This window comes from Pseudomonas sp. MIL9, from assembly GCF_016887925.1.
Taxonomy (GTDB): Bacteria; Pseudomonadota; Gammaproteobacteria; order Pseudomonadales; family Pseudomonadaceae; genus Aquipseudomonas; species Aquipseudomonas mohnii.
On the sequence record NZ_JAFEHE010000033.1, the window covers coordinates 1 to 57,289 of the forward strand.

General features: G+C 59.4%; 50 protein-coding genes, 4 tRNA genes and 2 pseudogenes (1 of these 56 cut by a window edge). 23 read left to right on the forward strand and 33 right to left on the reverse strand.

Features of this window, described 5'->3' with window-relative positions; all coding sequences use genetic code 11:
• Positions 1-164 precede the first annotated feature (164 nt).
• A pseudogene (locus tag JQF37_RS28605) lies at positions 165-1,862 on the reverse strand (AMP-binding protein).
• 226 nt (positions 1,863-2,088) lie between these two features.
• Between JQF37_RS28605 and JQF37_RS28610 the strand changes: the two are divergent.
• The 4 genes from JQF37_RS28610 to JQF37_RS28625 all read left to right on the forward strand — a co-directional run bounded on the left by JQF37_RS28610 (position 2,089) and on the right by JQF37_RS28625 (position 7,771).
• Entirely contained in the window at positions 2,089-3,252 is a 1,164-nt protein-coding gene (locus JQF37_RS28610; RefSeq protein WP_008031893.1) for an isovaleryl-CoA dehydrogenase, read from the forward strand.
• Between the two features lie 12 nt (positions 3,253-3,264).
• Complete coding sequence (locus JQF37_RS28615) at positions 3,265-4,872, forward strand: carboxyl transferase domain-containing protein (RefSeq protein WP_130207645.1); 1,608 nt, start codon at positions 3,265-3,267, stop codon at positions 4,870-4,872.
• Positions 4,873-5,000: 128 nt separating this feature from the next.
• Positions 5,001-5,816 (forward strand): gamma-carboxygeranoyl-CoA hydratase, encoded by an 816-nt coding sequence (locus JQF37_RS28620; protein ID WP_130207647.1) that lies wholly within the window; start codon positions 5,001-5,003, stop codon positions 5,814-5,816.
• Entirely contained in the window at positions 5,816-7,771 is a 1,956-nt protein-coding gene (locus tag JQF37_RS28625; protein WP_130207649.1) for an acetyl/propionyl/methylcrotonyl-CoA carboxylase subunit alpha, read from the forward strand. The genes JQF37_RS28620 and JQF37_RS28625 overlap by 1 nt, the downstream gene beginning before the upstream one ends.
• Positions 7,772-7,810: 39 nt before the next feature.
• On the opposite strand, the gene JQF37_RS28630 is transcribed toward JQF37_RS28625, so the two are convergent.
• Complete coding sequence (locus JQF37_RS28630) at positions 7,811-8,449, reverse strand: XRE family transcriptional regulator (RefSeq protein WP_130207651.1); 639 nt, start codon at positions 8,447-8,449, stop codon at positions 7,811-7,813.
• 129 nt (positions 8,450-8,578) lie between these two features.
• Between JQF37_RS28630 and JQF37_RS28635 the strand changes: the two genes are divergently transcribed.
• The 3 genes from JQF37_RS28635 (at position 8,579) to JQF37_RS28645 (ending at position 10,904) form a co-directional block, all read left to right on the forward strand.
• Entirely contained in the window at positions 8,579-8,923 is a 345-nt protein-coding gene (locus JQF37_RS28635; RefSeq protein ID WP_130207653.1) for a DUF3077 domain-containing protein, read from the forward strand.
• Between the two features lie 38 nt (positions 8,924-8,961).
• Positions 8,962-9,255 carry a hypothetical protein gene (locus JQF37_RS28640; RefSeq protein ID WP_130207655.1) on the forward strand — a complete coding sequence of 98 codons (294 nt, stop codon included), beginning with the start codon at positions 8,962-8,964 and terminating at the stop codon, positions 9,253-9,255.
• Between the two features lie 503 nt (positions 9,256-9,758).
• Positions 9,759-10,904 carry a M14-type cytosolic carboxypeptidase gene (locus JQF37_RS28645; RefSeq protein WP_130207657.1) on the forward strand — a complete coding sequence of 382 codons (1,146 nt, stop codon included), beginning with the start codon at positions 9,759-9,761 and terminating at the stop codon, positions 10,902-10,904.
• Positions 10,905-10,980: 76 nt separating this feature from the next.
• On the opposite strand, the gene JQF37_RS28650 is transcribed toward JQF37_RS28645, so the two are convergent.
• From JQF37_RS28650 to JQF37_RS28660, 3 genes are all read right to left on the reverse strand, one after another.
• Positions 10,981-11,820 carry a hypothetical protein gene (locus JQF37_RS28650; protein WP_130207689.1) on the reverse strand — a complete coding sequence of 280 codons (840 nt, stop codon included), beginning with the start codon at positions 11,818-11,820 and terminating at the stop codon, positions 10,981-10,983.
• A gap of 310 nt (positions 11,821-12,130) precedes the next feature.
• Positions 12,131-12,676 (reverse strand): cytochrome b, encoded by a 546-nt coding sequence (locus JQF37_RS28655; RefSeq protein ID WP_130207691.1) that lies wholly within the window; start codon positions 12,674-12,676, stop codon positions 12,131-12,133.
• Positions 12,673-13,758 (reverse strand): catalase family peroxidase, encoded by a 1,086-nt coding sequence (locus tag JQF37_RS28660; protein ID WP_130207693.1) that lies wholly within the window; start codon positions 13,756-13,758, stop codon positions 12,673-12,675. The genes JQF37_RS28655 and JQF37_RS28660 overlap by 4 nt, the downstream gene beginning before the upstream one ends.
• Positions 13,759-13,922: 164 nt before the next feature.
• Between JQF37_RS28660 and JQF37_RS28665 the strand changes: the two genes are divergently transcribed.
• The 4 genes from JQF37_RS28665 (at position 13,923) to JQF37_RS28680 (ending at position 18,088) form a co-directional block, all read left to right on the forward strand.
• A complete protein-coding gene (locus JQF37_RS28665; RefSeq protein WP_130207695.1) occupies positions 13,923-14,429 on the forward strand; it encodes a sigma-70 family RNA polymerase sigma factor in 507 nt (168 codons plus the stop codon).
• On the forward strand, positions 14,426-15,178 hold the full coding sequence (locus JQF37_RS28670; protein WP_130207697.1) for an anti-sigma factor: 753 nt from the start codon (positions 14,426-14,428) through the stop codon (positions 15,176-15,178). Before JQF37_RS28665 ends, JQF37_RS28670 begins: the two co-directional genes overlap by 4 nt.
• 333 nt (positions 15,179-15,511) lie before the next feature.
• On the forward strand, positions 15,512-16,642 hold the full coding sequence (gene zapE / locus JQF37_RS28675; protein WP_130207699.1) for a cell division protein ZapE: 1,131 nt from the start codon (positions 15,512-15,514) through the stop codon (positions 16,640-16,642).
• Positions 16,643-16,777: 135 nt separating this feature from the next.
• The gene (locus tag JQF37_RS28680; protein WP_130207701.1) at positions 16,778-18,088 is read left to right on the forward strand and encodes a leucine-rich repeat-containing protein kinase family protein; all 1,311 of its coding nucleotides are present in this window, start codon (positions 16,778-16,780) and stop codon (positions 18,086-18,088) included.
• Positions 18,089-18,217: 129 nt separating this feature from the next.
• On the opposite strand, the gene JQF37_RS28685 is transcribed toward JQF37_RS28680, so the two are convergent.
• Positions 18,218-18,922: a YebC/PmpR family DNA-binding transcriptional regulator gene (locus JQF37_RS28685; protein ID WP_090323589.1), complete on the reverse strand. Its 705-nt coding sequence runs from the start codon at positions 18,920-18,922 to the stop codon at positions 18,218-18,220.
• A gap of 217 nt (positions 18,923-19,139) precedes the next feature.
• Here JQF37_RS28685 and tssI point away from each other — a divergent pair, with 217 nt between their 5' ends.
• A complete protein-coding gene (gene tssI, locus JQF37_RS28690; protein WP_130207703.1) occupies positions 19,140-20,564 on the forward strand; it encodes a type VI secretion system tip protein TssI/VgrG in 1,425 nt (474 codons plus the stop codon).
• Between the two features lie 3 nt (positions 20,565-20,567).
• On the opposite strand, the gene JQF37_RS28695 is transcribed toward tssI, so the two are convergent.
• Together JQF37_RS28695 and JQF37_RS28700 are read right to left on the reverse strand one after the other, a co-directional pair.
• Complete coding sequence (locus tag JQF37_RS28695; protein WP_204149906.1) at positions 20,568-21,959, reverse strand: FAD-dependent oxidoreductase; 1,392 nt, start codon at positions 21,957-21,959, stop codon at positions 20,568-20,570.
• Between the two features lie 70 nt (positions 21,960-22,029).
• Positions 22,030-23,355 (reverse strand): MFS transporter, encoded by a 1,326-nt coding sequence (locus JQF37_RS28700; protein WP_047527566.1) that lies wholly within the window; start codon positions 23,353-23,355, stop codon positions 22,030-22,032.
• A 269-nt stretch (positions 23,356-23,624) separates the two neighbouring features.
• Here JQF37_RS28700 and JQF37_RS28705 point away from each other — a divergent pair, with 269 nt between their 5' ends.
• A complete protein-coding gene (locus JQF37_RS28705; RefSeq protein ID WP_130207707.1) occupies positions 23,625-24,497 on the forward strand; it encodes a LysR family transcriptional regulator in 873 nt (290 codons plus the stop codon).
• 22 nt (positions 24,498-24,519) lie between these two features.
• Here JQF37_RS28705 and JQF37_RS28710 read toward each other — a convergent pair whose 3' ends face one another.
• Positions 24,520-25,383, reverse strand: a complete 864-nt coding sequence (locus JQF37_RS28710) for a LysR substrate-binding domain-containing protein (protein ID WP_130207709.1) — start codon at positions 25,381-25,383, stop codon at positions 24,520-24,522.
• Between the two features lie 109 nt (positions 25,384-25,492).
• Here JQF37_RS28710 and JQF37_RS28715 point away from each other — a divergent pair, with 109 nt between their 5' ends.
• The 3 genes from JQF37_RS28715 to JQF37_RS28725 all read left to right on the forward strand — a co-directional run bounded on the left by JQF37_RS28715 (position 25,493) and on the right by JQF37_RS28725 (position 28,324).
• Positions 25,493-26,602: a 2-aminoethylphosphonate--pyruvate transaminase gene (locus tag JQF37_RS28715; protein WP_130207711.1), complete on the forward strand. Its 1,110-nt coding sequence runs from the start codon at positions 25,493-25,495 to the stop codon at positions 26,600-26,602.
• Between the two features lie 153 nt (positions 26,603-26,755).
• The gene (phnX, locus tag JQF37_RS28720) at positions 26,756-27,583 is read left to right on the forward strand and encodes a phosphonoacetaldehyde hydrolase (RefSeq protein WP_130207713.1); all 828 of its coding nucleotides are present in this window, start codon (positions 26,756-26,758) and stop codon (positions 27,581-27,583) included.
• A gap of 180 nt (positions 27,584-27,763) precedes the next feature.
• Positions 27,764-28,324, forward strand: coding sequence for a cytochrome b (locus tag JQF37_RS28725; RefSeq protein WP_130207715.1), 561 nt, complete (start codon positions 27,764-27,766; stop codon positions 28,322-28,324).
• Positions 28,325-28,382: 58 nt separating this feature from the next.
• Here the strand turns inward: JQF37_RS28725 and JQF37_RS28730 are convergent, their stop codons facing one another.
• A complete protein-coding gene (locus JQF37_RS28730; protein WP_130207717.1) occupies positions 28,383-29,309 on the reverse strand; it encodes a pyridoxal-phosphate dependent enzyme in 927 nt (308 codons plus the stop codon).
• 44 nt (positions 29,310-29,353) lie between these two features.
• Entirely contained in the window at positions 29,354-31,393 is a 2,040-nt protein-coding gene (locus JQF37_RS28735; protein ID WP_130207719.1) for an NADPH-dependent 2,4-dienoyl-CoA reductase, read from the reverse strand.
• 211 nt (positions 31,394-31,604) lie between these two features.
• On the opposite strand from JQF37_RS28735, the gene JQF37_RS28740 reads away from it, so the two are divergent.
• Positions 31,605-32,735, forward strand: a complete 1,131-nt coding sequence (locus tag JQF37_RS28740; protein ID WP_130207721.1) for a nitrilase-related carbon-nitrogen hydrolase — start codon at positions 31,605-31,607, stop codon at positions 32,733-32,735.
• Positions 32,736-32,738: 3 nt separating this feature from the next.
• Positions 32,739-33,779 (forward strand): AraC family transcriptional regulator, encoded by a 1,041-nt coding sequence (locus tag JQF37_RS28745; RefSeq protein WP_130207723.1) that lies wholly within the window; start codon positions 32,739-32,741, stop codon positions 33,777-33,779.
• A gap of 3 nt (positions 33,780-33,782) precedes the next feature.
• Here JQF37_RS28745 and JQF37_RS28750 read toward each other — a convergent pair whose 3' ends face one another.
• The 12 genes from JQF37_RS28750 to JQF37_RS28805 all read right to left on the reverse strand — a co-directional run bounded on the left by JQF37_RS28750 (position 33,783) and on the right by JQF37_RS28805 (position 44,683).
• Positions 33,783-33,968, reverse strand: a complete 186-nt coding sequence (locus JQF37_RS28750) for a hypothetical protein (protein ID WP_130207725.1) — start codon at positions 33,966-33,968, stop codon at positions 33,783-33,785.
• Positions 33,969-34,118: 150 nt separating this feature from the next.
• A complete protein-coding gene (locus tag JQF37_RS28755; protein WP_130207727.1) occupies positions 34,119-34,967 on the reverse strand; it encodes a DUF2242 domain-containing protein in 849 nt (282 codons plus the stop codon).
• Positions 34,968-35,171: 204 nt separating this feature from the next.
• On the reverse strand, positions 35,172-37,043 hold the full coding sequence (locus JQF37_RS28760) for a SurA N-terminal domain-containing protein (RefSeq protein WP_130207729.1): 1,872 nt from the start codon (positions 37,041-37,043) through the stop codon (positions 35,172-35,174).
• 232 nt (positions 37,044-37,275) lie between these two features.
• Positions 37,276-37,548: an HU family DNA-binding protein gene (locus JQF37_RS28765; RefSeq protein WP_002552737.1), complete on the reverse strand. Its 273-nt coding sequence runs from the start codon at positions 37,546-37,548 to the stop codon at positions 37,276-37,278.
• 149 nt (positions 37,549-37,697) lie between these two features.
• The gene (gene lon, locus JQF37_RS28770) at positions 37,698-40,094 is read right to left on the reverse strand and encodes an endopeptidase La (protein ID WP_130207731.1); all 2,397 of its coding nucleotides are present in this window, start codon (positions 40,092-40,094) and stop codon (positions 37,698-37,700) included.
• 270 nt (positions 40,095-40,364) lie between these two features.
• Positions 40,365-41,648, reverse strand: a complete 1,284-nt coding sequence (clpX, locus tag JQF37_RS28775; protein WP_047527529.1) for an ATP-dependent Clp protease ATP-binding subunit ClpX — start codon at positions 41,646-41,648, stop codon at positions 40,365-40,367.
• Between the two features lie 112 nt (positions 41,649-41,760).
• Positions 41,761-42,396 carry an ATP-dependent Clp endopeptidase proteolytic subunit ClpP gene (gene clpP / locus JQF37_RS28780; RefSeq protein WP_090468346.1) on the reverse strand — a complete coding sequence of 212 codons (636 nt, stop codon included), beginning with the start codon at positions 42,394-42,396 and terminating at the stop codon, positions 41,761-41,763.
• A 93-nt stretch (positions 42,397-42,489) separates the two neighbouring features.
• The gene (tig, locus tag JQF37_RS28785; RefSeq protein ID WP_047527526.1) at positions 42,490-43,800 is read right to left on the reverse strand and encodes a trigger factor; all 1,311 of its coding nucleotides are present in this window, start codon (positions 43,798-43,800) and stop codon (positions 42,490-42,492) included.
• A 402-nt stretch (positions 43,801-44,202) separates the two neighbouring features.
• A tRNA-His gene (locus JQF37_RS28790) sits at positions 44,203-44,278 on the reverse strand.
• Positions 44,279-44,356: 78 nt separating this feature from the next.
• Positions 44,357-44,441, reverse strand: a tRNA-Leu gene (locus JQF37_RS28795).
• A 57-nt stretch (positions 44,442-44,498) separates the two neighbouring features.
• Positions 44,499-44,574: transfer RNA gene (locus JQF37_RS28800), tRNA-His, on the reverse strand.
• Positions 44,575-44,606: 32 nt separating this feature from the next.
• A tRNA-Arg gene (locus tag JQF37_RS28805) sits at positions 44,607-44,683 on the reverse strand.
• A 275-nt stretch (positions 44,684-44,958) separates the two neighbouring features.
• Between JQF37_RS28805 and folD the strand changes: the two genes are divergently transcribed.
• Both folD and pbpG read left to right on the forward strand, forming a co-directional pair.
• Complete coding sequence (gene folD / locus JQF37_RS28810) at positions 44,959-45,813, forward strand: bifunctional methylenetetrahydrofolate dehydrogenase/methenyltetrahydrofolate cyclohydrolase FolD (RefSeq protein ID WP_130207733.1); 855 nt, start codon at positions 44,959-44,961, stop codon at positions 45,811-45,813.
• 237 nt (positions 45,814-46,050) lie between these two features.
• Positions 46,051-46,989 carry a D-alanyl-D-alanine endopeptidase gene (gene pbpG / locus JQF37_RS28815; RefSeq protein WP_047527524.1) on the forward strand — a complete coding sequence of 313 codons (939 nt, stop codon included), beginning with the start codon at positions 46,051-46,053 and terminating at the stop codon, positions 46,987-46,989.
• Between the two features lie 55 nt (positions 46,990-47,044).
• Here pbpG and JQF37_RS28820 read toward each other — a convergent pair whose 3' ends face one another.
• The 3 genes and pseudogenes from JQF37_RS28820 to JQF37_RS28830 all read right to left on the reverse strand — a co-directional run bounded on the left by JQF37_RS28820 (position 47,045) and on the right by JQF37_RS28830 (position 48,318).
• Complete coding sequence (locus tag JQF37_RS28820; RefSeq protein WP_047527523.1) at positions 47,045-47,260, reverse strand: hypothetical protein; 216 nt, start codon at positions 47,258-47,260, stop codon at positions 47,045-47,047.
• 31 nt (positions 47,261-47,291) lie between these two features.
• Positions 47,292-47,498, reverse strand: a complete 207-nt coding sequence (locus JQF37_RS28825; protein ID WP_047527521.1) for a DUF6021 family protein — start codon at positions 47,496-47,498, stop codon at positions 47,292-47,294.
• A 90-nt stretch (positions 47,499-47,588) separates the two neighbouring features.
• Positions 47,589-48,318, reverse strand: a pseudogene (locus JQF37_RS28830) (peptidase C39 family protein).
• Between the two features lie 167 nt (positions 48,319-48,485).
• On the opposite strand from JQF37_RS28830, the gene JQF37_RS28835 reads away from it, so the two are divergent.
• Positions 48,486-48,656: a hypothetical protein gene (locus tag JQF37_RS28835; protein WP_189340410.1), complete on the forward strand. Its 171-nt coding sequence runs from the start codon at positions 48,486-48,488 to the stop codon at positions 48,654-48,656.
• Positions 48,657-48,733: 77 nt separating this feature from the next.
• On the opposite strand, the gene JQF37_RS28840 is transcribed toward JQF37_RS28835, so the two are convergent.
• Positions 48,734-49,483 (reverse strand): TerC family protein, encoded by a 750-nt coding sequence (locus JQF37_RS28840; protein ID WP_047527520.1) that lies wholly within the window; start codon positions 49,481-49,483, stop codon positions 48,734-48,736.
• Positions 49,484-49,512: 29 nt separating this feature from the next.
• A complete protein-coding gene (locus tag JQF37_RS28845; RefSeq protein ID WP_090468342.1) occupies positions 49,513-49,755 on the reverse strand; it encodes a hypothetical protein in 243 nt (80 codons plus the stop codon).
• A gap of 135 nt (positions 49,756-49,890) precedes the next feature.
• Between JQF37_RS28845 and nhaR the strand changes: the two genes are divergently transcribed.
• Positions 49,891-50,790, forward strand: a complete 900-nt coding sequence (gene nhaR, locus JQF37_RS28850; protein ID WP_130207735.1) for a transcriptional activator NhaR — start codon at positions 49,891-49,893, stop codon at positions 50,788-50,790.
• 4 nt (positions 50,791-50,794) lie between these two features.
• Here nhaR and JQF37_RS28855 read toward each other — a convergent pair whose 3' ends face one another.
• Entirely contained in the window at positions 50,795-51,952 is a 1,158-nt protein-coding gene (locus tag JQF37_RS28855) for an MFS transporter (protein ID WP_130207737.1), read from the reverse strand.
• A gap of 463 nt (positions 51,953-52,415) precedes the next feature.
• On the opposite strand from JQF37_RS28855, the gene sstT reads away from it, so the two are divergent.
• Positions 52,416-53,648 (forward strand): serine/threonine transporter SstT, encoded by a 1,233-nt coding sequence (sstT, locus tag JQF37_RS28860; protein ID WP_130207741.1) that lies wholly within the window; start codon positions 52,416-52,418, stop codon positions 53,646-53,648.
• Between the two features lie 119 nt (positions 53,649-53,767).
• Here sstT and JQF37_RS28865 read toward each other — a convergent pair whose 3' ends face one another.
• The 4 genes from JQF37_RS28865 to JQF37_RS28880 form a co-directional block, all read right to left on the reverse strand.
• Positions 53,768-54,277: a DUF1993 domain-containing protein gene (locus tag JQF37_RS28865; protein ID WP_130207743.1), complete on the reverse strand. Its 510-nt coding sequence runs from the start codon at positions 54,275-54,277 to the stop codon at positions 53,768-53,770.
• A 324-nt stretch (positions 54,278-54,601) separates the two neighbouring features.
• Positions 54,602-56,020, reverse strand: coding sequence for a glycosyltransferase family 39 protein (locus tag JQF37_RS28870; protein ID WP_130207747.1), 1,419 nt, complete (start codon positions 56,018-56,020; stop codon positions 54,602-54,604).
• 19 nt (positions 56,021-56,039) lie between these two features.
• Positions 56,040-56,960, reverse strand: a complete 921-nt coding sequence (locus tag JQF37_RS28875) for an SdiA-regulated domain-containing protein (RefSeq protein ID WP_130207749.1) — start codon at positions 56,958-56,960, stop codon at positions 56,040-56,042.
• Between the two features lie 11 nt (positions 56,961-56,971).
• A protein-coding gene (locus JQF37_RS28880) for a glycosyltransferase family 39 protein (RefSeq protein ID WP_130207751.1) crosses the window boundary here: on the reverse strand, positions 56,972-57,289 show its final stretch. Its footprint extends 1,191 nt past the window's final position; the window shows 318 of its 1,509 coding nt (coding positions 1,192-1,509); the start codon falls outside the window, past its right edge; the stop codon is at positions 56,972-56,974.

Genomic DNA, 57,289 nt, shown 5'->3' on the forward strand with positions numbered 1-57,289 from the left:
TTATACATAGATGCAACCGGGTAGCAGTGTTCAAAAGCGGGTTGAAAGTGGGGGCGAGTCCATACATAGGAGCGAGCCTGCTCGCGATAGCGGTGGGTCGGTCGACATCCAAGTTGAATGTGCTATCGCCATCGCGAGCAGGCTCGCTCCCACAGGGGTTTGCGTTAGTCGTTATTGCTACGCAACTCCTCGATGCTGATCTCGCGCATCCGGAATTTCTGGACTTTGCCGGTCACCGTCATCGGAAACTCCTCGACGAACTTGAAGTAACGCGGTGTCTTGAAGTGCGCGATGCGCTCCTTGCACCAGGCTTGCAGTTCCTGCTCGGTCGCGCTGTGACCGGGGTGGAATTTGATCCAGGCAACAATCTCCTCGCCATAGCGCGAGCAAGGAATCCCGATCACCTGCACATCGGCCACGGCCGGGTGGGTGAAGAAGAACTCTTCCAGCTCCCGTGGGTAAATGTTCTCGCCGCCACGGATGATCATGTCCTTGTTGCGCCCGGCAATGCACACGTAACCCTCGTCGTTCATGCTCGCCAGGTCCCCGGTGTGCATCCAGCCCGCCTGATCGATTGCTTCGGCAGTGCCTTCGGGGTTGTTCCAGTAGCCGAGCATCACGCTGTAACCGCGGGTGCACAGTTCGCCGATGGTGCCGCGCGGCACCAGGTTGCCCGCCTCATCAATGATTTTGCTTTCCAGTTGCGGCTGGGTTCGGCCGACGGTGGTCACGCGCAACTCCAGGTCATCTGACGGCCCGGTCTGCAAGGACACCGGGCTGGTTTCCGTCATGCCGTAGGCAATCTGCACTTCGCTCATGTGCATTTCGCTGATGACCCGCCGCATCACCTCAATCGGACAGGTCGCGCCCGCCATGATCCCCGTGCGCAGGGTCGACAGATCGAAATCGTTGCGTTGAGGCTAATCGAGCATGGCGATGAACATGGTCGGCACGCCGTACAGCGCAGTGGCTTTCTCTTCGGCGACGGTGTTCAGGGTCAGCAGCGGATCGAAGGCGTCACTGGGGTAAATCATGGTGCTGCCGTGGGTGATACAACCCAGATTGCCCATGACCATGCCAAAGCAGTGATAGAGCGGCACCGGAATGACCAGGCGATCGGCGGCGGTCAGGCCAAGGCTTTCACCGACCATGTAACCGTTGTTGAGAATATTGTAGTGACTGAGGGTCGCGCCTTTGGGAAACCCGGTGGTACCGGAGGTGTACTGGATGTTCACCGCCTGGTCGAAATGCAGGCTGTCCTGGCGCTCGTGCAATTGCTCGACCGACACCCCGGCCGCCAGATCGCTCAGCTGCGACCAGGGCAGGAAACCGACGGGTGGCTGCGCATCAAGGCTGATGACGCCGCGTAACGCCGGCAAGCGATCACTCTGCAGCTTGCCAATGGATTGCTCCGCCAGTTCCGGCACCAGGCCTTGCAGCATGGCGTGGTAATTGGAGGACTTGAACGCCCCGGCACAGACCAGCCATTGGCAGCCGGATTGCTTCAACACGTATTCCAGTTCGGAACTGCGGTAGGCGGGGTTGATGTTGACCAGGATCACGCCGATCTTCGCGCTGGCGATCTGACTGATGCACCACTGAGCGCAATTCGGCGCCCAGATCCCCAGGCGGTCCCCGGTCTGCAGGCCCAGCGCCAGCAGGGCTCTGGCGTGCAGGTCCGCCGCGTCCGCCAATTGCCGCCAGGTGTAGCGCAGCTGTTGATGGCGCACGACCAGCGCCTCGCCGTCCGGGTACTGCGCGGCGGTGTTGTCGAACACCTGGCCAATGGTCATCGCCAGCAAGGCTTTGTCCTGGGAACCGCGGGTGTAGCTGCGCTGCGGATGTGCACTGGGTTGATCCATGACGACCCCTATTGTCTTTATTGTTGGTGCGCGGCATGTGTGGCGAGGGTGCTTGCTCCCTCGCCACAGAGTGCGACGCCAGTCTGTAAGAACAACTCTACTCTCGCTCAAGTTGACGTTAACGTAAAGGGCGATTGACAGCCATTCGTCACAGGCTTACGTTAACGTAAAGGTGAGAGCTGAATCACTGCCCTCCCCACCCAACAAAAAAGCCAAAAGGTGCCCCATGAGCTATCCATCCCTGAACTTTGCCCTCGGTGAAACCATCGACATGCTGCGCGATCAGGTTCAGTCCTTCGTCGCCAAAGAGATCGCCCCGCGCGCCGCTCAGATCGACATCGACAACCTGTTCCCCGCCGACCTGTGGCGCAAGTTCGGCGACATGGGCCTGCTGGGCATCACCGTGCCGGAAGAGTACGGCGGCGCTGGCCTGGGTTACCTGGCCCACGTGGTGGCCATGGAAGAAATCAGCCGCGGTTCGGCTTCGGTTGCGCTGTCCTACGGCGCGCACTCCAACCTCTGCGTCAATCAGATCAACCGCAATGGCAACCACGAGCAGAAATCCAAATACCTGCCGAAACTGATCAGCGGCGAGCACATCGGCGCCCTGGCGATGAGCGAACCGAACGCCGGCTCCGACGTGGTATCGATGAAGCTGCGCGCCGACAAGCGCGGCGATCACTACGTGCTCAATGGCAGCAAGACCTGGATCACCAACGGTCCGGACGCCAACACCTATGTGATTTACGCCAAGACCGACCTGGAAAAAGGCCCCCACGGCATCACCGCCTTCATTGTCGAACGCGACTGGAAAGGCTTCAGCCGCAGCAACAAATTCGACAAGCTCGGCATGCGCGGTTCGAACACTTGCGAACTGTTTTTCGATGACGTCGAAGTCCCGGAAGAAAACATCCTCGGCGTGCTCAACGGCGGCGTGAAAGTGCTGATGAGCGGCCTCGACTACGAGCGTGTGGTGCTCTCGGGTGGCCCGACCGGGATCATGCAGGCCTGCATGGACCTGATCGTGCCGTACATCCACGACCGCAAGCAGTTCGGCCAAAGCATCGGCGAATTCCAGCTGATCCAGGGCAAAGTGGCCGACATGTACACCCAGCTCAACGCCAGCCGCGCCTACCTGTACGCCGTGGCCCAGGCCTGCGAGCGCGGCGAAACCACGCGCAAGGACGCTGCGGGCGTGATCCTCTACAGCGCCGAACGCGCCACGCAAATGGCCCTCGACGCGATCCAGATCCTCGGCGGCAATGGCTACATCAACGAATTCCCGGCCGGTCGTCTGCTGCGTGACGCCAAGCTGTATGAAATCGGCGCCGGTACCAGTGAGATCCGTCGCATGCTCATCGGCCGCGAACTGTTCAACGAAACCCGCTAAACGGAGCTGTCCATGGCTATCCTGCATACCCAGCTCAACCCCCGTTCGGCGGAATTCGCCGCCAACAGCGCGGCGATGCTCAAACAGGTCGACGCCCTGCACACCCTGCTCGCCCAAGTGGCGCAAGGTGGCGGACCGAAAGCGCAAGAACGCCACACCTCGCGGGGCAAACTGCTGCCCCGTGAGCGCATCAATCGCCTGCTCGATCCAGGCTCGCCGTTTCTCGAAATCAGCCAATTGGCCGCCTACGGGGTTTATGGCGAAGACGTTCCCGCCGCTGGCGTGATCGCCGGGATCGGCCGTGTGGAAGGCGTCGAATGCATGATCGTCGCCAACGATGCCACCGTGAAAGGGGGCTCGTACTACCCGCTGACCGTGAAAAAGCACCTGCGCGCCCAAACCATCGCCCAGCAAAACCGCTTGCCGTGCATCTACCTGGTGGACTCCGGCGGCGCCAACCTGCCGCGCCAGGATGAAGTGTTTCCGGATCGCGAGCACTTCGGGCGGATCTTCTTCAACCAGGCCAACATGAGCGCCATGGGCATTCCGCAAATTGCCGTGGTCATGGGTTCCTGCACCGCTGGCGGCGCCTATGTCCCGGCGATGGCCGACGAAGCGATCATGGTCCGCGAGCAAGCGACGATCTTCCTCGCCGGCCCACCGCTGGTGAAAGCCGCGACCGGTGAAGTGGTCAGCGCCGAAGACCTGGGCGGGGCCGATGTGCACTGCAAGATCTCGGGCGTGGCCGACCATTACGCCGAGAGCGACGAGCACGCCCTCGCAATAGCGCGCCGCAGTGTGGCCAACCTCAACTGGCGCAAACAGGGCGAGGTTCAGCAACGCACACCGATCGCCCCGCTCTACAGCAGCGACGAGTTGTACGGCGTGGTCTCGGCCGATGCCAAGCAACCGTTCGACGTGCGCGAAGTGATTGCCCGGTTGGTGGACGGTTCGGTGTTCGACGAATTCAAGGCGCTGTTCGGGACCACACTGGTGTGCGGTTTCGCCTACCTGCACGGTTATCCGATCGCAATCCTCGCCAACAACGGGATCCTCTTCGCCGAAGCCGCGCAAAAAGGCGCGCACTTCGTCGAGCTGGCGTGCCAGCGCGGCATCCCGTTGCTGTTCCTGCAAAACATCACCGGCTTCATGGTCGGGCAGAAATACGAGGCCGGCGGTATCGCCAAGCACGGCGCAAAACTGGTGACCGCCGTGGCGTGCGCCAAAGTGCCGAAATTCACGGTGATCATCGGCGGCAGCTTCGGTGCCGGTAACTATGGGATGTGCGGCCGTGCTTATGACCCACGTTTCCTGTGGATGTGGCCGAACGCGCGCATCGGCGTGATGGGTGCCGAGCAGGCGGCTGGCGTGCTGGTGCAGGTCAAGCGCGAGCAAGCCGAGCGCAGTGGCCAGGCTTTCAGCGCCGAGCAGGAAGCCGAGATCAAGCAACCGATCCTCGACCAATACGAGGAACAGGGCCACCCCTACTATTCCAGCGCACGGCTGTGGGACGACGGCGTCATCGACCCGGCGCAGACCCGCGATGTCCTGGGCCTGGCCTTGTCCGCGTCGTTGAACGCGCCAATCGAACCGAGCCGCTTCGGCGTGTTCCGGATGTGATCCGACCCTGTAGGAGCGAGCTGGCTCGCGATGGACGTTAACGATAACGCGTGTGTTCCGGATAAACGCGTCGCCCTTCAGTCCATCGCGAGCAGGCTCGCTCCTGCAAGTGCCGTGGAGAATAAAAAATGAGCGACTTCAACACCCTCGAATTGCTGACCGACCCTCGGGGTTTCGCCACCCTGTGGCTCAGCCGCGAAGAGAAGAACAACGCGTTCAACGCCGAGATGATCCGCGAATTGATCCTCGCGCTGGACAAGGTATCGAACGACGCCAGCCTGCGTTTTCTACTGGTGCGTGGCCGCGGCAAGCATTTCAGCGCCGGAGCCGACCTGGCCTGGATGCAGCAATCGGCCGAACTCGATTACCACACCAACCTCGACGACGCCCGGGAACTGGCGGAGTTGATGTACAACCTCGCCAAACTGAAAGTGCCGACCCTGGCGGTGGTGCAAGGCGCCGCCTTTGGTGGCGCGCTGGGCCTGATCAGTTGCTGCGACATGGCCATCGGTGCCGATGACGCGCAATTCTGCCTGTCAGAAGTCCGCATCGGCCTGGCACCGGCGGTGATCAGCCCGTTCGTGGTGCAAGCCATCGGCGAACGGGCCACCCGACGTTATGCCTTGACCGCTGAACGCTTCGGCGGGCAACGGGCGCGGGAACTCGGTTTGTTGTCGGAGAGCTATCCGCTGATCGATCTGGAGCAAATGGTCGAACAGTGGATAGACAACCTGCTGCTCAACAGCCCCGCCGCCATGCGTGCCAGCAAGGATCTGCTGCGTGAAGTCGGCGATGGCTCGCTGAACCCGGCATTGCGTCGCTACACCGAGAACGCCATTGCCCGCATCCGCGTCAGCCCTGAAGGCCAGGAAGGCCTGCGCGCCTTTCTGCAAAAACGCCCGCCGAGCTGGCAGGCCGAAACCACCACCAAGGAGCCCCGTTGATGAGCGCACCTGTTATCACCTCTGTGCTGGTGGCCAACCGTGGCGAAATCGCTTGCCGGGTCATGCGTACCGCCAAGGCCCTGGGCCTGACCACCGTGGCCGTGCACAGCGCCACTGACCGTGACGCCCGCCACAGCCGCGAAGCCGATATTCGCGTCGACCTCGGTGGCAGCAAAGCCGCCGACAGCTACCTGCAAATCGACAAACTGATCGCCGCCGCCAAGGCCAGCGGCGCCCAGGCCATCCACCCCGGTTACGGCTTTCTGTCGGAAAACGCCGGGTTCGCCCGTGCGATCGAAGCGGCCGGCCTGATTTTCCTCGGCCCGCCCGCCTCGGCCATCGACGCCATGGGCAGCAAGTCGGCCGCCAAAGCCTTGATGGAAACCGCTGGCGTGCCGCTGGTGCCCGGTTATCACGGTGAAGCGCAAGACTTCGAGACCTTCCGCGCGGCCTGTGAGCGCATCGGTTACCCGGTGCTGCTCAAAGCCACGGCCGGTGGTGGCGGCAAGGGCATGAAAGTGGTCGAGGACGTCAGCCAACTGGCCGAAGCCCTGGCCTCGGCCCAGCGTGAAGCGCAATCGTCGTTTGGCGATTCGCGGATGCTGGTGGAGAAATACCTGCTCAAACCGCGCCACGTGGAAATCCAGGTGTTCGCCGATCAACACGGCAACTGCCTGTACCTCAACGAACGTGACTGCTCGATTCAGCGTCGCCACCAGAAAGTCGTCGAGGAAGCACCGGCACCAGGCCTGAGCCCGGAACTGCGGCGTGCCATGGGCGAAGCGGCCGTGCGCTCGGCCCAGGCCATCGGTTATGTCGGCGCCGGCACCGTGGAGTTTTTGCTGGATGCGCGCGGCGAGTTCTTCTTCATGGAGATGAACACGCGCCTGCAAGTCGAGCACCCGGTCACCGAAGCCATCACCGGCCTCGACCTGGTGGCCTGGCAGATTCGCGTCGCGCGCGGTGAAGCACTGCCCATGACCCAGGATCAGGTTCCGCTGATCGGCCATGCCATTGAAGTGCGGCTGTATGCCGAAGACCCGGGCAATGACTTCCTACCGGCGACCGGGCGCCTGGAGTTGTATCGTGAATCGGCCGAGGGACCGGGGCGTCGTGTCGACAGCGGCGTTGAGGAAGGCGATGAGGTTTCACCCTTCTACGACCCGATGCTCGGCAAGTTGATTGCCTGGGGCGAGGACCGTGAACAGGCACGGTTGCGCCTGCTGAGCATGCTCGATGAGTTCGCCATTGGCGGGCTCAAGACCAACATCAACTTCCTGCGTCGAATCATTGCCCATCCGGCGTTCGCCGCAGCGGAACTGGATACCGGGTTCATTCCGCGTTATCAGGAGCAACTATTGCCGGCGCCGGCGGCGCTCAGCGACGACTTCTGGCAAGCCGCCGCCCAGGCATTTGCCCAGAGCCAGCCTCGTTCACCGCGCTTCGATGACCCGAGTTCGCCTTGGGCCGACAGCAACGGTTTCCGCGCAGGATTGCCATCGGAAATCACCCTGCACTTGAGTTGCGAAGGCCAGGACCGCGCGCTGACGCTGGGCGCCATCAACGCCCAGGGCGCGCGACTCAAGGGTGAGCAATTGCTCACCGAGCACGACGGCGTGCGACGCCAGCATCGGACCATCCGCCGTGGTGAGCGGGTCTATCTGCAATGGGATGGCGAGTTGCGCCGCATCGAAGCCTATGACCCGATCAGCGCCGTCGAAGCCAGTCACAGCCATCAGGGCGGGCTGACCGCTCCCATGAACGGCAGCATCGTGCGAGTGCTGGTAGAGGCCGGGCAAACGGTCGAAGCCGGGGCGCAACTGGTGGTGCTCGAAGCGATGAAGATGGAGCACAGCATTCGTGCGCCACACGCCGGGGTGATCAAGGCGCTGTATTGCCAGGAAGGCGAGATGGTCAGCGAAGGCAGTGCGCTGGTCGAACTCGAAGAAGCGTGAAATGAAGATCGGTCCTGCGCCTTGCGAGGACCGATCCGGTCAGAACTTGGCTGTCGCCTGAACCACCACGCCGATGATTCGGCAGTCGTCGGTGTAGAGGGCTTTGGGATACGTCGGATTGAGCGGGACCAGGTAACGCTGCCCGCCCTCTTCGATCAGCTTGCGAAAGATCGCCTCGGCGCTGTCCGGCCATTGCGCGATGACCAGTTTGCCAGGCTCCACTGCCACGTCCGGGTCCACCAGAATCAACATGCCTTCGCCAATGCTCAGGCCACTGGGGGCGGTCATCGCGTCGCCGGTCACCGTCAGCCAGAATGCCGAGCCTTGGGCGTGGTAGTCCGACAATTCAAAACGGTACTGCGCCCGTTCTCCGTCGCGCACTTCAGCGGTTGCCTTCCAGTCACTGACCGGGTATCGAAAGTACGGATTGTACTTTTGCGTCAGGGAAACTTCGTCGTCCTTCGCGTCCGTGGTTTCGCGGATCACCAGCGCCACTTCCAAAAAGTCCATGCCGAGCGCCTTCAACACCCGATTCATGTTCTCGACACCCGGCTCGCGACGTTTATTCAGCCAATGGCCAATGCCGCCCTGGGACATCCCGAGGCGTTCAGCGAGTATTTCCTGAGTGACTTTGAGTTCACTCATCTTGGCCTTGACCAATTCGATCCATTTATCCATGGGCGGCACGATACTGGGGCAACTCCGGCCATCAAAACACAAATTGTAGTATTAAACCCATGGTCACAAATACAAATCGTACTAGGATGAGCTCACGGATCTGAACCTATCACGGAGCTTGCCATCACCATGACCCAACAACCGGCCAACGAACTGCCCGACATGCAAATCGACACCTCCCTCACCTCGCCCCAAGGCTCCGCCGCCGCCCAGCGGGCGCTGGACTACTACTTGAAGCCGGCGGTTTCAGAGCATGAGGTCGAGGAGCGCTTCTTTGATGTGAACCGCAACATCAGCAGTGAAGAGGCATTGGTCCATGCTTCCGATCTGCTGCGTTGTGCCGCAGCCATCGCCTACGAGTCAGCCAATCACCTGCAGGGCGCCAGTCGGGACCTGGCGTTTTCGGCAGTGCATATGATCGATATGGCCAAAGCCATGGTCACCCGCTCCCTGGAGGGGCACCAGAAAGCATAAGAGGAAGGCGCTGACAGAGGATCGGAAAGAACTTTCCGATGCCAAGACAAAAAAAGCTTGACCCTCAAACGAGAATGATTATTATTGCGTCATCTGGTCGCGAGATCAGTCGATGGATCAAGGGACCTCAGGTCGGACTTTTGGTCTATCTCCTCATCAGGCTAATCACGGTTTTTGACCCGGCTTATTGCCGGGTCTTTTTTTGCCCGTTTTCTGGCGATCTGGTCTTCAAGTGCCGCATACACGCACTGGCGCGGACGATATCAGAAGAATGTCCGCTGGCATGGGCAGCCCGGCATCATTGGGGCGAACCACCAAAAAATAGCACTTGAGAATCAATTCCACAGTCTCTAAGCTGCGACAGCGTCAAGGAAGACGCCCCCGTTTTACATCATCTGTCTGCCCCCCCCGTTCCTTGTCTCTGCGATGACCTGTCTTGCCGTCACCCTCAGGTTGAAGCGGGTATGCAGGCGAGGATGCAACACCCTCGCCCTCCTGACCTCAATACACCACGATATGCGAATCCGCCCGTAACGGGTCAGGCCGCACACCTCATGCCCACGGCGCCAAAGCGGGTTGAGATCGGGGCCGGCTATATAGAGGGGCAGGCTGCATGGAGCGCACCAAACGAAGAACGCGTAGAAATGCCCCCATTCTGCAACTCGATAGCCTCAAAACAGTGCTGGTGGTAACACGGATGATCGCTACGCTGAGAAGGAGCGCTTCGTGGCGGACACGGGCCCCGCAGGAAGGGTGAAACGTTTTTTCAGTCGCTCCTTACCCCCTTCTCTTGCGTGTAAAGTAGCCGCCATAAAATCTAAACAGGAACCCAACCGTGGCTAAATCCTCTCTCGACATCAGTGCCAACTTCGACAGCGGCAACATTGAAGTGCTGGACATCAGCAACCCGCTGCAGGCGCTGCTGGCCATCAAGCCCGACACCCGCAGCCAGCATTTTCAATGGTTCCACTTCAAAGCCAGTGGCCTGCACGTCGGACAGGAGCACTGGTTTCGCCTGAACAATGCCAGCAAGTCCTCTTACAACAAGGCTTGGGACGGTTATCAGGCGGTGGCGTCCTACGATCATGTGAACTGGTTTCGCGTACCGACCATCTTCGAAGGCGACTGCCTGCGTTTCAGTCTTGAAGCGACCCAGACCCACGCCTGGTTCGCCTACTTCGAACCCTACAGCCGTGGCCGTCACGACTGGTTGATCGAGCAGGCGCTGACCAAGGCCGGCACAGAACTGCTGGCCACCGGCAAGAGCGTCGAAGGTCGGGACATTCAGCTACTGCGCAAAGGCTCGGGCGCCGAAGGCCAGCGAAAGGTGTGGATGATCGCCCAGCAACATCCGGGCGAACACATGGCCGAGTGGTTCATGGAGGGCGTGATCGAACGTTTGGAAAAACACGATGATCCGGTACTGAACAAGCTGCTGGCCAGTGCCGACCTGTACCTGGTGCCGAACATGAACCCGGACGGCGCCTTCCACGGTCACCTGCGCACCAACGCCATGGGCCAGGACCTGAACCGCGCCTGGCAGAGCGCCAGCCCGGAAATCAGCCCGGAAGTCTTTTTCGTACAGCAGCAGATGGAAAAGTACGGCGTCGACCTGTTTCTCGACATTCACGGCGATGAAGAAATCCCCTACGTGTTCACCGCCGGCTGCGAAGGCAATCCAGGCTACACACCGCGAATCGAAAAACTGGAAGAGCACTTTCGCAATCATCTGAAGCACCTGACCAAGGACTTCCAGACCAAACATGGCTACACCCGCGACGAACCGGGCAAGGCCAACATGACGCTGGCGTGCAACAGCGTGGGTGAGAAATTCGATTGCCTGTCGCTGACCCTGGAAATGCCGTTCAAGGATAATGATGATCATCCGAACCCGCTGACGGGCTGGTCGGGCAAGCGGTCGAAGCAGTTGGGGAAAGATGTGTTGACCACGGTGGCCGAGATGGTTGATACGTTGCGCTGATCAACTCGTTGGCTGCATGCATTGCATGCAGCCATTCCACTTTTTATGAGTCATGTCACAGTAAAAATTATAATAGTTAATCAACAACTACATTACTGCGCTGAGAAACCACTCCAGCGGGACTTACCGCTTTAACATAGTAAATCCACTCTCTGCTACTTTTACTCGTGGTAAAGACCAACCCGGTGGTGTCGCCAATTTTAGTTCCTGATGGAATCATAGTATTCATTTTATAAATTTCATAACGGACGCTTGGTTGTGTTAAGGCTTGCCAGGCGAACGAAATAGAGGTGGCCGTTGAACCTGTTTTCCGAAATTCTGTTGGCGCCGGAGGTGGGCCATACTCGGGACGCCCACAGATGTAAGCCACTCGTCCTCCAACCACCCGCCGACCTCGTATATATTCGCCCTCTGGGCAAACGTAGGTGCGGTCAATATCGCCCGTGGGAGGTATATGGCTTGTATCTGGAATTAGCACGGGTGTGGAGTCCGACTGTATAAGACTTACGCAGATGATTCCCCTTAGGTTAAATGTAATTGCCTCCCCGGCTTGAACCTTATTATCGGGACACATCGACATAGCGCCAGAGATTCGTTCTGAGTCAGCAGGACGCAAGTTTTGACCTTGAAACTGAGGCGTCACACACCCGACAAAGTATTTTTCGCGAAGCGCTTCATACTTGTCGCCGGCCATCACCCCGCTGTTGCCCATGCATGACACAGTAAATGGATGTTCAAGAGGACCGAGCCATACGATAGTCTGGCTCACATTACTGGCCTCGGGGCTTGGCGCCAAAGACGGCACGGATTTCGACTGATTAACAGATGAACATCCCCCCACCAATACAGCTACTGAAACAACCCACAGTATATTCAGAGCGCACTTCGCATTCGTCCATCGTGTTAATCCAAACATGATCATATTCCTTCTTGTATCCAAATTATCTGAAGCCACACCGCTATTCACACAGCAGTTAAAAACCATTGGATCAGCATTTGTAAAAGAAAGAACCTGTCAAAAGTAACAGCGCCCTATATTTTATTTATACTGTTTGGCAATAAAAATCCCTAACGAACATTCACCTTGGCACCACCAACCAAAGTTACGTTTCGCTGATAATTTTTAATATCAAAAAAATCGCAGCCTCCGGCAGCTCAGGTATCCATATTCTTCTGAGCTGCCGGAGGCTTGGACTGCATTCGGAAGAGCTTTTTTCAAACTGCGACTAACCGCGATCCTTGCCCCGCAACATACTGTCCAGTACATCATCCCGACGCACCCAACCATGAAACAGCGCCGCAGCCAAATGCAGCAACACCGTCAAGAACAATAGATAAGCCAGATACCCGTGGGCCTTGCGCAGGAAGGCAAATACTTGCGCGTTGGCCGGCAGGATCGACGGCAATTGCAACGAACTGCTGAGCATCACCGGTTCGCCCGAGGCCGAAATCATCGCCCAGCCCAGCAGCGGCAATATCAACATCAGGGCGTACAGCAGCACGTGGGAGGCCTTGGCCGCCAGCGCTTGCCAACCCGGCAAATCCGCGGGTAACGGCGGCTGTTGCGTGGAGAACCGCACGAGCAGACGCACGATCACCAACAGCAGAATGGCGACGCCCAAGGGTTTGTGCAGGTGAATCAGCCATTCATGACGCTCGGACACCGAGGCCACCATGCCTGCGCCGATGAACAGCATGGCGATGATCATCAGCGCCATCAGCCAGTGCAGCAGTCGCGCCAGGGGAGCGAAATGGTTCGGTTGGGCGCTCATTGCTTGGCCTCCTGTTTGGCGGCGGGTAACTGGCTGACTTCGCTGGTGCGGCGCAGGTAGGAATTGGCGTAACCGGCCGAACGTGCGGCGAGCAACGGGTCGTCGGAACCTTCGATCCCGGCTGGCAATACCAACGGGTCGTAGTTGATGTCACGGCACTCGCCACTGAGCTGCGGCTGGGTGCTTTCAAGGACCAGGGTGCCGGCGTTCAGCACCTTGCGTCCGTCGGGCCAGGCCTTGCTCGCGTCGTTGACCGGGTCGCCGGGGTTGGCCAGGGTGATGTTCAATTGCCAACGCAACGGCCCTGCGGCGATGCGTTGAACCAGGTCTTTTTCCAGATAATCGCTGCCCTCCGGGGCCGTCGCGCCCGATGCATCTTGAGCCACCGGCACCATGCTCCAGCGCACCGCCTGCCGTTGTCCGGCGGCGTTCACCAGGTAAAACGCGTTGACGCTGTTGTAGGTTTCCGTCACGTAACTGGCCGACGGCTTGGCGGTCTTGATCCACGCCAGGAACGGTGCGGCTTCAGGGTGCGAGCCGAAGAACGCCGGCACCGCCGCCGGGTTCGGCTTGCCGGTGGCCGGGACTGGCGACTGGGCTTGTTGCAATTGATAGAACGCCTCGGGCGTGCCCACCGGGAACACCGGCATGCTGTTCATCCCGGTGCGCCACTGCTGGCCGTTGGCCTGGGTGAAGCGCAACGCCAGGCTGCGGATTGGCACGGCACTGTCCGGCGCATAGGGATTACCCGCCGGCAAGGCGAAACGCCCGACCACCGGGGTCCGCGCTTCGTTGAACACCTGTGCCGAGGAGTAACTGCGCGCTTCGCCGCTGCTCTCGAAATGGCCGATCACGCACACGCCTTTGGAGTGATTGCGCCGGAACCCTGGGTGCACGCCGTTGTTGGTTTCCAGCACATTGATCAGCTTTTTCGGCGTCAGCCGTTGTGGGTCGAGGGTGCCGTTGACGTAGGCAAACGCCCCAGCCACAACAGCGACGACCACGGCAATGCCGGCCAGGCGCATCATCAGGCTCGCGGTACTCAGGGGTGGCCGGGTGGGCGGTGTTGATCGATCTACCATGAAGGACTCCAGGGCCATCGGCCACAAGTGAGAAGAACCAGACAGACGATCCCCCCGAGGGTTTATTCCATCGCTCGGTATTTATTTTTTCCGGCGTGGAATAACCTCGATTGCCATGCGTCTTCCTGGACACTCACCACAGCGTAGTGACTGGTCAGAACTTCATGAATGATATCGACGAACAATTGCGGGAAATTATTCCCAGGCTTCGCCGCTTCGCCGTATCGCTGACGCGAAATCCCAGCAGTGCCGACGATCTGGTGCAGTCGTGCCTGGAGCGGGCACTGTCGGCCTGGGGCGACAAGCGGCCCGAGGGAGACCTGCGTGCCTGGCTGTTTTCGATTCTCTATCGGCAGTTCCTCGACGCTCACCGGCGCTCCCGACGCTATGCACGAATGCTCGAGTTCTTCACCGGACGCGACGATGCGCAGCCCTCGGCAGAGCGCACGGTGATCGCCCAATCGACACTGAACGCCTTCGACCAACTGCCCACCGAACAGCGCGCACTGCTGCTTTGGGTATCGGTGGAAGGCCTGAGCTACAAAGAGGTCGCCGAGATTCTCGATGTCCCCACCGGCACGGTGATGTCCCGTCTGTCCCGGGCCCGCCAGGCCTTGCGCCAACTCAGCGATGGTGAAATCAACCGCCCTTCCCTGCGGAGACTCAAATGATCAGCATGCCCCCCAGCGAGCGTGATCTGCACGCTTATGTCGACCACCAACTCAGCGATGACGACCGACGCCTGGTGGAGACTTATCTTTCGGGCAACGCGCCCATTGCCGAGCAGGTGCGCGCCTGGCAAAAGGACGCCCAGCAACTGCGCGCAGCCCTGAGCGGCGCCCTGCAGCAACCGGCCAACCCGGACCTCGATCCGGTGATGATTCGTCAACGCCTCAAACGCCAGTCCCGTCGTCACCTGGCCAGCGCCGCTGTATTGCTGATCGCCGTCGGCATCGGCGGGGTCAGCGGCTGGCAGGCACGGGAGATGACCCTCGCCAGCGCCCCGCTGCCCATGACCGATGCCCTGCAGGCCTACCGACTGATTGCCCAGCAAGGCATCCTGCCAGCCGACTACAAGGTCAGCACCGACGGCGACATGCAAGGCTGGCTCGACCGCTACTTCACCCAGGCCAATCGCCTGCCCGATCTCTCGGGCGCCGGGTTCAAACCGGTCAGCGGGCGTTTGCTCAGCACCGAGCAAGGGCCGGCGGCGATGGTGGTCTATGAGGATCAGGGCGGGCACAAAATCAGCTTCTACGTGCGCCCGCCAGGGCCGAAAAACTTCCTGCTGCCACGGGGCAGTCGGCGTGATGACGGCTTGCAGGCCGAGTACTGGTCAGGGGGCGGCTACAACTATGCGATGGTCAGCCCGGCGGATACGCCGGCGGCGCAGATGCTCCAACAGACAACTCAGTTCTAAGCGCCACATCAATCCCGTAGACGCTGGCCTGGCAGCGTCTACGGGGTTCGCATACACGTTCTCTTTCAGCGCTGCCCACGTAGTTCTTCGCGTTGCAGTGGACCACCTGACGGCCCAGACAAAAGTGTGTCCACGCCCAATTGAATTGATTTTGTAGGGCCTATATCGATTTTCTACAGAACTCCAACTCGAAATAAGTTGTACACACCGCAGTAATCCGTCCAAAAAAAAACCAGCATTCCATCGACATAACTGGAAGCAAATTCTCCCCTCTGGGTACACTATGGCGCCGCCGCGCGGGAGCCGGCCTGAAGAGTATGGGGTGACATCACAGTGGCCGTTCGACCGCCCAACCGTTCGCGTCTCGCACCGCGCTGGCCGTCGCTGCGCCGCCTGTTCGGCAAGGCCTCGGCTGCGCCCGCCCATGGAACCGCAACCGGCCGGGTCATCCACGATTACTTTCACCGCAAGGCTCATGCGCAGGGCTACACCCTCAGTCACAGTCAGCAGCGCGTGATCGACTGTATGGCGCAACACGCCACAGCGCTGCTGGGCAGCGCGGCGTCCCCCCTGCCCGGCCTCTATCTGCACGGCGCCGTGGGTCGCGGCAAGAGTTGGCTGCTCGACGGCTTTTTCCAGGCCATTCCCCTCGAACAAAAACAGCGCCTGCACTTCCACGAGTTTTTTGCCCGGTTGCATCAGGGGATGTTCAGCCATCGCGATCAACCGGACGCGCTGGCGACCACCCTGGATGATTTGCTGTGCGATTGCCGGGTGCTGTGTTTCGACGAATTCCATGTCCATGACATCGGCGACGCGATGCTGATCACGCGCCTGTTCAAAGCGCTGTTCCGTCGAGGCATTCTGCTGCTCGTCACCTCCAATTACCCGCCGGAGGGGCTGTTGCCCAATCCGCTGTACCACGCGCGCTTCAAACCGGTGATCGACCTGATCAACGCGCGCATGCAGGTGATGGAGGTCGGCGGGCCACACGACTACCGCAGCCAGGCCAGAACTCACACGCATCAACTGTTTACCCAGGGTCAATACATCTGGCCCGGCACGCCGTCGCAGCGTCAGGCATCCAACCTGCCACCCGCCGACGCGCCGGCCATTGCGCTGCCGGTCGGCCCTCGCCACCTGCCCGCCCGTTTCTGCGAAGACCGCACCATCGGTTTTACCTTCACCGATCTGTGCGAGCAGCCCACGGCGGTCATGGATTACCTGGAGCTGTGCCGACGATTCGATCACTGGATCATCGACGAATTGCCCAACCTGGCCGACTGTTCAATCGCCGCCCAGCAACGCTTCATCAATCTGGTGGACGTTTTGTACGACCAGGACAAGCATCTGGTGCTGATGGGGCAGCATTCATTGCGCGAAAGCCTGGACGGCGATGCCATCGACCTGGCACGTACCCGCAGCCGCCTGGGGCAGTTGGTGGAGGTCCGGGAGCCGGCCTGATCAATCCCACATTGGGTCCGCGCTCGATTAAACAACTGGGTCGACTGCGGGCTCGCTCGCGAAAGCGGTCTGACCGACAACACTCATTCCCGTTATCATGCCGGCCATTCATTTGATCGATGGCGAGCCCCGTTCATGCACACCCTTGCACAATTGCGCGCCGGTACACTGGCAGGCATTACCCGTCTGGACCTCAGCTGCGGCCTGACAGAGTTCCCCCGGGAAATCTTCGACCTGGCGGACTCCCTGGAAGTGCTCAACCTCAGTGGCAATGCCATGAGCAGCCTCCCGGACGACCTGCATCGCCTGACCCGTTTGCGCGTGTTGTTCTGCTCGGACAATCTGTTTACCGAACTGCCGGCCTGCGTGGGCCAGTGCGCGGTGCTGACCATGATCGGCTTCAAGGCCAACCGCATCGAGCACGTGCCGGGCGCCGCGTTGCCACCGCTCCTGCGTTGGCTGATCCTGACCGACAACTGCATCGGCGAACTGCCGACGGAGCTGGGCGAGCGCCCCTACCTGCAAAAACTGATGCTGGCGGGTAACCGGCTGCAACGCTTGCCGGAAAGTTTGCGCAATTGCCATCGGCTGGAGCTGATCCGCATCGCCGCCAACCAGATCAGCCAATTACCCGAATGGCTGCTCGCGCTGCCGAGCCTGACCTGGCTGGCGTACGCCGGCAACCCGCTGGAAACCGAAGCCGACGCGGCCGCCCTGGCAGCCACGGCGAGCATCCCCTGGTCGCAGTTGCGTCTGGAGCAGCTCCTGGGCGAAGGCGCTTCGGGGTTGATTCATCGGGCGGCATGGGCACGACCGGGCCACGCGGACACGCAAGTCGCGGTCAAACTCTACAAGGGCGAAATGACCAGTGATGGCTCGCCGTTGCATGAAATGAACGCCTGTATTACCGCTGGCCTTCACCCCAACCTGATCCGGGTCGAAGGCCGGGTAGTCGATCACCCGCAAGACACCGCCGGGCTGGTGATGCAACTGATCGAGCCGAGCTACCGCAACCTTGCCGCGCTGCCGAGCCTGGCGACCTGCAGCCGCGATGTCTACGCCGAAGATACCCGGTTCACGGCCGATGTCGCCTTGCGCATTGCCCGTGGTATCGCCTCGGTCGCCGAGCACTTGCACCGCCAGGGCATTACCCATGGCGACCTCTACGGCCACAATATTCTGTGGAACGCGCAGGGTGATTGCCTGTTGGGGGACTTTGGCGCGGCGTCTTTCCATGCCACGCAGGACACCCTGGAAAGCCGTGCACTGCAACGCATCGAAGTCAGAGCGTTCGGGGTTCTGCTGGGGGAATTGCTGGAGCGGACCGACTCGGGGTTGAGCGCCGAGGGGCGTCTGCGGCTGGAGGATTTGCAGCAGCGCTGCTGTCAGCCTGATGTACTGGCGCGACCGGGGTTCGACGAGGTTATTCAACTGCTGAAAGATTGATGACCGCTGCGCGGTCAATCGCGGGCCAGCCCGCTCCCACAGTGTTCAGCGTCGTACGCATTTTTACGAACGACACAAATACTGTGGGAGCGGGCTTGGCCGCGATGGCGGTGTTACTGGAATTACAACTTAACCCGCCAACCCGACAAACATGTCTTGCACGTCATCATGGTTATCGAGGCCTTCGAGGAAGGCTTCGACTTCAGCCATCTGCTCGTCGCTCAGGCCGCTGACCGGGTTCTTCGGCTGGTAGCCCAGCTTGGCCGACAGTACGGTGAAGCCTTGTCCCGGCAGGGCTTTCTGTACTGCGTCCAGATCCGCAGGCTCGGTCAGGAACAGGGTCGCGCCGTCTTCGCCCGGCTCGAAATCCTGAGCGCCCGCTTCGATGGCGGCCATTTCCGGATCGGCGTCCGGGGTGTCCGGCGAGGCTTCGATCATGCCCACGTGGTTGAAGTCCCAGGCCACCGAACCGGAAGCGCCCAACTGGCCCTTGCGGAATGCGACGCGGATTTCAGCGACGGTACGGTTGATGTTGTCAGTCACGCATTCAACGATCAGCGGCACCTGATGCGGTGCGAAGCCTTCATACGTCACACGATGGTATTGCACGGTTTCGCCCAACAGGCCCGCACCCTTCTTGATGGCGCGATCCAGTGTTTCCTTGGGCATCGAAGCTTTCTTGGCCTGTTCAACCACCAGGCGAAGGTGTGCGTTGGTGGCGACATCAGCGCCGTTGCGCGCAGCAATGGTGATTTCTTTCACCAGTTTGCCGAAGATCTTTCCCTTGGCGTTGGCTGCCGCTTCTTTGTGTTTAACCTTCCACTGTGCGCCCATTACTCACTCTCTTGTCTGTGGCGCCGAGACATCTATTGGCCGACGCATCGCGCAAGTTTACCCGGCCTAAAGTTGGCAATCGACCAAAAATTCTGACCTCGAATCGACATATTCACCGGCAGTTGTAGGGCGATTCTGAAACTCCTGTTTGCGATGACCATTAAGGGCTGTGGTTTCGTACCCTCTGCAGCCGTACTCCATGGCAGAAGCGCGTCCGATGCATAACGACAAGGAAAGTCCCTTCACCCTGACACTGCTTGACGACGATTTGAGCCTGCAGGTCGTGCAGTTCAGTGGCCGAGAAGCCCTCAACCAACCCTATCGATTCGAGATTGAAGTGGTTGGCCTGGCACCGGCCATGCCGCTGCAACAGCTACTGCACCAAGCGGCGTTCCTGAGCCTTGGGCATGGCCAGGGCATTCACGGCGTACTGCACAACGTCAGTCGCGAACATCGCGGCCCGCACCGGGTCGGCTACAAACTGGTGCTGGGCCCCGCCCTGCAATCGCTGGACCGACATCGTTGCCGACGCATTTTCGAGCCGTCCAGCGTGCCCATGATCCTGCAGCAGTTGCTGGCCGAACATGAGCTACCCGATAACAGCTATCGCTTCGAACTGACCAATGGCCACTATCCTCTGCGACCGTTTTGCATTCAGTACGAAGAAACCGACCTGGCCCTGCTGCAACGGCTGTGCGAGGAGGAAGGCATTCACTATCACTTCGAACACCACCGTCACGGGCACGTTCTGGTGTTCGCCGACGACAGCCTGAGTTTCCCTCAGGAACCGTTGTTGATGCCGTTCCGGAGCGATGCACCCGATGACAGCAACCCATGGCGAATCAGCGAGCTGTTCCAGCGTCACGATTCACGGCCCTTCTCGCCAAGGCTGGATACCCGAGACCGCGGCGCCATGGACACCGACGACGGCGCGGCCAATCATGTCTTTACCCAAGCCATGGCGCCCATGGTCCGCCCCGCTCCCGAACAGCGCCACCGCGATCAACTCGCTCGCCGGCACCTGGAGCGCTTGCGATGCCGGCAAATGCAGATTCACGGCCAAAGTAATCACGGCGAACTGCGCAGCGGCTGCATCGTGCAGGTGACTGAGCACCCACTAACCGGTTTCAACGATCAATGGTTGGTGACCCAGGCGCGTCATCAGGGCGAGCAGGGTTCGATTCTGCAGCACGGCACCTCGGGCGCACCCAGGCGTTACCGCAATCAATTCAACGCGATTCCCTGGTCAACGGTGTTTCGTCCGGCGCTCGAACAGCCCAGGCCGCGTATCCCCGGTTATCAGCCAGCGCGGGTGCTGGGCCAGACCGGGCAGCAGTCGGCGCTGGATGAGCAAGGTCGCATACAGGTGAGTGTGTGGCCTGCTACGGACAATGAAACCGCAGAAGGCGTGGGCCTCTGGCTGCCCGTCGCGATGACGGGCGCCCGCATCGATCCGGGCCGCTTGCCCATGGCCGGCAGCGACGGCTGGGTCAGTTTCCTCGACAGCGATCCCGACCGCCCGGTGTTCTGCGCCAGCACGGGACACCGTTCCACGCCTCGACCCGCCCGGCGCCATGAACCACGGAACGATAGCCGTCTGCTGCTCGACTGGTTGATCGACCCCACCGATGCCGAGTCCTGAGCCTCACCCCTTGTCAGCCTTGCCGGCCGCCGCCGCGAACCTGGCCAGGCGCACGTCCAGATGCCGGGGCCGCCGCCCGTGGTCCTCGGCGCGCTCCTTGCGGCGAATGGCGTTGCGCACCATCAGCGAGCCAAGGTAACGAATCGGCTCCGGCGGGAAGAAGCCCAGCGGTCCGTTGACCAGTGGCGAGCGCGTCCAGGGATTGTCCAGGCTCTGGACCATCGAAGCCAGAATCTGCCCGCCCATGTGGCACGGCCCTACCCCGCTGCCGGAATAGCCAAAACCATAGAACAGGTTACCGCTGGCACTCATCTGCCCGAAGAACGGCAACCCTGTGACCGAGCGATCCGACGGACCATTCCAGGTTGCGTCGACCTTGACGTCGGCAAACGCCGGGAAGAAGTCCGTCAGACTGCTGCGCAGCAGACCGGCATAAGGCGATGGCTGATCGAACACCGGCAACATGCGCCCGCCGTAGGCGAACGTGTTGCCGCCCTTGCCGAGCATGATCCGGCCGTCCGGTGTGTTGTGGTAGTAGTGCACGAAAATCCGCGAATCGAGCACGGTGACACCGCTGGTCAAACCGATTTCGTCGAGCAGATCGGGTCGTGGTTCGGTGATCAGCATGTCGCTGGAGACGATCGCCACGCTGCGTTCGAACGGTGGGAATGCCCGTGCCATCCAGGCATTCATCGCCAGCACCACACGGTCGGCGCGAACGCTGCCATTGGCGGTCTGGATGACGGCCGGCTTACCTTCCTCCAGCCCGGTCATGGCGGTGTTTTCATGAATCCGCACGCCAAGCTGCAAGGCCACCCGGCGCAAACCGCGCACCAGTTTGCCTGGCTGCACGCTGGCGGCGGCCGGGGAAAACCAGCCTTCCAGGTGCCTGGTAGAGCCGGCCATGCGCTGTACATCGACCAGCGGCCGCTGGCTGAAGGAGTTGATGCCGTTGCGCTCCAGCGCGGCGATCACCGCGTCGGTCGAGCCGACCTGAGCACGGTTGGTCGCGGTGTAGAGGGTGCCATCGAGGCGGTAGTCGGCGTCCACCGCATACCGTTCGCAGAAGGCCCCGATCGCGTGGATGCTGCGCTCGGATTCCTTGACCAGCCGCACCGCTTCTTCAGCGCCGAACAGGCGTTCAAGGGTGAAATACTTGGCCGACCACGACAGCGCACAACCACCGTTGCGGCCACTGGCGCCGACGCCACAGATATCGGCTTCGATCAGCACCACTTCCAGGCCGGGGTTCTGCTCCTTGAGCATGATGGCGGTCCATAACCCGGTGTAACCGCCGCCGACGATACAGACGGCGGCGCGGATGTCGCCTTGCAGCGCCGGACAGGTTTCGCACGTCTCGGTCTTCAAGGCCTGCTCCAGCCAAAAGGGTCTCATGGGATCACTCTCCATTCGATAGTCCACACGCCAGCCTGCCGCAAACGCAGCAGGCGGCGACGGACAGGGTTCAGGTACGCAGGGATTTGACGCTTATCGGCCGGTTAGGCACGAGGGGATAGTGGGTTCGCAAGCCACCGGGGCGGCTGTTCCAGTGCGGGATCAACACCAGTGCGGAGAACATCGCGCAGCCAGCGAAGACAATGAACACCGTCACGGTGTCGAAATAACCAGGCAGCAACCCGCCAAGAATCGCCCCGACCGAGCCGCAACCGTTGACGAAACCGGCGGCGGTCGCACCGGCCTTGGCAGTACCGAAGTCGATGGCGGCCGCGCCGCTGATCATCGAATCCGGTCCATAAAGCGTCAGGCCCATGACAAACAGCAGCGCCACTACCAGCAGCACACTGCCGGTGTGCAGGGCACCCATGAACAGCGCGAGCGACACGGTCAGCGCCAGCAGACTGAGCACACAGGCGGGCATACGTCGGGCGCCGAACACTTTGTCGGAGGCGAGGCCGATCATGATCGGTCCGAGCAACCCGGCCAGTTCGAACGCCGTCGGAATGATCGCCGCGCCGACCTTGCCCACCGAAGGCATCTGTTCGAAAACGATCACCGGGCCCCAGAGCAGAATCGCATAGCGCGCCGGCTTCAGCATGAAGTACGCGAGGCCGAGCACCAGCACCGTACGATTGCGCAGGATTTCCTTTAACGGCTCCAGGACGCTGATTTTGCTTTGAGCCTGTGCCTCTTCAGCGGTCAGCTCGGGCTCGGGCTCCACAGCCGGCAAACCGACGTCTTCGGGTTTGTTGCGTTGAAAAATAAAAAACAGCACGGCGACCAGCCCAACCACCGCCGCACTGGAAATGAACGCCGCATGCCAGCTGCCGATGAGCGTATAGGCCCACCAACCGGCAAAGGGCGATGCCACCAGACCGCCAAAGGCGTAGCAGGAACTCCACAGGCCCAGCACTCGCCCGCGCTGCTCGGCGGGATAGAAACTACCGAGGTTCTTGCACAGCCCCGACCAACCGGTGGACTGCGCCAGGCCTTGAATCAACATGCAAGTGGCGAAAATCGGCAACGTGGCGAAACTGCCCATCACCAGCGCAGCCGCCGCAGAAATCAGCAAGCCGCCCAGCACCACGACCCGCGGGCCGAAGCGATCGGCCAGGATGCCCCAGGTGAATTGCCCGATGGCGTAAGCGGTCAGATAGATAGCATCGAGGTTGGCCATGGCCATTTTGTCGAGCATGAACGTCGGGTCTTCGCCAATCCCGAGTTTTGCAACAGAGAATGCTTTGCGAGTGAAGTAGAAAGCGGCGTAGGCGAGCCAGGTGATCGCGAAGATCTGCACGCGCCAACGTTTGATGGTGCCGATGTGCTTGTTCATTGTGGTTCTGACCTCAGGGTGTGAGTGTGCCGGCAGAATTGAAAGAAAACGCCTGTGTTTTTTATTGTTGAGCACTGCGAAATCACCTTGTCCCTGTGGGCGATTCCGGTCAGATGAGTCCTGTTGTTGCACGCACAGGCTCATGGCACCCGCCGCTGTTCGATTGACCAGTCACCGGGGCTGAGGTGGATAAAAACAATTACTGATTAATAAGTGAAATCGATTTATCGTATTTCAAAAATAAGCTCAGCTTGTTACTGGAGATTCGCATGTCGGTTTCCCACGCCCAACTCAAAGCCTTCCACGCCGTGGCCGTGTACGGAAGCTTTACCAAAGCTGCCGAACGACTGTTTCTCACACAACCGGCCATTTCCGACCAGGTGCGCAAACTCGAAGAGCGCTACGGTGTGCTGCTGTTCCACCGTAACAAGCGCTCCGTGCGCCTGACCGACCTGGGCGAACGCTTGCTCGGCGTCACGCAGAAATTGTTCGTGATCGAAGCCGAAGCCCAGGAACTGTTGCAAGACTCCCAGGCCTTGCAGACCGGCAGCCTGGTTCTGGCGGTGGACGCGCCGGTGCATGTACTGCCGCAGATCGCCCGATTCTGTGAGCGTTATCCGGGGATCAGCGTGAAGATCGAAACCGGCAACACCGATGAGTCGCTCTTGCGGCTCTTCAACTATCAAGCCGATCTGGCGTTACTGGGCCGTGATGTCAGTGATGAACGTCTGCTCTCGTTGCCCCTGCGCAACGACCCGATGGTGGCGTTCGTGTCGCGCAATCACCCGTGGGCCGATCGCAAGTCCATCTGCCTGGCGGACCTGGACGATACGCCGCTGGTGCTGCGGGAAATCGGTTCGGTGACGCGGCAAACGCTGGAAGAAGAAATGGCTGGCGCTGGCTTCCGCATCCGCCCGGCCATTCAGGTCGAAGGGCGGGAGGCGGCGCGAGAAGCGGTGGTGGTCGGGATCGGTGTCGGCGTGGTGTCGGCAGCCGAGTTCGGCGCGGACTCGCGTGTGTGTGCATTGCCGATTACCGATTGCAAACGGCGGTTGACCGAGACGCTGGTGTGCTTGCGCGAGCAGAGTTCGCGGCGGGTGGTGGCGACGTTTCTGGAAATGGTGCGCGAGAGCCTGAGGTAGGCAGGTCTGGCACCATCGCGGTTTATCGGCCTGGCACCAACTCAAAAAACGCCTGGATCAAACGCAAATCCCGGCGCCGTTCCATGCACCCCATCATGTGCCGGTTCACCAACCCCTCGCCAATGATCGGCACCGCCGCCACCCGGGGATCGTGGCTCACCTCTACCGAAGACACCACGCCCACGCCCAACTCGGCAGCCACCGCTTCGGTCACCGCTTCGCGACTGTCCAGTTCGAGCAACACCCTTGGGTTGACTTGGGCATGGGCGCACGCCTGATCAAAGGTGCGCCGTGTTATCGAACTCGGCTCACGCAACACCATGATCACCTGATCCAGTTCCTTGAGCGGCACGCCTTTGGACCGTTGCGCCCAAGGATGACTTTCGGGCACCAGCGCGCAAATCCGCGACTCGCTCAGGGCTTGCAGATGCAGGCCCTTGCGCGGCTCGACCTCGGTCAGCACCGCCACGTCGGCATGTTCGGACAACAGCGCCGCCAGGGTTTCCTGGGCATTGCCCAGGCGCAGGTTGACCGTGATGCCCGGATAACGCGCCCGCAGGCTCGCGAGCATCGGCATGACCATGTGCGGGCCGTCCGCCGCCACTTCCAGGCGCCCGGTCAGCAACTGCCGGTTGGCCTCCAGCATCACCTGTGCTTCTTCAGCCAGGCCGAACATGGCCCGGGTGATCGCCGCCAGTTTGGTGCCCTCTTCCGTCAACTCCACCCGTCGCGCGGTGCGGCGCAACAGGCTGATCTGGTAGTGCTCCTCCAGCGCCTTGATGTGCCCGGTGACCGCCGGTTGACTGATGAACAGCCGTGCGGCCGCCCGGGTAAAGCTGCCCTCGCGGGCCACGGCGTCGAAAGCACGCAGCTGAAACAGATTCATGAATAAGCCTCACTGATGGCTGGCATAACAACAAACAATTTGATTGATAACTCGGCAAATTGCAATTTAGGCCCCGTAGCTTCATCCCATCGATTGCGAGGACACGAGAATGAGTACTGCCGCCCCCATCCTGCTCACCCCTGGTCCACTGACCACTTCAGCACGCACCCGTCAGGCGATGATGGTCGACTGGGGTTCATGGGATGAGCGCTTCAACCAGTTGACCGCCAGCCTCTGCGAACAACTGCTGGCAATCATCAACGGGGGCGCCACTCATCACTGCGTGCCCCTGCAAGGCAGCGGCACCTTCGCGGTCGAAGCGGCCATCGGCACGCTGGTACCGCGCGACGGCAAAGTGCTGGTGCTGATCAACGGTGCCTACGGCAAACGCCTGGCGAAAATCTGCGAAGTGCTCGGCCGCTCGTTCAGCACCTTCGAAACCGCCGAAGACGAACCCACCACCGCCGCCGATGTCGAGCGCCTGCTGCGAGCCGATGCCGGCATCACCCACGTCGCGCTGATTCACTGCGAAACCAGCACCGGCATCCTCAACCCGCTGCCGGAAATCGCTCGGATCGTTGCGCAACACGGCAAACGCCTGATCATCGACGCCATGAGCTCCTTTGGCGCGCTGCCGGTCGACGCGCAACAGATACCGTTCGATGCGCTGATTGCCGCTTCCGGAAAATGCCTGGAAGGCGTACCTGGGATGGGGTTCGTTTTCGCTCGCAAGGAAGCCCTGACCAACGCTGCCGGCAACTCGCATTCGCTGGCGATGGATCTGTTTGACCAGCACTCCTACATGGCCAAGACCGGCCAATGGCGCTTCACCCCGCCGACCCACGTGGTCGCGGCGCTGCACGAAGCCCTGCTGCAATACAACGAAGAAGGCGGCCTGCCGGCCCGGCACCAGCGCTACGCCGCCAACTGCCAGGCGCTGATGGAAGAGATGGGCAAACTGGGGTTGCGCAGCTTCCTGCCGGCCGCCATCCAGGCACCGATCATCACCACGTTCCACGCACCGAAAGACCCACGCTACCAGTTCAAGGAATTCTACGAACGGGTCAAGGCCAAGGGTTACATCCTCTACCCCGGCAAACTGACCCAGGTCGAAACCTTCCGCGTCGGCTGCATCGGTCATGTCACCCCGGCGCAGATGCGCGAAGCGGTGGCGGCGATTGGCGACGTGCTGCGAGAGATGGAAGTGTTAGAGATCTAAGCCACACCGCCTTCCCCTGCGGGAGCGAGCTTGCTCGCGATGAGGCCCTGTCTGTCGACTTCATGAGTGGATGTCAGACCCAATCGCGAGCAGGCTCGCTCCCACAGTCACCGCATCGCCCCTATTAGCCAGTTGCCACAGGACTTGATCACCATGAACTACACCAACCCAAACAAACTCCAGGCCGCCATCCTCGACTGGGCCGGCACCGTGGTCGATTTCGGTTCTTTCGCGCCGACGCAGATCTTTGTCGAGGCCTTCGCCGAGTTCGACGTCCAGGTGTCCATCGATGAAGCCCGTGGCCCAATGGGCATGGGCAAGTGGGACCACATCCGCACCTTGTGCAATCAGCCGGAAGTCGCCGAGCGCTACCGCACTGTGTTTGGCCGCACGCCCACCGACGATGACGTCACCGCCATCTATGAACGCTTCATGCCGCTGCAAATCGAGAAAATCGCCGAGCACTCGGCGCTGATCCCGGGTGCACTGGACACCATCGCCCACCTGCGCCAGCAAGGGATCAAGATCGGCTCGTGCTCCGGTTACCCGAAACAGGTCATGGACAAGGTGGTCGAACTGGCCGCCACCAACGGTTACGTGGCCGATCACGTGGTCGCCACCGACGAGGTACCGAATGGCCGCCCATGGCCGGCACAGGCACTGGCCAACGTGATAGCCCTGGGCATCGACGATGTCGCCGCCTGCGTGAAGATCGACGACACCGTGCCAGGCATTCTCGAAGGTCGCCGCGCCGGCATGTGGACCGTGGCGCTGATCTGTTCGGGCAACGCCCTGGGCCTGGACTACGAGGGTTATCGCGCCTTGGACAGCGATAAACTCGACAGCGAACGCAAGCGTATCCATGCGCTGTTCGAAGGCTCGCGCCCGCATTACATGATCGACACCATCACTGACTTGCCGGCCGTGATCGCCGATATCAACAAGCGCCTGGCCAACGGTGAAATGCCACAAGCCCACTGATTGCCATACCTCCAAAAACAGCGCCAGTGTCTGAACGGAACCGGCGCTTTTTGCTGTCAATCAGCTGAACCAATGCTCCCGTGACCGATCGCCACAGGCAAACACGGTGAAACAGGATTACAGTAAAAGCACACCGTCGAAGAAGAACGGTGGCTTGAGCTGACCTGTGAGGAACACCGTATGCCATGGAAAAATTCCGATTCGCGCTATAGCACCGTCTCGATAGCGCTGCATTGGTTGATGTTGGTTTTGCTGGCGTTGGTTTATGCCTGCATAGAATTTCGCGGGATTTTTCCCAAGGGCAGTGGCGGGCGAACACTGATCGTGGAATTGCACTTCATGCTCGGCCTGACCGTGTTCGTTCTGGTCTGGTTGCGTTTGTTTGCTCGCAGCCTGGGCCCGGCGCCGCAAATCCTCCCGGCCTCCCCTCGGTGGCAGACGGTGATGGCCAGGCTGATGCACTGGGCGCTGTACCTCTTCATGATCACCATGCCGATTCTCGGCTGGCTGGTCACCAGTGCCAAAGGCAATCAAGTGATGTTTTATGGTATCGACCTGCCCATGCTGATCGCTGAAGACAAAGCACTGGCCAAACAAATCCAGGGTTGGCATGAACTGGGCGCAACCATCGGCTATTGGCTGATTGGCCTGCACGCGTTGGCCGGGCTTTATCATCACTACGTGGTCGGCGATAACACCTTGCTGCGGATGATGCCCAAACGGGTGAGCCGCAATTCCTGAGACCCGCAATACCTGAATGTGGGAGCAAGCTTGCTCCCACACTGGTTTCTGATGCCCTTCAGTGCTGCGAACCGAACCCTCGCAGGCCCTGCAAGCCACCGGTATGGATGAAGATCAGTCGCGTCCCGGGAGCAAACCGGCCCGCCTCGACTTGCTGTTTGAGCGCCAGCAACGCCTTACCCGTGTACAGCGGTTCCAGAGGAATGCCGCTGGTTTGCCCGGTCTTTTCGATGAATTCGAGCAACGGCGGATCGACGCGGGCAAAACCGCCACGACTGGCGTCGAACAGTTCATAAACTGCTGTGGTTTCACCCGCTTCTTCAACGATCCTCTCGACCTGCTGCGCGACCCCATGATCGTCGGGCACCGCCAACGCGCCGTAGACCGGATGATCCCCCGCTTCAGCCAGCACCAGGCCGGCCAGGGTCGTGCCCGTTCCGCAGGCCAGCCACCAACCGTCATAGTCGCTCCAGCCGACACTGGCCAGCTGCGCAGCGACCTGCCCTCTCAGCGACATGCAGCCGAGCGCGCCTGGCAAACCACCACCGCCTTCCGGTACCGGGTGCAGTGTCGGGTAGAGGGATTGCCACGGCTGCCAGAAACCCGCTTCATGCCGCGCGCGATAGCCGCCATAACCGAGCCAGTGCAGCTGCATGCCGAACGCCTGCAAGTCTTTCACGGTGGGCGTTTGCTGAGGATGTCCGCGCAGCAGGCCGACCGTGGCAAAACCCAGGCGCTTGCCGGCGGCGGCCAGTGCGTGAAGGTGATTGGAATGCGCACCACCGAGGCTGATGATGCCCTCGGCACCCGCCCGGTCAGCGGCGTTGAGGTGTTCGATGAGCTTGAACCATTTGTTGCCGCTGATCAGCGGGTCGATCTGATCCAGGCGCAGGATGGCGACTTCGATTCTGGCGATGCTGAGCCAGTCGAGTTGCAGTGGTTCGAGGGGGGCTTGGGGTCGCCAGTTTGCGGGAGGAGAAAGCATTGATGCCGGCCCAGGGAAAAGAGCCGGCATCTTAGCAGCTGCGATTACAACTCAGCGGCCAACCGCGAACCCTGATTGATCGCCCGCTTGGCATCCAGCTCCGCTGCGACGTCCGCGCCACCGATCAAATGCACGTTCTGCCCTGCCGCGACCAGGCCTTCCTGCAACTCGCGCAACGGTTCTTGCCCGGCGCAGATCACGATATTGTCCACCGGCAGCACTTGCGGCTCGCCGGCTTCGCCGATGCGGATATGCAGACCTTGGTCGTCGATCTTCAGGTATTCGACACTGTTGAGCATCTGCACCTGCTTGTTCTTCAAACCGGTACGGTGAATCCAGCCGGTGGTTTTGCCCAGGCCGTCGCCGACCTTGGACTTCTTGCGTTGCAGCAGGAACACTTCACGGGCCGGGGCATGGGGCGTGGCCTTGATCCCGGCGACACCGCCGCGCGCTTCCAGGTGCGTATCGATGCCCCATTCTTTCCAGAATTCGTCGCGATTCAGGCTGGTGGACACGCCCTGGTGAACGAGGAACTCCGACACATCGAAACCGATACCACCGGCGCCAATCACCGCGACACGTTTGCCCACGGGCTTACGCTCGAGGAGCACGTCCAGGTAACTCAGGACCTTGGCATTCTCGACACCCGGAATCGCCGGGGTTCTTGGCGCAATGCCGGTCGCCAGGATGATCTCGTCGTAACCGCCCTCGACCAGTCTTGCCACATCCACACGGGTGTTCAGGCACAGTTCGACGTTGGTGGTCTGCAACTTGCGGTTGAAGTAACGCAGGGTCTCGTAGAACTCTTCCTTGCCCGGCACTCGCTTGGCGACGTTGAACTGGCCGCCGATTCCGCTGGCCGAATCGAACAGCGTCACTTGATGGCCGCGCTCGGCCGCTACGGTCGCGGCGGACAATCCCGCAGGACCGGCACCGACCACGGCGATTTTCTTGATCTGCTTGACCGGCACATAGTTGAGTTCGGTTTCGTGGCAGGCACGCGGGTTGACCAGGCAACTGGTCAACTTGCCGCCGAAGGTGTGGTCCAGGCACGCCTGGTTGCATCCGATGCAGGTGTTGATTTCGTCGGCGCGGCCTTCAGCGGCCTTGTTGACGAAGTCCGGGTCGGCGAGGAACGGCCGCGCCATCGAGACCATGTCGGCATCGCCTTCGGCCAGAATCTGCTCGGCGACTTCCGGGGTGTTGATGCGGTTGGTGGTGATCAACGGAATGTTCACCGAACCACGCAGCTTGGCCGTGACCTTGCTGAACGCCGCACGCGGCACCTTGGTGGCTATGGTCGGAATCCGCGCTTCGTGCCAGCCGATCCCGGTGTTGATGAGGGTCGCACCGGCCTGCTCGATGGCCTTGGCCAACTGCACGATTTCTTCCCAGGTGCTGCCGCCTTCCACCAGGTCGAGCATCGACAGGCGGAAAATGATGATGAAGTTCGGACCGACCGCTTCACGCACCCGGCGGACGATTTCCACCGGCAGGCGCATGCGGTTTTCGTAGCTGCCGCCCCAGCGGTCGGTACGGTGGTTGGTATGAGCGGCGAGGAACTGGTTAATGAAATACCCTTCGGAGCCCATGATTTCGACGCCGTCGTATTCGGCCTGTTGCGCCAGGGTCGAACAGGTGACGAAATCGCGGATCTGCTTCTCGATGCCGTCCTCGTCAAGCTCTTTAGGCTTGAACGGGTTGATCGGCGCCTGAATGGCGCTCGGCGCGACCTGTTTCGGGCTGTAGGCATAACGGCCGGCGTGAAGGATCTGCATGCAGATCTTGCCACCCGCCTCGTGCACCGCGCGCGTCACGATCCGGTGCTTGAGCGCTTCTTCTTCGGTGGTCAGCTTGGCGGCGCCGGAATACACCCCGCCCTCGTCGTTCGGACCGATGCCACCGGTGACCATCAAGCCAACACCCCCACGGGCACGCTCGGCGAAATAGGCCGCCATGCGCTCGAACCCACCCGGTTTTTCTTCGAGGCCGGTGTGCATCGACCCCATCAGGGTACGGTTGCGCAACGTGGTGAAACCCAGGTCCAGCGGGGCCAGCAGGTGCGGGTAATGGGCGGCGGTCATCGGAAACTCCACATCGAGCGATCACGGGAAAAATGCGGAAGCTCTGGTGGCCCCCGTCAGTCATGTTCGACAGACTAAGAGCCGAGTCGTTGTCACTCAATGACCATAACTGACAACTTATTGATCCAAATGCGCAGCACCCCTTGGCAAGCGTCGACATGGGCCATACCCTAGTCGACGAATCCTGCTCGCGGCCGTTGACTGTTTCCCCATGCGCAAACTTTTGTACCTGACCTTCTCCATGGCGCTGATTGCTGTCCTGACGACCTACGCCATGTGGGCCGCGGATCGCCCGGCGGGGCATTACCTCTCGGACTTGCGGATCAACCTGGCCGTCGATCAGGGCACGCCTGCCGATCGCGGCAATCTGCTGGGCATCCAGCCCGAACTCTTTCCCACCGACTATCAGAGCCCTGAACGCCTGCACCGCAAACTCGCGGCCTACTTGCAGAAAGCCAAGGACCAGGGATTGCTGAACGAGAAAACCATCGTGGTCCTGCCGGAGCATGTCGGCACCTGGCTGATGGTCAGCGGCGAGAAGGATGAGCTGTATCAGGCCAGCACGTTGAAGGAAGCCATGAACTGGCTGGCCGTGAGCAACCCCTTGAAATTTGTCCGTGCCTTGATCAGCGCCGAAGGCGGCAACCGCCTGGACGATGCTCACCTGCGCATGAAAGCAAAAGGCATGGCCAAGGATTACCAGGCGTTGTTTGGCGGCCTGGCGAAAGAATTCAACGTGACACTGGTGGCAGGTTCCATTGTATTGCCCGAGCCGAGCATCATCGATGGCACCCTGAAAATCGGCCACGGTGCGCTTTACAACAGCAGCGTGGTGTTTAGCCGCGATGGCCTGCCAATCGGACAACCGCAACGCCAGATGCACCCGATGTTTGCCAAGCAGGATGGGGTCAAGGCCAGTGGCGAGCATTCGCTCAATGTGGTCGACACACCGGCCGGACGCTTGGGCGTGCTGATCGGTCGCGACAGCTGGTATCCGGAAAATTATCGCAAGCTCGACGATCTGCGCGTGCAACTGGTTGCGGTTCCGGCCTATTTGGCCGGGCGCGGCACCTGGGATCAACCGTGGCGAGGATACCGGGGCTCGTCGACGCCAGCCTCTGTCAACCTCAAGCCAGGAGAGCTCAGCGAAGGCCAGGCGTGGCAGCACCTGACCCTCACGACGCAGGCGCCGGCCAGTCAGGCCACCGCCGGGGTCAGCGTGTTTCTGCGCGGGCAATTCTGGGATCAGGGCAGCGCCGGACAAAGCTTCATCAGCAGCAGCGGCCAGCAGTTCGTCGATGCCAACGCGCATGGTGCGCGCCTGCTGAATCTCTGGTTGTAGCGCATGAAATCCCTTCCGATGCGTCTGGGCGACCTGTCAGTGGGTTTTGTTCACAGTCTGGCCGACGCCATACGCAGCCACGGAGTAGACCCGCAACCCTTGCTCGAACAATACGGCCTCGACGCAGCCCGACTCGGCGAAGCGTGTGCCCGACTCTCGATACCCCGCTACATGCGCCTGGGCCATGGCGCAATTCAGTTGACCGATAACCCGGCACTCGGCCTGCGCATGGGCCGATACAGTCGCTTGAGCCAGGCGGGCCTCGCCGGAGTTACCGCCTCCCAGGCGCCGACCGTGCGCGAAGCGGCACGTTGCCTGATCCGTTTTGAAGCCTTGTATGGTTCCAACTATCGCGGACAGTCGAGCTTTCACGAAGACCCCCAGGGTGCCTGGCTGAGGTTCTACTCGATCAGCCCTTACAACAGCTATAACCGCTTTGTGGTCGACTCGATCATTGCCGGCTGGTTGCAGCAATTGTCCAGTGTCAGCCCCGCTCCACTGCGCGCCGAGCGCATCGAGATCGAGTTCGAAGCCCCCGATTACCGCGCGGACTATGAAGTGCTGGGCGACTGCCCGATCCAGTTCGGCTGCGAACACAATCAGCTGCGCCTGGGCCTGGAGAGTCTCGCTCAGCGAAACCCTGAACATTGTCCAAGCACCTGGCGACACTTGCTGCAACTGTGCGAGCGGGAACTGGAGCAACTGACACGCACCCGCAGCCTGCGTGAACGTATCACTCAGTTGCTGGGGCCGTTGCTCAATGGCGGCCGGGAACCCGACCTGGAAGAAGTGGCGGCACGCCTGAAGCTGCCCACCTGGACCTTGCGTCGCAGACTTGCCGAGGAAGGCACGCAATTTCGCGCAATTCTCAACGACACACGTCGCGACCTGGCCATGACCTACATTCGCGATACCGAACTGGCATTCGGAGAAATCGCCTATCTGCTGGGCTTTGCCTCAGCCGAAGCCTTTCAACGCGCTTTCAAGCGCTGGAACGGTCAGACCCCCGGCGAATTTCGCCGCAGCCACCGTCAGTTAGCCTGACGCTTACAGCTCGGTCGCGTCTTCGGCTGGTTCCAGCGGGTCCAGTTCAAACGCCTGATACTCGAGCAGCTCTTCCTGATAATCGTCCATTTTGAATCCCCCACGGCTCATTGAAAATTGTCTGAATAAATGACCAGCAACTTGAGCATAAAGTCCGCGCATGAAAGAAAAATGACGCAGCCACGACACGCCTTCGCTCTACGATAAAACGTAGCAGGCGGTCAGGCATTTATCAGCGTTTTTTTCGAGACAGGCCGCAGAACAGCAGCCTGGTTTGACGTGGGTCAATCTGTGCAGCGCAAAGGGAGCGGTTTTTCACACCCGCGACGCTGCAACCCGCTATTGGCCGGTAACAGGCATCGCCGGAATCGGTTCTGTCGGCGGCGGCATGTCGCTTGAATGGGTCGGCGGCGCAATGGTTTCCGAGGACGCGGCCGGCTCTTCGCTCCGGGTCGCCGCAACTGGCGCGGTTTCCGGCGGCGCAACCGGTTCAGAGGCTGCGGGAGCGGCTTCAGCGGGCGCAGGGGGCACTGGGACCGCTACGGGTGCAGGTTCTGCTGCCGGTGCCGGGGTCGCTGCTAACGGAGCCGGAGCAGCCTTGACTTCAGGCACTCCCAGATCGGTTTTCGGTTTTTCGGTGATGTGTGCCGCCTTCTTCGCCTCCGGTGGCAGGAACAGCTCGACCAGCGTGAAAAAACGCTCATAGAACTTGGCCGACGATACGGTTTCGCTGGCGACCTTGACCATCGAATCGTCAGACGAGCCTATTGGCATCGACACCGAACCCAACACACCGACACCGAGACTGGCGGAGTTGTTGGTCTTCTTCAATGCATAGCGGTCCTGCAGGGCATTGGCGAACATGGTCGCGTGGTGCCCCTCGCTACCATCATCGGTACACACCACACTGAAGCTGATCTCCATGTGGGTCTCACCGGTCTGCTGGAAGCTCTTGTGACCACTGACCAGTTTCGGATCGCTGCTGGTGATGATGTAGCCCTGGCTAAGCAACGCCCGACGGGCGGCTTCACAGGATTGCGCATCAGTCACCGGATAGTTCCGGGAAAACGTACCGGAGTCGGCGAAGTTCTCATGCTCGTAGATGGCGGCTTTTTTCGACGAGCACCCGGCCGCAACGGCCAGCACCAGCGCCAGCCCGGCAACACGCATGGGAAATGATTTAAACATTGAACATCCTGAGGAAATCGGTTCGGGGCGTATTGTGCAACAGATCGATGCTTAGCGGCGCAACGATTGCGTCTTAAAACAGTTACAGGTCCGTTGATCCCGATATTAGGCAAAAGATCCCGGAAGATTGATGACAATTGCACAAACAAAAAACCCCGACCTTTCGGCCGGGGGTTCTTGATAAGCGCAAAACTCAGTCGGGCATCAGAAACGCTTGATGTCCGCCTGGCTTTCCAGCTGCTTGCGGTAAGCCGCAAAGTCCTGCTGGCCAACGCGCGAAGCGAGGAAGCGACGGTACTGAGCCTTCTCTTCTTCGGTTGGCGTTGCGGCTTCGTTGACATCGTTAAGACGCACGATCATCAGGCTGCCATCAGGCAACGTCACGCTACTGAAGGCCGGTTTGTCTTTCGCGACTGGCTTCGGCATACGGAACAGCGCTTGCAGCACGGTTGGGTCAACCCCCTCCTGAGCGCGAGTCGCGCCGGCGGTGACTTTCCAGTTCTGTCCGTCGATCGCCTTGTCCAACGGCGTCTTGCCATCACGCAGACTGGCGATCAGTTGGTCAGCCTTGGTCTTGGCGGCAGCACTGGCGTGCTCCTTGGTCAATTGCTCGCGGATCGGGCCGGCGACGCTTTCCAGCGGCAACTGCGCAGGCTTGAGGTGCTCCTTGGCGCGCAAGACGATCACGGTTTCCGGATCGAGCTCGATGGCAGTGCTGTTGGCACCCTCATCGAGTACTTCAGGGCTGAACGCTGCGGTCACCACGGCACGGTTGGCCGTAACACCTTCGCCACCTTCACGGCCGAACGGCTTGGAGGTGTGAACGGTCAGCTTCAGGTCCTGCGCCGGCTGAGCCAGATCGGACGCCTCGAACGAAGAGTCTTCCAGTTGCTTGGTTGCCTCGACGAAGCGCTGTTCGACCTGCTGGGCCTTCAGTTCGCGAGTCAGCTTGTCTTTCAAGCTGGCGAAGGTCGGCACTTCCGGCGCTTCCACACCCAACAGCTTGATCAGGTGGAAACCGAAGTCGGTGCGAACCGGCGCGGAAACCTGATCCTTGGCCAATGAATACAATGCTTTTTCGAACGCTGGATCATAGACACCCGGCCCCGCGTAGCCAAGATCGCCACCGTTGTTGGCCGAACCCGGATCCTGGGAGAATTCCTTGGCCAGAGCCTCGAATTTATCGCCTTTGGCCAGACGGGCCTGGATCTCTTCGATCTTGGCCTTGGCTTGCGCCTCAGTGGTCTTGTCGTTCACTTCGATCAGAATGTGCGCCGCCCGACGTTGCTCGGACAGGTTCGCGGTTTCTTTCTGATACGCCGCTTGCAGGTCTTCGTCCTTGACGCTGACCTGATCAAAGAAGGAGGCCTTCTTCAACTCCAGGTAATCGATGACCACCTGATCTGGCGTCATGAATTCCTTGGCGTGTTCGTCGTAATAGGCTTTGACTTCATCGTCGGTCAACTTCACAGCCGCCGGGTCAGCCTTGATGTTCAGGGAAGCGAAATCGCGGGTCTGTTTTTCCAGACGGGCGAAAGCCAGGACCTGTACATCGGTGACAAAACCGCTGCCCGCAACGCCGGCGCGCAATTGACCGATCAGCATTTCCTGAGCCAGCATCTGACGGAATTGCAGGCGGCTGTAGCCGAGCTGACGAATAACCTGATCGAAACGCTCTGGACTGAACTTGCCATCCACCTGGAATTCAGGTGTTTGCAGGATGACCTGGTCCAATGCCGCTTCGGAGAAAGCGAATTTCGAGCTCTCTGCGCCTTGCAGCAGCAGTTTGCGGTCGATCAAGCCTTTGAGGGCCGATTCGCGCAGCATTTTTTCGTCGAGCAAGGAAGCATCGAAATCCTTGCCCAGCTGTTGCATGAGTTGACGGCGTTGCATATCGACCGCCTGGCTCAGCTCGTTCTGGCTGATTTGTTCGCCGTTGACCTTTGCCGCTTCATTGTTGTGCGTCGTGGCCTTGAAAATGGCGTCGAAACCGGTCAAAGCCATCAGTGCAACGATGACCCCGATAATGGTCTTGGCAATCCAGCCTTGTGAATTGTCCCTGATATTCTGCAGCATGCGTCCCCCATAAACGGTTGAACTTCAAAATTAGGCAACCGTGGAGCGTGGGTAGAATCCGGATAGAAGAAAGGCGCATCCGAGGATGCGCCTTCTCGTAACTGGCGGAGCGGACCGATGACTCGAACTTGCGAGCCTCGGCGTCTCGGACCGGCACCTGCCGACTGGACTACCGCTCCGCTGCCAGGTCAGGCATGACCCCGACCCGGATAGGCAAAAACCTGAATCGAACTTAGTTGACAGCTTCTTTCAGAGCTTTACCGGCTTTGAAACCTGGTTTTTTGGCTGCTGCGATTTCCAGAGTCTTACCGGTCTGTGGGTTACGACCAATGCGAGCTGGACGATCAGTTACGGAGAAAGTACCGAAACCAACCAGAACAACAGAGTCGCCAGCCTTGAGAGCGCCAGTGACGGATTCGATTACAGCGTCCAGCGCACGGCCAGCAGCAGCTTTCGGGATATCAGCGGATGCAGCGATAGCATCAATCAGTTCCGACTTGTTCACTCTAAGTCCCCTTATATCTATTTGAGTATGATTCTAAGTTTTTTTGGTGAAAGCAAAAACGAGTGCTGAATGGCCTACAGACACTTAAGAGCCGCTTTATAACAAGGGCTCTAAAAAGCTGTCAAGGAAGCCCTTCAGGCAAATACGTACTAATGCGTGCTAATTCTTTCCTTAGAATCCGACTCGCGTTTTTCATCCTTCGCGACGATCTCCGGAGCCACATCCGGCAAGGGCTCCGGCGCGTATTGCAGCGCAATTTGCAGGACCTCGTCAATCCATTTAACCGGTTTAATCTGTAGATCTTGCTTGATATTGTCGGGAATTTCCTTCAGATCGCGCACATTCTCTTCCGGAATGATCACGGTCTTGATCCCGCCACGGTGAGCGGCCAACAGTTTTTCTTTCAGGCCACCGATCGCCAGCACCTGACCACGCAAGGTGATTTCACCGGTCATGGCGACATCCGCGCGCACAGGGATACCCGTCAGTGCCGAAACCAGCGCCGTGCACATGCCCACACCGGCGCTAGGGCCGTCTTTCGGGGTCGCCCCTTCCGGCATATGGATGTGCGTGTCACGCTTCTCGTGGAAGTCCAGGGGGATCCCCAAGCTCTTCGCGCGGCTACGGACAACGGTCAAGGCAGCGGTGATCGATTCGACCATCACGTCACCCAAGGAACCAGTCTTGATCAGCTGGCCTTTACCCGGTACTACGGCGGCTTCGATAGTCAGCAATTCACCGCCCACCTGAGTCCACGCCAATCCGGTGACCTGACCGATCTGGTCTTGCTGTTCAGCGAGGCCGTAGCGGAACTTACGCACGCCCAGGAAGTGTTCCAGCATGTCTGCGGTGACCTTCACCGAGAAGCGTTTTTCCAGTGCATGCTCTTTGACCGCCTTGCGGCAAACCTTGGCAATCTGCCGCTCCAGCCCCCGTACACCGGCTTCGCGGGTGTAGTAGCGGATGATGTCGCGGATCGCTTCGGCGTCGAATTCCAGCTCGCCTTTCTTAAGGCCATTGGCCGTAATCTGCTTGGGCGAAAGGTATTTGACCGCGATGTTGATCTTCTCGTCTTCGGTGTAGCCCGGCAGACGAATCACTTCCATCCTGTCCAGCAGCGCCGGCGGAATGTTCATGGAGTTCGAGGTGCACAGGAACATCACATCGGACAGGTCGTAATCGACTTCCAGATAGTGATCGTTGAAATTGTGGTTCTGCTCGGGATCGAGCACTTCTAGCAAAGCCGACGCCGGGTCGCCACGCATATCGCTGCCCATCTTGTCGATTTCATCGAGCAGGAACAGCGGGTTGCGAACACCCACCTTTGTCATCTTTTGAATCAATCTTCCTGGCATCGAACCGATGTAAGTACGGCGATGACCACGAATTTCCGCCTCATCACGTACGCCGCCGAGGGCCATGCGCACGAATTTACGGTTGGTGGCGTGCGCAATCGACTCCGCCAGGGAGGTTTTGCCCACCCCAGGAGGCCCCACCAGGCACAACACCGGGCCACGAATCTTTTTCACGCGTTTTTGAACGGCGAGGTATTCGAGAATTCGTTCTTTGACTTCTTCCAGACCGTAGTGATCGGCGTCGAGAATGTCTTCGGCGCGCGCCAGATCCAGACGCACTTTGCTCTGAGCCTTCCACGGCACCTGAACCAGCCAGTCGATGTACGAGCGCACCACGGTCGCTTCCGCGGACATTGGCGACATTTGCTTGAGCTTGTTCAGTTCGGCCGTAGCCTTGGCCAGCGCGTCTTTTGGCAGGCCAGCGGCATCGATACGCTTTTTCAGCTCTTCGATTTCGTTGTGCCCCTCGTCGCTGTCGCCGAGCTCCTTCTGAATGGCTTTCATCTGCTCATTCAGGTAGTACTCGCGCTGACTGCGCTCCATTTGCTTTTTGACACGACCGCGAATGCGTTTTTCGACTTGCAGCAGATCGATCTCGGCATCCAGCAGCGCCAGAACGTGCTCGACCCGGGCCGACAAATCGATGATTTCGAGAATTTCCTGCTTCTGCTCGATCTTCAGGGCCATGTGCGCGGCCATGGTGTCGACCAGGCGCCCAGGCTCATCGATGCTGTTGAGCGACGAGAGGACTTCAGCCGGGACTTTCTTGCCCAGCTGCACATATTGTTCGAACTGCGACAGCAGGCTGCGCACGAACACTTCCGACTCGCGCGCAGGCGCGTCGACTTCGTCGATCAAGGAGACTTCAGCACGGCAATGGCCGTCCACTTCACTGAAACGCTCCACGGCGCCGCGTTGCTCGCCTTCGACCAGAACCTTAACCGTGCCGTCAGGCAGCTTCAGCAACTGCAGAACGGTGGCAATCGTACCTACGCGATAAAGCGCATCTTCGCCGGGATCGTCGTCTGCAGGGTTTCTCTGTGCCAGCAGAAGGATCTGCTTGTCGCCCGTCATCGCAGCCTCAAGGGCTTCGATGGATTTCTCGCGCCCCACGAACAGCGGGATAACCATGTGCGGATAAACCACGACATCACGCAATGGCAGGAGAGGCAATTCGATGGTTGTCTTCATGATTTCGCCTCTACGGCGGCCATAAGGCCGTAAACAGATGGAAGTAAGCTTGAAACCAAGATGGGGGCTGATCTGGAAAAAAACAAGCGGATAAAAGTACGACTTAAAAGATCGCTTCTTGCGGCCGCAACTGTGGGGCCCGGATACAGCGAAAAAACCAGGCAGGCTGGCTGGCATGTCGCCTTCGCAGCGACGCGGCGATCCGACAGACCCACTGTCACAAAAGCAAAGGGGCCCGAAGGCCCCTTCTTTGTACCGGCTGCGTGACGTTTATGCGTCTGGCGCGGCCTTGGCAGCAGGCTCACTGTTTTCATAGATATACAGTGGCTTGGACTTGCCTTCTATAACGCTTTCATCGATCACTACTTTACTCACCTCGGACTGCGAGGGGATTTCATACATAGTGTCGAGCAATACACCTTCGAGAATCGAACGCAGGCCACGAGCGCCGGTTTTGCGTTCCAGCGCGCGTTTCGCAACCGATTTCAGTGCGTCAGCCCGGAATTCCAGGTCCACGCCTTCCATCTCGAACAACTTGGCGTACTGCTTGGTCAGAGCATTTTTCGGCTCGGTGAGGATCTGCATCAAAGCAGCTTCATCGAGCTCGTCCAGTGTGGCAAGAACCGGCAGACGACCGACGAATTCCGGGATCAGACCGAACTTGACCAGATCGTCAGGCTCGACTTCACGCAGTGATTCACCGACTTTCTTGCCCTCTTCCTTGCTGCGCACTTCTGCGTTGAAACCAATGCCACCCTTGGTGGAACGGTTTTGAATAACCTTTTCCAGACCGGAAAATGCACCACCGCAGATGAACAGGATGTTACGGGTGTCAACCTGAAGGAATTCCTGTTGTGGGTGCTTGCGACCACCTTGAGGCGGAACGGAAGCGACTGTACCTTCAATCAACTTGAGCAGGGCCTGCTGCACGCCTTCGCCGGAAACGTCCCGGGTAATAGACGGGTTGTCAGACTTGCGCGAAATCTTGTCGATTTCATCGATGTAGACAATGCCCATCTGGGCTTTTTCCACGTCGTAATCGCATTTCTGCAGCAACTTCTGAATGATGTTCTCGACATCTTCACCCACATAACCCGCCTCGGTGAGGGTGGTTGCGTCGGCGATGGTGAACGGAACGTTCAGCAAGCGGGCCAGTGTTTCGGCAAGCAGGGTTTTACCCGAGCCTGTCGGGCCGATCAGCAGGATGTTGCTCTTGCCGAGTTCGACATCGTCATTCTTTTTGTCACGCTGGTTCAGGCGCTTGTAGTGGTTGTACACCGCTACGGCCAGAATTTTTTTCGCACGCTCCTGACCAATCACATACTGATCAAGGATGCCGCTGATTTCTTTAGGCGAAGGCAATTTATGCGCGCTGCTTTCGGCCTGGGCTTCCTGCACCTCCTCACGGATGATGTCATTGCACAGGTCGACGCACTCGTCGCAGATAAAGACCGAGGGGCCGGCAATCAATTTGCGTACTTCATGCTGGCTTTTGCCACAGAAGGAGCAATAGAGCAGCTTGCCGTTGTCCTCGCCGTTGCGGGTGTCAGTCATTCGTTCGATCCAAATCCGATAGGCTTGCAACACAAGATGAAGGCTATTGCGGGCTTTTTCAAGCCCGCAGGTGATCGGACCCGCCGACCAACCTTATTTTGAGCTGCTTATTTTAAGCAGGGCGCTGGCTGATCACTTCATCGATCAACCCATATTCACGCGCGGCTTCCGCACTCATGAAATTGTCGCGGTTTGTGTCTCGCTCGATTTCTTCAAGAGTGCGACCACTATGCTTGGCCATCAGCGTGTTGAGACGCTCACGAATAAAGAGGATTTCCTTGGCATGGATTTCGATATCCGAAGCCTGGCCCTGGAAACCGCCCAATGGCTGGTGAATCATCACACGTGAGTTCGGCAGGCAATAACGTTTGCCAGGAGCACCAGCCGTCAGAAGAAACGCGCCCATGCTGCACGCTTGGCCAATGCAGGTGGTCGACACGTTTGGCTTGATGAACTGCATGGTGTCATAGATCGACATGCCAGCCGTCACCGAACCACCCGGGGAGTTGATATAGAGATGGATGTCCTTGTCCGGGTTTTCCGCTTCAAGGAACAGCAGTTGCGCACAGATCAGGTTGGCCATGTAGTCCTCTACCGGACCTACCAGAAAGATCACTCGCTCCTTGAGAAGACGCGAGTAGATGTCATAGGCGCGCTCGCCACGAGCAGACTGCTCGACAACCATCGGGACCAGGCCGCCTGCGGCCTGGATATCAGAGTTCTGCTGAATATACGAATTACGGAACATGCTCTGCAGTCACTCCCAAATAGTTATGTCTTGAATACGCATAAGCCAGCACGAAGGCTGGCTTATGGTGTGTGCTTCTTACCGCAAAAACAATCAGTCGGCTTGTGGAGCTTCTACCGGCTTGACCGCTTCTTCGTAAGAGACCGATTTGTCGGTCACGCTAGCTTTCTGCAGAACAGTATCCACAACTTGTTCTTCCAGCACAACCGAACGGACTTCGTTCAGTTGCTGGTCGTTCTTGTAGTACCAGGACACAACCTGCTCAGGCTCTTGGTAAGCCGAAGCCATCTCCTGAATCATCTCGCGAACGCGGGCTTCGTCAGGCTTGAGGTCGAATTGCTTGACCACTTCAGCGACGATCAGACCCAGTACTACGCGGCGTTTGGCTTGTTCTTCGAACAGCTCGGCCGGCAATTGATCAGGCTTGATGTTGCCGCCGAACTGCTGAACAGCCTGCACGCGCAGACGGTCAACTTCGTTGGACAGCAGAGCCTTAGGCACTTCGATCGGGTTGGTGGCCAGCAGACCATCCATGACCTGATTCTTGACCTTGGATTTGATCGCCTGACGCAGCTCGCGCTCCATGTTCTTGCGAACTTCGGTGCGGAAGCCTTCCAGACCGCTTTCCTTGATGCCGAATTGAGCGAAGAACTCTTCGGTCAGCTCTGGCAGTTTTGGCTCGGAAACGGTGTTTACGGTAACGGTGAACTCAGCGGTTTTGCCTGCCAGGTCCAGGTTCTGATAGTCCTCCGGGAAGGTCAGGTTCAGAACGCGCTCTTCGCCGGCCTTGGCGCCAACCAGGCCATCCTCGAAACCAGGGATCATGCGACCGGAACCCAGAACCAGCTGAGTACCCTTGGCGGAACCGCCAGCGAACACTTCACCGTCGACCTTGCCAACGAAATCGATGTTCAGCTGGTCTTCGTTTTGAGCAGCGCGATCGGCCACCTCGAAACGGGTGTTCTGCTTGCGCAGGATGTCCAGCATCTTGTCCAGATCGGCATCAGCCACGTCAGCGCTCAGACGCTCTACGGTGATACCTTCGAAACCGGCAACGGTGAACTCAGGGAACACTTCAAAAACAGCAACGTATTCCAGGTCCTTGCCAGCTTCGAGCGACTTAGGCTCGATCGAAGGCGAACCAGCCGGGTTCAGCTTCTGCTCAACCACAGCTTCATAGAAAGAGGACTGGATCACGTCGCCTACAGCTTCCTGGCGAGCTTCAGCGCCGAAACGGCGCTTGATTTCGCTCATTGGCACTTTGCCTGGACGGAAGCCAGCAATCTTGGCCTTTTGGGCAGTCTGCTGCAGACGCTTGTTGACCTGAGTCTCGATGCGCTCAGCCGGCACGGTGATGCTCATGCGGCGCTCAAGAGCAGAAGTATTTTCAACAGAAACTTGCATGGATATTCCTCGTTGCACAGACGTTAGCCGGCCGTTTCCGACCCCAGAATCAAGGGCATGCATTCTAGTGGGTCAAACTCAAGAAGTCACCCTACTGAAAACGGGTAAAAAAGCAGCTGGCAATTTATAGGTGCGAATGCACGGATGCACCTCGCCCCGGTGGCAAATACAGCCAATCACGCCAGGGCTCTGCGCCAACCCTTCTATATATAGAAGAGGCAGCCAATCATCTCCCTGACAGCCGATCTTGCGAGCAAGGCCGGCGGGCAGCGCAGCATCATCGAGAAACATAAATACGACGAAACGCCCTGCCCCTGCGACCCAGAACCTGCAGCCGCTGAATACTCGAACCGCTGAAACAAAAAAGGCGCCAGACTTTTCAATCTGGCGCCTTTCGAAATATGGGGTGGACGATGGGGATCGAACCCACGACAACGGGAGTCACAATCCCGTGCTCTACCAACTGAGCTACGCCCACCATATTGCATGACAAAGAAGCCAAACAACTTCTTTAGTCAGCCCCAAACAAGCCAAGCGGCATGACTGAAGCTTTATTTGGTGCGGATGAAGAGACTCGAACTCTTACGCCTCGCGGCGCTGGAACCTAAATCCAGTGTGTCTACCAATTCCACCACATCCGCGGGTTTAAGCTGTTAAAGCAAAGGCGCCAGACTTTTAATCTGGCGCCTTTCGAAATATGGGGTGGACGATGGGGATCGAACCCACGACAACGGGAGTCACAATCCCGTGCTCTACCAACTGAGCTACGCCCACCATATCGCGCTACTTGTGCCAAAGCTGCCTAATGGCGCACCCGGCAGGACTCGAACCTGCGACCATCCGCTTAGAAGGCGGATGCTCTATCCAGCTGAGCTACGGGCGCCTTGTTAATCTGTAACCTTGGAGGACTACAAACTAAATGCTTTCCAGCCTTGCAGAACCTTGATTCCGCTCGACCTTCTTAACCAGTGCTAGGCTGTGCCCGACAAGTGCGACGAATAGTATAGAGCCCCCCGAGGGTCGTCAAATCCTTTTTAAAAAAAATTCATTTAATTAAAGGAGTTAGGGGAATTTGCAGACCAAGCGCCTTTGCCCTCACCTCATGACATGCGAGAATGCGCTCTCTTTTTTTCCCCTCTCGATGGTTAATCACGCGCAATGACTGCACAACTAATCGACGGCAAATCGATCGCCGCCAGCCTGCGCCAGCAGATCGCCCAACGGGTCAACGAGCGTCGCCAGCAAGGCCTGCGTACGCCCGGACTCGCGGTGATCCTGGTCGGCAGCGATCCTGCCTCTCAGGTTTATGTCTCGCACAAGCGTAAAGACTGTGAAGAGGTCGGCTTCCTCTCCCAAGCTTATGACCTGCCTTCCGAAACCACTCAAGAAGCGCTGACCGATCTGATCGATCGCCTCAATGACGATCCGGCAATTGACGGTGTTCTGCTTCAACTTCCTCTACCGGAACACCTGGACGCGTCCAAGTTGCTGGAGCGCATTCGTCCGGATAAAGACGTCGACGGCTTCCACCCGTATAACGTCGGTCGCCTGGCCCAACGCATACCGCTGCTGCGTCCGTGCACCCCTAAAGGCATCATGACCTTGCTGGAAAGCACCGGTGCCGATCTGTACGGGATGAATGCCGTGATTGTCGGTGCTTCCAATATCGTGGGTCGCCCGATGGCGATGGAGTTGTTGCTGGCCGGTTGCACCGTGACCGTCACCCACCGCTTCACCAGAGACCTGGCCGGCCACGTCGGTCGCGCGGATCTGGTCGTGGTGGCCGCCGGCAAGCCGGGCCTGGTCAAGGGTGAATGGATCAAGGAAGGCGCAATCGTGATCGACGTCGGCATCAACCGTCAGGAAGACGGCAAGCTGGTCGGCGACGTGGTTTACGAAACCGCCCTGCCCCGCGCCGGCTGGATCACTCCAGTGCCCGGCGGCGTCGGTCCGATGACTCGCGCATGCCTGCTGGAAAACACACTGTACGCGGCCGAAACCCTGCACAGCTGAGTCCCGTTTCCGGCGTTGGCAACAAGTCAAGGAACCCCGCCCATGGCGGGGTTCTTTTTGCCCGCAGATAAATGTCGACCACCTGCCGGAAAATGACATTTTTTTCATGTTTCAAAGGACTTTAACCACTTCCCGGAACAACCATCGACAGTTATTCAGCCATACTCCAGAATGTCGCGCTTTTTACGAAATAGCCCGTTACAAAACGGCTTATCAACATTTTATGAGTCTGCCAGCGTGAAAATCCGTCTTTCCATCCTGAGCCTATTTTTTGCAGTTACAGGGACTTTCATCACGCCAATCGCCAGCGCTGGCGAAACCACCGCCGCGCCTCGAGACACCTCACACCTGAAGATCGCTTCCGGCAGCGCATTGCTGGTCGACTTGCAGTCCAACAAAGTCATTTACGCCAGCAATCCCGACGTCGTTGTCCCCATCGCTTCGGTGAGCAAACTGATGACCGGCCTGGTGGTCGTCGAAGCCCGGCAGAACATGGACGAATACATCAATATCAACATCAGCAATACGCCGGAAATGAAAGGCGTGTTCTCCCGGGTCAAGCTCAACAGCGAAATGCCGCGACGGGAGATGCTGCTGATCGCCTTGATGTCTTCGGAAAACCGTGCCGCCGCGAGCCTGGCGCACCATTATCCGGGTGGCTACGCGGCGTTCATTGCTGCCATGAACGCCAAAGCCAAGGCGCTGGGCATGACCAATACCCATTTCGTCGAGCCGACCGGCCTCTCGCCACGCAACGTGTCCACAGCCCGCGACCTGAGCAAACTGCTGGTCGCGGCACACAAATACCCGCTGCTGACGCAACTGAGCACCACCAAGGAAAAAACCGTGTCGTTCCGCAAACCCAACTACAGCCTGGGTTTCCGCAACACTGACCATCTGGTGGGCAAGCCGAACTGGAACATCGAACTGACGAAAACCGGTTTCACCAACGAAGCGGGTCACTGCCTGGTGTTGGTGACCCATATGGCTAACCGCCCGGTAGCACTGGTGATCCTCGATGCTTATGGCAAGTACACTCACTTTGCCGACGCCACTCGCATCCGCAATTGGGTCGAAACCGGCCACAGCGCAGACGTACCCTCTGTAGCCCTGCAATACAAATCCGAAAAGAACCTCAAACATCGCCAAAGCGGCGTGGTTGAAGCGTCGAAATAACGGCACGACAGTAGAAAGCAAAAGCCCCGATCATTCGGGGCTTTTGCTTTCCGCCTTAATCATTGGGCAGCGGCATCTGGTCATCATCCGGAATCCCGTCGCCGGTACTCGGGTCTCTCCAGGGTTTCGGATGTTCGGTTGACACCACGGTTGGCCGAGCCAGAGGATCCCTCATCGGGCTATCCGGATCCATCACCGGATCCACGTCTTGCTCAGGGGTGGTCGGGACGTTTTCCGGACGTTTATCGTCAAAGCTCGAATCAGTAGACATACGCACCTCCAATGAGACCTGGCAATGAGACCTAGGGTTTCAGATCACCGAGTGGATCGTAAGGCTTTGCCGGAGCCTTGGGATTGTCGCCCGGCTTTACATCCCGTGGCGCCTTTGCCGGACCGATGGGATCGACCTGAGGGTCGGCGAGATCCGGAGAGTCGGGGTCGAACCCCAACTCGTCGCCAGACGAATGCTCAGACGAGTGCGGACCGGCGGGAGTATTGAAATGAGCCATGAACGCCTCCTGGTCGCGGCCCGAGAAACTCGGGCTTCAATCATCAGAGGCTGGCAATGCGCAGTGGTGCCATGGGGGTGACGAACGGGCTTACTGTGCGCCCAAGGCTTTTTTCGCCCTGGCGGCCGCTTGCTCCTGGCCGGCCTGGGCGAGGTCGCTTGCAGCCTTTAACCAGCGCTGCCGATCGACGCTGGCCGGAACCTGTGTCGGCGCCTGAATCAAAACCGCCCAGCCACCGGCATCCCTGAAAGACGACTCAAACGAGCTGAAACTCATCATCGTCCTCTGACTCATGCCGGCGCGCAGCAGTACCGTCTGTTTCTGCCGGTTGTACCCGGCGAGAATGGCATAACGCGGCTCGGCCCACAGCGCAGAACCTTCAGTAAAGCGCACCATGACCGGATACCCGGCAGCGACCTGAGTCAGCAAGGCAGGCAGATTGCTGTCGAGGGGATAGACCATCATCCCGTATTCACGGGCCAGGTTCTGCATGTTCTGTTGCAGTTGCGCTTCGGCACCCGGCAAATGCAACGGCTTGTCGAGCAAGCCCGGGGTAATCACAACGCCCTGCTGGGACAGCATGCTCGCCAACACTTGAGGCCCGCTTTGATTGGCTACGCCCTTATAGAACCGGCCGCTGAGTTCGACGCGCTCCGGCAGACGCTTGATCTCAGGTGCGACACTGCCCGCGCAACCTGCCAAACCAGCCACGCACCCCACAATCAGTGCCGCCGATAGAATTCGAGAAATTACTCGCACCATCATCACTCTCTTCGTTCAGACGCCAGGCAATCGCACTCCCGGCTTGGCCGTCGATCATAGGATGCCTCGCGACAGCGGTATAGCCTTAACCGGTAGTTGATTGCATTCGATAGAGCGAACTGGTTGATCCGGGTCGACCTTTGGTCAATAGCCTGCAACACCGCAGCGTCTAGACTGTCACTTGCAAGTCGTGTGTGCCCGCCGCCGGGCAAAGAGGAGGCATCGATGAGCCTGACAATGACAATCGTGATGTTGATTTCCGGCTGGCTGGCCGTTGCCACCGCCATGCTATGGGGAGTTCTGCGCATTACTCGTCGGCACCATCACCACCCTGCTCAACCGGCGCCCCTGGTGAAAGCCGAAGAACCGGCCACGAGCCACGCCACAGCCCATTAATCGAAGCGTTGGGCCCCTACAAAAAAACGGCCGCCTGGACTCTTTCGAGTGCAGGCGGCCGTTTCGTTCAGCGCCAATCAAGCTTCAGCGGAGACCCGCTTCTGCCGGGCGCGGCGGGACATCATGTTCAACACCTCGATCGCAGCCGAGAACGCCATGGCAGCGTAGACGTAACCTTTCGGTACGTGGGCGCCGAAGCCTTCGGCGATCAGCGTCATGCCGATCATGATCAGGAAGCCCAGGGCCAGCATCACCACCGTCGGGTTGTCGTTGATGAACTTGGCCAGGGGATCAGCCGCCAGCAACATCACCAGCACCGACACCACCACCGCGATGATCATGATCGGCAAATGCTCGGTCATGCCGACAGCGGTAATGATGCTGTCGATGGAGAACACCATGTCCAGCATCAGGATCTGACCAATCGCCGCAGCGAAGCCCAGGGTCACGGTCGAGGTCGCCGACGTCGGATCTTCCGGAGCCGGGTCCATGCTGTGATGGATCTCGGTGGTGGCTTTCCACAACAGGAACAGGCCACCGGCAATCAGGATCATGTCTTTCCAGGAGAAGGCCTGGCCAAACACTTCGATCACAGGCGCCGTCAACTGGACGATGAACGCAATGGTGCTCAGCAGGCCCAGTCGCAGAATCAGCGCCATGCCGATACCGATGCGCCGTGCTTTCTGTCTATGTTGCTCAGGCAGCTTGTTGGTCAGGATCGAAATAAAGATCAGGTTATCGATGCCAAGCACGATTTCCATCACCACCAGGGTGGCCAGGGCAACCCACGCGGTGGGGCTGGCAGCTAGTTGTAAAAGGTATTCCATGGGTCAGTCCTGACTCGCTGTAAGACGGTTTAGATTTCCTGGGAGGAAGATTCGGTTTTTTCCGCGTCTTTTTCCGTTGATTCTTTTTTGCTGATCAACCCGCCAGTGGCATCGCTCAGCGCTTGTTCGGCGGCTTTATGGGTGTCGTCGATGGCCTGTTTGGCGCTTTCGGCGGCTTTGCCCATCAGTTGCTGGGCACTTTTTTCGGCCTGGTCACAGCCGGCCAGTACCAGTAAAGACGTGATCAGCAATGCCGTGGTCTTAAGCTTCATGTTGCCTCCTTCAATAGAACAAACGGCGCCGAGACGATGGCCCGTTGATAGCGACGCATTCTAGGGAGATGAACACTTCAGGAAAATTCGTATTTTCAGCGTATATACTTCGGTTTTTACGAACTGTAGGTTCCCATGCTCAACTATCGACAACTGCATTACTTCTGGGTCGTGGCCAAGACCGGCAGCATCGTGCGTGCCTGCGAGCAACTGAACCTGACGCCCCAGACCATCAGTGGGCAGATTTCGCTGCTCGAACAGACCTATGGCATCGAGTTGTTTCGCAAGGTCGGTCGGCAACTGGAGCTGACCGAGGCTGGCCGGCAAACCCTGCCCTACGCTGAACAGATGTTTCAGCTGGGTGGAGAGTTGGAATTGATGCTGCGAGCGCAACCCAATGAGCAGCAGATTCTGTTCCGCGTCGGTGTGGCCGATGTGGTCCCCAAATCCATCGTCTACCGCCTGATCGCGCCCACCATGGAATTGAGCGACCCCCTGCGCATCACCTGTCGCGAGGACAAGCTGGAACGCCTGCTCGCCGACCTGGCCATCCAGCGTCTGGATCTGGTGATCTCCGACAGCCCGATGCCGTCGCACCTGGACATCAAGGGCTACAGCCAGAAACTCGGTGAATGCGGGATCAGTTTTTTCGCGACCGCTGAGCTGGCAGCGCTCTACGGTGGGGACTTCCCCCGCAGCCTCAACGGCGCTCCGCTGCTGATCCCCGGGCCGGAAACCGTGGTGCGCAGCCGCTTGCAACGCTGGTTCGCCGAGCAACAGATCCAGCCGCGCATCGTTGGCGAATTCGACGACAGCGCCTTGATGCAAGCCTTCGGGCAGTCCGGTAGCGGGATTTTCATCGGCCCGAGCGTGATCGCCGATGAAGTGCGGCGCCAATACGGCGTGGAGGTGATTGGCCAGACCGACGCGGTGAGCGAGTCGTTCTATGCCATTTCGGTGGAACGCAAGGTCAAGCACCCCGGCATTGTCGCCATTACCGAAGGTGCCCGCCGCGAATTGTTTACCGAACTATGAAGCCTCAGGCGAAGACTTCGCGGGGTTTGAAAGTCATCAGGGCAAGCGCCAACAGGATCGATGCCAGAATAAAAGCGGCCGCCGCAAACCCCAGGCCTTGCAGGCCAACGCTGTCGATGACCCGGCCGCCGATCATGGCGCCCAGGCCAATCCCCAGGTTGGCCCCGGCGATGTTCAGCGAGGCGGCAAAGGCTGGCGCCTCGGGTGCGGCTTTCATCAAGCGCACATGGCTGACCAGAAACAGTGCTGCCTGAGTGATGCCCCAGATACCCATCGCCGCCGCCAGACCAACTGGCGAATGAATGTTCGGCACCAGCGCCACCAGCCCGGCGATCATGAACGCGCAAAACATCATCGACGCGATCAGCGGATGCCGATCCACCGCACGGCCCCCCAGCGAGTTACCGATCAACCCGACCGCGCCAAAGCCCATCAGACACCAGCCAACCACCGTGCCATCGAATCCGGCCAAACGTTCGAGGATGTCCGCCAGATAGGTGTAGGCGGTGAACATGCCGCTGAACACAACGATCGACAGCAGTACGTGGCCGACCATCACGGGGCTGCGCAGAATCTTGAACTGTGAACGGAAACTGGCCTGATGCTGATGCAGACTGGTTTTCGGCAGATAGATGAACAGCAAAAGCGCCTTGGCAAACGCGATAACCGCGAGGATGCCGAAAGCACTGCGCCAGCCAAATGCATCGGAGATCAGGGTGCCCACCGGAATACCGAACACCGTGGCGCAGACAATGCCGAAGCCGATTTTGGCGATGGCGCGTCCGGCGTAATCCGGCCCGACAATGTCCACAGCCGTCTCACTGGCCAGCGCCCAGAACACCGGCAAGCCCAACGCCGGAATCAAGCGAGCAAGCGCCATGACCCAGATATTGGGCGCCAACGCCGCGAGGGTGTTGGCCAGGCCGAACATGATCAACACGCTGATGAACAGCTTGCGCCGCTCGAACCGGGCGAAATACGCGGTGAGGAATGGCCCGAAGGCGGCCACGGTAAAAGCGAACAGGGTCACCAGCAAACCCGCTTGCGGGATGCTGACCTCAAGGTCGCGGGCGATGGCCGGCAGCAGGCCGACAATGATGAACTCCGTGGTCAGCACCGTGAAACCGGCGGCGGACAACAGAAGGATGGGCAACAACCGCATGCAAAACTCCAGAAAAACGACAACACCAGCGATAGCCCGAAGGCTCACTGGCAGACATGAAAAAGAGGATGGCGAATCTTAACAGAGTGTTTCCGGATGCGGTTGCACGAACCTGCATATCGCGTTGAACGCCAGGGCGTCAGTTCGTCACAGGTCTGAAGGATCGGCCCTGCGCTGTGATAAAGTCCGCGCCCTGAAAAACGTACACCCTGTGGTCGATGCTGCTCATTCAAGTGACAAAACCTGTGGGAGCGAGCCTGCTCGCGAAGGCGGAGTGTCAGCAAACACTCATGTTGACGGTTCCACCGTCATCGCGAGCAGGCTCGCTCCCACAAGGCTTCTACACGCTGAATGACATTACACCCCCGCGTTTCTCCTTACGGTTTCCGGCCTGCGGCCTGCCCGGCTTGTTGCTGCAAACCTGCGAAACCATGCACTTACAAAAAATCAGAGATGCCGTTTTATGACCGCTTCATCCCCTTCTCTATGGCAACACCTCAAACGCACCAGCCTGGTCACGCAAATCATCATCGGTTTGATCGCCGGGATTGCCCTGGCCCTGTTCGCGCCGGAAGCGGCAAAGTCCACGGCGTTTATCGGCAAGGTCTTCGTCAGCGCGCTGAAAGCGGTCGCGCCGATTCTGGTGTTCGTGCTGGTCATGGCGTCGATCGCCAACCACAAGCACGGCCAGGAAACCCATATCCGGCCGATTCTGTTCCTGTATCTGCTGGGCACCTTCGCCGCCGCCGTGGTCGCGGTAGTGGCGAGCATGATGTTCCCCTCCAGCCTGGTGCTGTCGACCCATGACGTTGCGGTCACCGCGCCCGGCGGTATCGGCGAAGTCCTGCAAAGCCTGTTGCTGAGCGTGGTCGACAACCCGATCAGCGCACTGATGAACGCCAATTTCATCGGCATTCTGGCCTGGGCCATCGGCATGGGCGTCGCCATTCGCCACGCTGGCGACACCACCCGCGAAGTGCTGGGCGACCTGTCCAATGGCGTCACCGTGATCGTGCGCGTGGTGATTCGCTTCGCACCGCTGGGGATCTTCGGCCTGGTGGCCTCGACCCTGGCCACCTCCGGTTTCGGTGCCTTGATCGGCTACGCACATCTGCTGACTGTGCTGCTCGGCTGCATGCTGTTCGTGGCGCTGGTGATGAACCCCGCCATCGTGTTCTGGAAACTGCGTCGCAATCCGTATCCGCTGGTGTTGATGTGCCTGCGTGAAAGCGGCATCACTGCCTTCTTCACCCGCAGCTCGGCAGCGAACATCCCGGTCAACCTGGAATTGAGCAAGCGCCTGGGCCTGCACGAAGACACCTACTCAGTGTCGATCCCGCTTGGCGCCACCATCAACATGGCCGGTGCGGCCATCACCATTACCGTACTGGCGCTGGCAGCGGTGCATACCCTGAACATTGCCGTGGACATCCCGACCGCCATCCTGCTCAGCGTTGTCGCGGCGATCTGCGCCTGTGGCGCTTCGGGTGTGGCGGGCGGTTCGTTGTTGCTGATTCCACTGGCGTGCAGTTTGTTCGGCATCCCGAGTGAAATCGCGATGCAGGTGGTAGCGGTCGGTTTCATCATCGGGGTATTGCAGGACTCGGCGGAGACGGCGTTGAATTCATCCACTGATGTGCTGTTCACGGCGGCGGCTTGCCTGGGTGAAGAGCAGAAAGCCGAGCGTTTGGCCTGACAAAAAACCTGTGGGAGCAAGCTCGCTCCCACAGGGTTCGTGGTGACGCGTATAAATGCGCGCACATGAAAAAGCCCCCGCGACCCAAGGCTGCGGGGGCTTTTTTGTATCTGGACGGTTTAGAACGCGCCCATGTAGTCGCGCTTGCCCACTTCCACGCCGTTATGACGCAACAAGGCGTAAGCGGTGGTGACATGGAAGAAGAACTGCGGCAAGCCATAGCTCAGCAGGTATGCCTGGCCACTGAAGCGCTTCTCTTTAGGGGTGCCTGGACGCGTGACGATTTCGATGCCTTCCTTGCCGTTGATCTGCTCCGGCTTGATCTCGCCGATGAAGGCCAGGACCTTGGCGATCAAGGCTTGCAGCTCGGCGAAAGTGGTTTCGCTATCGTCGTACTTCGGCAGTTCAACTTCGGCCAGACGGGCGGAAACGCCCTTGGCGAAATCAACGGCGATCTGCACCTGACGCACCAGCGGGAACATGTCCGGGTACAGGCGCGCTTGCAGGAACGCATTCGGGTCGATGTTCTTTTCAGTCGCGTGGGCTTCGGCCTTCTTCAGCACGTCACTCAGAGCGTTGAGCATTTGTTTGAAAACAGGAACGGAAGCGTCGTACAGGGAAATGGTCATGGCAGTCTCGTGTGATGTCGGAGGGAAACTTCGACCACCTGTAGGAGCGAGCCTGCTCGCGATGGACGTTAACGATAACGCGTTGATTCTGGACAAACGCGTTGCGCTTGAGTCCATCGCGAGCAGGCTCCCACAGGTGATCGGTTTTGGAACGTGCGCCGATTATAGCCATGACCGCCCCTTCTGCGACTTGTCTTTTGTTGCGCACGGATCAGGCAGTCGCCTTCGACTGCCTGGCTTCGAGTACATGAGCAAAGGCGCGACAAGCATTGAGCCGTAAAAGCCGGCCACCAGCAGACGAAGTCTGCGAATCACGATTGCCGATCAGTGGCAATCGCCGCCCATGCGGATCAACAGCGCTGAACGGCCCGGTTTCAGATACGTATCGATTTCTCCGACCTTGCACGACGCCAGGTTTTGCAATTGCGGATCCAGAGGCTCCGGCACGAACAGCAGCCCCGCTGGCCGGGCGTCCCCTTGCAACTGATCAATCGTCAGTGGCGCGACCGGTCGGCCCATGTAGTAGACCAGGCGGATATCCGGCTCACCGATTGTGTAGGCTTTCTGGCCCGGTTGCCCCGCCGCCAGCGTGGCGACCTGCTCCAGGCCAGCGACGCGGTGAGACAGCACCCGCGCCTCGACGAACGCATAAAACACCACGAACCCGGCCAGCATCACGTAGGGAACCGTGGCCAGGCAGGCACGCCAGCGGCCCTTCGCGTCGTCAAGCACGGCCGCCCAGTGCATGGCCAGCAGCAGCGCCATGGACGGGTAAATCGGCAGCAAATACTTGCCGTGTTTTTCGGTGAAGCAAGAAAAGACCAACAGTGGCAGCAGACTGCAACACAGCAACATGGCCGCCTCGCGGCGCGAACGGATCATTGCCCAGAACTTTCGCGGCTGCACGAATACAATCAGCCAGAACGGGAAGAAATCACCGGCCAGGTACAACAGGTAGGCATACCAGGCCTCGGCGCCTTGCCCGTCGATCTTCTTCACGATGTCTTCGCTGATGATCGACGCCCAGACACCCCAACCCTGGTTGATGGACACGGCCAGATACCAGGAACCACCCAGAACCGATGCAAGGAGCCAGCCCCAACCGTCACACAGATAGGCTTTGGCCCGGGCATCGCGATAGATCAAGGCATAAGCCAGAATCGGCGCCGTCACCCACAGAAGGCACACCGGCCCCTTGGTCAACAACGCGCAGCCGATGAGGACGTAGCTGAGTCGACTCCAAACGGCCCGGCCCTGCTGGAATATGAATTGCCAGGCTGCCAACAGCGCGCCGAAACACAGCAGGGTCAGCAGCATCTCGATTTCAGAGCGACGGGCGAACAGGCTGAATGCCCCGTTCGCGGCCAGGAACACCATCGCAAACAGCCCCACCTGGCGCCCCGCCTGCCTGACGCCGTATAGATAAGTACCGACACAGCACAAGGTTGCGGCCAGCGCCGAAGGCAGGCGCATGCTCCACTCGGACAAGCTGCCCACCACGGCGGTCGAAACGAGACCGGCCCAGTAGAAAAACGGCGGCTTGGACAGGTACAGATCGCCGTTCATATAAGGCAGCAACCAGCTCCCCGCTTCTCGCATTTCGCGGACGGTGACCGCGCGCCGGGCTTCGTTGACACTCAAAAACGGTACGCTGCCCAGACCCCAGAAAAACAGCAGCGCAATGGCTATGGCCGCAAGCAAGGCGACATTGCGGTTCGACAAACGAGTCAGGCTCACACCCATCAAAGTTACTCCACAGCAGTTACTTGAGCGTTTTGGTCTTGCTGAAGCGATAGAAAAGGTAGGGCTCGCTGACGACGTACAGATCGCCATCGGTGTCCATCGTCATACCCTCGCCCTGCGGCACCGAATGCTTAAGATCGCCCGCCTGGCTGCGCAGGGAGAGAATGCTGACGAAGTTCCCCTCGCCGTCCAGTTCGGTGATATTGGCGGACTCATCACTGAGCAACAAAAGGTGCCCGCTCTTCGGATCGAAGTAGCCATCGGAGAGGTCTCGGCTGAAGACACTGCGGTTAACCCAGGACGTCAAGTCCTTGATACGGATCTGTAGAGGGCCGCCCATGGAAGCGAGCATGCCTGTCACCGAGTACAGCTGGCGCGGATCACGCTCCTTGATGGCGAAGACACGATCATTGGCCCGGTCGTACGTCACACCTTCAAACCCTTTGTTGTGCGGGCTCAGGTTGACGCCGATGGCAACAAATTGTGCTTGTTCGACATGGATCGGCGCAGGGGTGTCGGGCAAGGTGACGATGTCCAGTTGCTGCAGTCTTTCATCGGCGATCACCACCCGTCCACCGCCGATGTAAGCGATGCCTTCGGTGTCTTCGAAGCCGATCAGCGGGTAGCGTCCGAGCAAGTCGCCGTTGCGGCTCAACACCACGATTCCCATGTGCTCGCCATTGGTGATTCCCAGCAGGCGATCACGATCGTAATCGTAAGCGATGCCGGACAAATTGGTGACACCCTCCACAGGTTTGGCCTGGATCACCGCCTTATAGTCAGGCAGCCAGATATTTTTGTCCGGTGCCTGATTGCCGTACCACTGGTTGTGCCAGTGTCCGTACAACTGCGAGAACCAGGCAGAACGCACGCCTGTAGTGATCACCAGTGCCAACGCGATAACGACAACCAACAGCCCCGCTTTCCTTGCCTTGCTCATTATTATTTTTCTCAATCCCAAGTGAAACGATAGACATGCCCAGGCTGCCCCGGATGGCATTTGCCGTTATCGGCATCGGCGCCGACGATCGACCACTCGGCACGGGACGTTTCGCCCAGTTCATGTGCAGCCTCGGGGGCGAAGCACTGGCCAAGCAACTCGTCCGGGACCAATGCATAAGCCTTGGGGTGATCGCGCAGCCATTGTGCAGCCTGCTCGACCGAGGACTCGGCCATACCGAAATGCACGATCGGCTGACGGGCGTACAACCAATGTCCCTCGCGCCAGTTGACCAGTACCAGGTCAGCACCGTGGGTCATCGACGCGGC

Excerpts from the sequence above, each read along its gene's own strand:
- JQF37_RS28755 (WP_130207727.1), bottom strand. The coding sequence starts at position 34,967 with ATGTTTAAATCATTTCCCATGCGTGTTGCCGGGCTGGCGCTGGTGCTG.
- JQF37_RS28635 (WP_130207653.1), top strand. The coding sequence starts at position 8,579 with ATGACCCAACAACCGGCCAACGAACTGCCCGACATGCAAATCGACACC.
- JQF37_RS28735 (WP_130207719.1), bottom strand. The coding sequence starts at position 31,393 with ATGACCGCCGCCCATTACCCGCACCTGCTGGCCCCGCTGGACCTGGGT.
- tig (WP_047527526.1), bottom strand. The coding sequence starts at position 43,800 with ATGCAAGTTTCTGTTGAAAATACTTCTGCTCTTGAGCGCCGCATGAGC.
- JQF37_RS28610 (WP_008031893.1), top strand. The coding sequence starts at position 2,089 with ATGAGCTATCCATCCCTGAACTTTGCCCTCGGTGAAACCATCGACATG.
- JQF37_RS28855 (WP_130207737.1), bottom strand. The coding sequence starts at position 51,952 with ATGCGGTTGTTGCCCATCCTTCTGTTGTCCGCCGCCGGTTTCACGGTG.
- JQF37_RS28640 (WP_130207655.1), top strand. The coding sequence starts at position 8,962 with ATGCCAAGACAAAAAAAGCTTGACCCTCAAACGAGAATGATTATTATT.
- JQF37_RS28655 (WP_130207691.1), bottom strand. The coding sequence starts at position 12,676 with ATGAGCGCCCAACCGAACCATTTCGCTCCCCTGGCGCGACTGCTGCAC.
- JQF37_RS28660 (WP_130207693.1), bottom strand. The coding sequence starts at position 13,758 with ATGGTAGATCGATCAACACCGCCCACCCGGCCACCCCTGAGTACCGCG.
- JQF37_RS28695 (WP_204149906.1), bottom strand. The coding sequence starts at position 21,959 with ATGAGACCCTTTTGGCTGGAGCAGGCCTTGAAGACCGAGACGTGCGAA.
- JQF37_RS28870 (WP_130207747.1), bottom strand. The coding sequence starts at position 56,020 with ATGGGTGTGAGCCTGACTCGTTTGTCGAACCGCAATGTCGCCTTGCTT.
- JQF37_RS28685 (WP_090323589.1), bottom strand. The coding sequence starts at position 18,922 with ATGGGCGCACAGTGGAAGGTTAAACACAAAGAAGCGGCAGCCAACGCC.
- JQF37_RS28840 (WP_047527520.1), bottom strand. The coding sequence starts at position 49,483 with ATGGAATACCTTTTACAACTAGCTGCCAGCCCCACCGCGTGGGTTGCC.
- nhaR (WP_130207735.1), top strand. The coding sequence starts at position 49,891 with ATGCTCAACTATCGACAACTGCATTACTTCTGGGTCGTGGCCAAGACC.
- JQF37_RS28630 (WP_130207651.1), bottom strand. The coding sequence starts at position 8,449 with ATGGATAAATGGATCGAATTGGTCAAGGCCAAGATGAGTGAACTCAAA.
- folD (WP_130207733.1), top strand. The coding sequence starts at position 44,959 with ATGACTGCACAACTAATCGACGGCAAATCGATCGCCGCCAGCCTGCGC.
- JQF37_RS28730 (WP_130207717.1), bottom strand. The coding sequence starts at position 29,309 with ATGCTTTCTCCTCCCGCAAACTGGCGACCCCAAGCCCCCCTCGAACCA.
- JQF37_RS28700 (WP_047527566.1), bottom strand. The coding sequence starts at position 23,355 with ATGAACAAGCACATCGGCACCATCAAACGTTGGCGCGTGCAGATCTTC.
- JQF37_RS28650 (WP_130207689.1), bottom strand. The coding sequence starts at position 11,820 with ATGTTTGGATTAACACGATGGACGAATGCGAAGTGCGCTCTGAATATA.
- JQF37_RS28680 (WP_130207701.1), top strand. The coding sequence starts at position 16,778 with ATGCACACCCTTGCACAATTGCGCGCCGGTACACTGGCAGGCATTACC.
- JQF37_RS28820 (WP_047527523.1), bottom strand. The coding sequence starts at position 47,260 with ATGTCTACTGATTCGAGCTTTGACGATAAACGTCCGGAAAACGTCCCG.
- sstT (WP_130207741.1), top strand. The coding sequence starts at position 52,416 with ATGACCGCTTCATCCCCTTCTCTATGGCAACACCTCAAACGCACCAGC.
- lon (WP_130207731.1), bottom strand. The coding sequence starts at position 40,094 with ATGAAGACAACCATCGAATTGCCTCTCCTGCCATTGCGTGATGTCGTG.
- JQF37_RS28705 (WP_130207707.1), top strand. The coding sequence starts at position 23,625 with ATGTCGGTTTCCCACGCCCAACTCAAAGCCTTCCACGCCGTGGCCGTG.
- JQF37_RS28615 (WP_130207645.1), top strand. The coding sequence starts at position 3,265 with ATGGCTATCCTGCATACCCAGCTCAACCCCCGTTCGGCGGAATTCGCC.
- JQF37_RS28835 (WP_189340410.1), top strand. The coding sequence starts at position 48,486 with ATGAGCCTGACAATGACAATCGTGATGTTGATTTCCGGCTGGCTGGCC.
- JQF37_RS28670 (WP_130207697.1), top strand. The coding sequence starts at position 14,426 with ATGATCAGCATGCCCCCCAGCGAGCGTGATCTGCACGCTTATGTCGAC.
- JQF37_RS28625 (WP_130207649.1), top strand. The coding sequence starts at position 5,816 with ATGAGCGCACCTGTTATCACCTCTGTGCTGGTGGCCAACCGTGGCGAA.
- clpP (WP_090468346.1), bottom strand. The coding sequence starts at position 42,396 with ATGTTCCGTAATTCGTATATTCAGCAGAACTCTGATATCCAGGCCGCA.
- JQF37_RS28760 (WP_130207729.1), bottom strand. The coding sequence starts at position 37,043 with ATGCTGCAGAATATCAGGGACAATTCACAAGGCTGGATTGCCAAGACC.
- phnX (WP_130207713.1), top strand. The coding sequence starts at position 26,756 with ATGAACTACACCAACCCAAACAAACTCCAGGCCGCCATCCTCGACTGG.
- JQF37_RS28620 (WP_130207647.1), top strand. The coding sequence starts at position 5,001 with ATGAGCGACTTCAACACCCTCGAATTGCTGACCGACCCTCGGGGTTTC.
- JQF37_RS28725 (WP_130207715.1), top strand. The coding sequence starts at position 27,764 with ATGCCATGGAAAAATTCCGATTCGCGCTATAGCACCGTCTCGATAGCG.
- JQF37_RS28715 (WP_130207711.1), top strand. The coding sequence starts at position 25,493 with ATGAGTACTGCCGCCCCCATCCTGCTCACCCCTGGTCCACTGACCACT.
- clpX (WP_047527529.1), bottom strand. The coding sequence starts at position 41,648 with ATGACTGACACCCGCAACGGCGAGGACAACGGCAAGCTGCTCTATTGC.
- JQF37_RS28740 (WP_130207721.1), top strand. The coding sequence starts at position 31,605 with ATGCGCAAACTTTTGTACCTGACCTTCTCCATGGCGCTGATTGCTGTC.
- JQF37_RS28865 (WP_130207743.1), bottom strand. The coding sequence starts at position 54,277 with ATGACCATTTCCCTGTACGACGCTTCCGTTCCTGTTTTCAAACAAATG.
- JQF37_RS28665 (WP_130207695.1), top strand. The coding sequence starts at position 13,923 with ATGAATGATATCGACGAACAATTGCGGGAAATTATTCCCAGGCTTCGC.
- JQF37_RS28875 (WP_130207749.1), bottom strand. The coding sequence starts at position 56,960 with ATGAGCAAGGCAAGGAAAGCGGGGCTGTTGGTTGTCGTTATCGCGTTG.
- JQF37_RS28845 (WP_090468342.1), bottom strand. The coding sequence starts at position 49,755 with ATGAAGCTTAAGACCACGGCATTGCTGATCACGTCTTTACTGGTACTG.
- tssI (WP_130207703.1), top strand. The coding sequence starts at position 19,140 with ATGCATAACGACAAGGAAAGTCCCTTCACCCTGACACTGCTTGACGAC.
- JQF37_RS28745 (WP_130207723.1), top strand. The coding sequence starts at position 32,739 with ATGAAATCCCTTCCGATGCGTCTGGGCGACCTGTCAGTGGGTTTTGTT.
- JQF37_RS28825 (WP_047527521.1), bottom strand. The coding sequence starts at position 47,498 with ATGGCTCATTTCAATACTCCCGCCGGTCCGCACTCGTCTGAGCATTCG.
- JQF37_RS28710 (WP_130207709.1), bottom strand. The coding sequence starts at position 25,383 with ATGAATCTGTTTCAGCTGCGTGCTTTCGACGCCGTGGCCCGCGAGGGC.